Raw genomic sequence first — 57671 nt, 5'->3', positions numbered from 1 at the left:
ATCCTCAATTCCTTCATGCTATTCTTCGCAAGGTAACAAATGCTCTTAAATTATATCTAGCTGAGCAGATAAAATCTGGAGTAAATGCTGTTCAGATTTTTGATAGTTGGGCTGGAGCATTAGAAAAAAGTGCTTATATGGAATTTGGATTTAGCTATATTAATGAGATTGTTGATTATCTAAAAGCAAACTTCCCAGATACTCCTATAATAGTATTTCCTAAAGGAATTAGCGGATTTTTAGATGATATTAGTGGTAATTTTGATGTATTTGGTGTGGATTGGAGTACCCCGCTTGCTAATGCTAAAAAATCTTTAGGTGCTAAATATATTTTACAAGGCAATATGGAGCCTACAAGATTGTATAACAAAGATGCGATTGATGAAGGTGTGGATGAAATTCTATCTATAATGGGCGGCAAAAGACATATATTTAATCTTGGTCATGGTATTTTACCAGATATTCCAGTTGAACACGCTAAATATTTTATCGAATCTGTCCAAGAAAAATCTGCAAAATATGCAAAATAATGGATATAAATTTATATTTGGTCCAGTGAGTAGCCGCCGCTTTGGCAGCTCTCTTGGAATAGATTTAAGCCCAGATCAAAAAAGCTGTAATTTTGATTGCTTATATTGTGAGTTAAAAAAAGCCAAAACCATCAGAGTTATAAAAAATGAACCAAATTCCAAAGTTATAATAAATGAGCTTAAAAATGCTCTTAATGAGTTTAAAGATATCGATGTTATCACGCTTACGGCTAATGGCGAGCCAAGTCTATATAGTGATTTATTAAATTTAATCACTCAGATAAATACTCTTAAAACCACGCAAAAATCACTAATTCTTAGCAATGGTAGTGCTGTTTTAAATCCTAATGCTATTGAGGCTCTTTTAAACCTTGATATTGTTAAGTTTAGTCTTGATAGTGCAAATCAAAAGACATTTCGTAAAATTGATAGAAGTATTGATAATATAGATATAAATAAGTTAGTAGAGCTTATGTCACAATTTAGATCTAAATTTAAAGGCGAGCTTATTATGGAGGTTTTGGTTGTAGCTGGATATAATGATAGCGATGATGAGTTTATGGCTTTAAATAGAGCTTTTAAAAAGATTTTACCTAATAGAATAGATATCAGTACTATAGATCGCCCACCAGCTCATAATGTTAGAGGCGTTAGTAGTGAAACATTACACTATTTAGCAACTTTTATAGATGCTGCACCAGTTAGTATAGCCTCTAGAACCCCTTTAAAATCTAAATTTGATTATAGTAAAGATGAACTTGAAAAGCTTTTAAAACTTCGCCCTCAAAGTTTATATGATATAGAAAACAACTTTACTACAAATGCAAAGATAAATTTAGAAACGCTAATAAATGAAGACAAGGTTATAGAATGCGACTTAGCTGGGATGAAATTTTATAGAATTTGAAAAAAATTTCTAATTTAAGCTAAATTTAATTGACAAATAGCTAATTATTAGCTATAATTCCAACTCATTTATACGATATTCCGGATTAGCTCAGCGGTAGAGTAGTCGGCTGTTAACCGATTGGTCGCTGGTTCGAATCCAGCATCCGGAGCCACTTATCTCTTGAATATCCATATATTAATCAATTATCAGTTTTAATAAATATCAATTAACTAATATATAGCTTTAATTAATTCTATACAATGACTAAACAAGATACACTTTGCTATTTGATAATATTAATTTTTTAGAGTTTATAAATTTTATATAGATAGGATTTATAAACTCCTTTTAGCAATAAGCTATGCTTCATTTGACTAAAGTATTTAATTTAGATTTTGTATGCAATATTTTCTTTAGCTTTTCGTTCAATACAAAACACTATTCTTCTGTTGTACTCATATTCTTGGAATTTATCATATCTATAGTTTTAATATTTTATGCTCTTTAATTATTAATTGGCTCACTATTTTAATTAAGCTAATATACTAATGATTCATAAATCTAAAAATCAAAGTATATATCAATAACAAAAATTCTCACCAGATGAATAGCATTCATAGCTATCTATTGCCTCTTGAATCTTATTACGAGATTCACTTACTACACACTTTGTATATCTCTCTAAATCTTTAATATAATCTTCTACATCATCTCTACAGGAATTTTTAAATGTTTTAAAAGATGTCGATGAACCAATACATATAGGTTTCATTGGCTCTCTACAATAACTATATAAAGTAGATACTAAAACTAAAGAAACAAAAATATATCTAAACATATTACGCTCCAAAATAAACATATAATAAAATAAAAAATAGATTCTACAATAAAAGAACTTATATAGAAATTACCTCTTAGGCTAAATCAAAAGTTAAAGGATAAGCTAAACATAAGAGTTCTTATTATTTTACATAGTTATAAACTATGTAATAATCCTTTGCATTGCTTTAATTAGCACAGTTTACTTTATTAATATTATTTTTTAACTAATCTAATCGTTTTATTGCTTATATTTACTTAATTTTTATCTATTTTATATCCTTAGCAAATGTGATAATAAACTCACTTCCTATATCTTTTTGGCTTTTTAGCTTTACTTTGGCGTGGTGTATATTTAAAACTGATTTAACTATTGATAGTCCTAATCCTGTGCCACCTACTTTTTTGCTATAACTTTTATCCACGCAATAAAATCTCTCAAATATCCGCTCTTGTGAGCTTGGCTCAATTCCTATGCCACTATCTTTTATGCTAAGCTCTACACAATCTTTTAAATTTTTTATCTTGATTTTGACATATCCGCCTGGGTGATTGTATTTAATAGCGTTATCGCATAGATTGAAAATAGCGTGTTCTAATAGCTCTTTTGAGCCGTGTATATAGGCCTCTTCAAGCTCAAATTTAAACTCAATATCATATTTTTTAGCTACGCTTTTTAAGTTAGAATAGACTTTTAAGAGTAGATTTTTAAGCTCTACTTTGCCAAATGGGATATTCTTAGTGCTAGATTCATCTAAAAATGATAATTTCAAAATATCTTCTATTAGGTGTAATAATCTTTTAGATTCATTATAAATTGTATCTATAAAATGCGGGATATCATCACTTTTTACAAGATTATTTCTAATCATCTCGGCATTTCCCATTATAGAAGTTAGCGGAGTTTTAAGCTCGTGAGTTACATTAGCGCTAAATTCTTTGCTTAAATTTTGGTTTCGCTTAAACTCTGTAATATCGCAAATAACGATAATTAGCCCTTTAAATTTGCCTTTTTGCGAAAAAATCGGCGAAAAGACAATTTCGCACTCCACTAAAGTCTCTTGCATAAACACTATCTGCTCCCTTATCTCGCAAGATATCTTGCCATCTTTGAAATCTCTTAAATTTTGTAATAAAAGCTTTAAAAATAGATCATTTTGAATTTGAGATATATTAGTATGTTTGGCTAAATTAGCAAAGTATTTTTGAGCGCTTGGGTTTATGCTTAGTATCTCGCCGGAGCGATTGATGATGATAAGGCCATCTTTCATACCTTTGGTTAGGGATTGTAGCTCTTGTCTTTTTTGTTTTAGATGCTTAAATTGGCTTTTGATAATTTTGTTTTGTTTTTTGAGAGTTTCAATTAAAATTTTAAGCTCTGGATATGGTAAATTCTCATCTAAATTCTTTAAATCTATATTGTAAATTGGGCGTAAAATTATATGCGTAAGGTATTTAGCTAGTAAAAATGAAAATATCAGCACCGCTATAATCTCAGCAACGATATAAGGGATAAAGCTCATAAATATCGCATATAGATAATCTTGTTCTTTTGAAATTCTTAAAACAAATTCCCCTTTTTCATTGGAGATTTTAAGCCCATAATATAAATTTCGCTTTAAAAGTGTATTAGAATAGCGTATATTTGTGGATTCTCCATCCTTTATCGCCTCTTTAAACTCGGCTCTATTGCTGTGATTATCCAAATTTAGATTATTTACTAAATTATCATATATCACAACTCCATTTTGGTCAATTATACTAATTCTATAAATCTCATCTAGGTCTTTTAAGCTTTGTATAGAGCCATTTTGGATAGATGATAAAACCTCGCTTTTAATGCTATAAGCATAATTTTTCAATCTATCAAAAAGCTCATTTTTAAGCACAGATTCTATAGAGAATATCAAAAATATATTGATAAATAAAGCTAGTGCTAATGTAGAAAAAATAATGAAATAAAATACCCTTTTTTGCATTCTACTCTCTTACTAACTTATAGCCAACTCCGTGAATTGTCCTAATCATATCAGACATATTACCAAGCTTTTTTCTTAGAGTTTTGATATGCATATCTATCGTTCTACTCTCTTTATCATAGCTATAGCCCCATATCATCTCCAAAAGCATATCACGGCTAAAAACCTGATTTGGATTTTGTAATAAAAACCCAAGTAATTCAAATTCTTTTAAGGTTAATTCCAAAGGCCTGCCATCAACCTTAACAATATGATTTTTATATGAAAACTCCAACCCATTAAAGCTTATATCGCTATTTGGCTCTTCTTTGGCTTTGCGTCTAGAGATCACCCTAATACGAGCCAAAAGCTCCATCACTCCAAAAGGTTTTGCGATATAGTCATCAGCACCTAGATCAAGGCCTTTGACCTTATTTATCTCACTATCAAGAGCTGTAAGCATCAAAACACAAATATCTTTATATTTAGCACTATTTTTAAGATCTTTTAAAATCTCAAATCCATCGCCATCTGGAAGCATAACATCAAGCACTAGAATTTGAGGGATTTCATCTTTTAAGGCTTTATAAAAGTCCTTAGCTAGGCTAAAGCCTTTTACTGGGATATTTTGGGATTTTAAAGCATAGCAAATAAGATCTAAAATCGCCCCTTCATCTTCTAAGACATATATCACTTAATTCCTTTACATTTGCCAAATTATAGCAAACTTACCCAAATTTCCCCATAACATAATCTTGAGTTTTTTTGTTTTTTGGTTTGTTAAATATCTTTTTTGTATCATCATATTCGATCACTTCGCCCATCAAGAAAAACGCCGTTTTATCCGAAATTCTGTGAGCTTGTTGCATATTATGAGTTACTATTATGATTGTATAATCTTTTTTGAGCTTTAAGACTAACTCCTCTATTTTGGCCGTGGATATAGGATCAAGTGCGCTAGTTGGCTCATCCATCAAGATAACTTCTGGATCTACAGCTAAGGTTCTAGCGATACATAATCTTTGTTGCTGGCCGCCACTAAGCCCTAAAGCCGAGCTATATAATCTATCTTTTAAATCATCCCACAAAGCAGCGTCTTTTAAGCTCTTTTCTACTATGCTATCTAGGGTATCTTTATCTTTTATGCCATGAGTCTTAGGGCCAAAAGTGATATTATCATATATACTCATAGCAAATGGATTTGGCTTTTGAAATACCATTCCTACACGCTTTCTAAGCAAATTTATATCATAATCTTTGCTATAAATATCCCTATCATGAAACAATATCCCCCCTTCAATCTTACAACCTTCTACTAGATCATTCATACGATTAAGGGTTTTGATAAATGTAGATTTACCACACCCACTAGGGCCTATAAAGGCTGTAACTTCACCTTTAGCAATCTCCATATTGATATTTTTTAATGCGTGAAATGTCCCATAATGTAAATTTAGTTTATTAATATCAAAGCACTTTTTCATCAACTATCCTTTAAAATCTTTTTAGCTACAAAATTTGAGATAAAATTCATAAAAAATACAATAACAATAAGCACCATCGCCGTGCTATAAGCTTCATTTATGTGAAGGCCTTCGCTAGATATAGCATACATATGAACGCTTAAAGTCCGCCCAGAATCCAATGCCCCAGCGATTTGTGCTACACTTCCAGAGGTATAAAGTAGCGCCGCACTCTCACCAACTATCCTGCCAATACTTAGGATAACACCGGCCAATATTCCAGCTGTAGCACTAGGCAAGATGATAGCAAATATAGTGCGAAGTTTGCTAGCCCCAAGAGCCAAAGATGCCTCTTTATAACCTATTGGGACAGATTTTAGAGCCTCTTCGCTACTTCTTAAAATAAGCGGTAAAATCATAATACTAAGAGTTAAAACCCCCGCTATAAAGCTAGTTTTAAATCCAAAATATATAACAAAAGCAAGATAACCAAACAACCCATACACAATACTTGGAATTCCCACCAAAGTATCAGAAGTAACCCTAATGAGATTTAAAATTTTGCTATCTTTTTTGCTATATTCATTTAGATAAATCGCCCCAAAAATCCCAAGTGGCATAGCAATAGCCAAAGAGCAAATAACCATATTTATAGTATTTATAAGTGCTGGCATTAAAGAGACATTTGTGCTATTATACTCCCACTCAAAGAGGCTTGGCGAGATATAGATAATACCTTTAATAAAGATAAAAAGCGTAATCCCCAAAAATACAAACAACACGCTAAAAATAGAAAATTTAAGTAAAAATGATAAAAATATAGATAGATAATCCCTACTCACTTTTTACCCCTTTTTAAAGCGCTAAAACTAATATTTATAATCAAAATAAAGACAAAAAGCACAACCGCATTAGCTATCAATACATCTTTATGTAAATCTGCTGCATAACCCATCTCAAGCACGATATTTGTAGTTAGAGTTCTTACTCCATCACTTAGTGAGTGTGGGATTTGAACCTGGTTTCCTGCTACCATGATAACAGCCATCGCCTCGCCAATAGCCCTGCCAACGCCTAAAATCACAGAGGCTAAAATACCGCTTTTGGCTGCTGGGACTATAGCGAAAAAGACAGCTCTCTCAGGCGATGCCCCAAGAGCCAAAGCACCTTCATAATAGCTCTTTGGCAAAGCCTCAATCGCTGCTTTTGATACTAAGATAATTGTAGGTAAAACCATAATTGCCAAGATCAAAGAAGCTGCCAAAATACTCTTACCTGAAACACCATCAAAGATATTAGATACCAAAGGCACCACTATCACAAGCCCGAAAAATCCATAAACAACAGATGGAATCGCACCTAATAGCTCAACGGCTGGCATGATAATCTTTTTTAACCCTTTTGGGCAAAAATAGGCCAAATACACAGCACTCAAAACCCCAATAGGCACGCCCAAAACTATAGCCAAAGCCGTTACATATATACTTCCTACAATCATAGGAAATATACCAAATATCTCCTCATCTGGATACCAATCCATACCAAAAATAAACTCCAAAAAGCCTATTTGTGATATAGTTGTAAAAGCGTTAAAAAACAAAAATAGAGCTATAGCGCCAACAGCAAAGATAGAAAAGCCGGCGCTAAGGGCAAAAAGCCCTTGAAAAAATCTCTCTTTAAGCATTATTTTACTTTTTCCCAAGTGGTAATATCGCCTGTAAAGATCTTTTTAACACTATCTTTGCTTAGCGAGTCAATTGGATTTGCTTTATTTACTATTACAGCTAGTCCATCTAGGGCTAAAACTTGAGTTTTTAAGCCGTTTTTTAACTCACTAGCTTTAAATTCTCTTGATACCATTGCGATATCGGCTATTTTTTCTATAGCTGAGTTAATCCCTGTTGTAGAGTCGCTTTGTTGGATCTCTATAGTTGCGTTTGGATTTAGTGATTTATAGCTCTCTTTTAATTTTTCCATTAATGGAGTAATTGAGCTAGACCCAGCAACTACGATCTTGCCGCTAGGTTTTTTTGAGCTAAATTCATTATTATATAGTGCGATATAGCCAGCTTTTTGGATTATGCTTTTAGCTTGATTTGAGCTAGTGTAACCTAAAAAGTCATTTACTAACTCATTATCACTACTTATAGCTAGATTAAATGGGCGAAAAACTGTGTAAGTTTTGTTATTGATATTTTCTACACTTGGTGCTACGCCATCTATTTTAACAGCTTTTACTGAATCATTTAAAGAGCCAAGTGATATGTAGCCAATAGCGTTTTTTGAGTTTGCAACTGTGGTTATCATAACGCCTGTTGAGTTTGTAACTTCAGCTTTTTTAGAAGTTGCGTCGATTTTTTTCTTACCAACTTGCTCTTTAACATCAAATATATCCACAAATGCGCCCCTTGTACCAGACCCCATCTCACGAGATATAGGATAGATATTTTCAGCTAATAAATAGCTATTAAGACCAAATAGCACAAATAGTGCAATGAGATATTTTTTAAACATTTTAACTCCTTGAATTTTAAGTTGCAAAATTATAAATAATAGTTGTAAAGTCAAAATGTAAAAAATGTAAATTTATCGTAAAGTTTTTTACAAAATAAATTTAAAAGAGTTTAATATTAATTATGATAAAATTACTCTTTTTTAAATTTAAGGATTTTTTGTATGATAAGATCAGTTTTGCCGCTTGGATTTATCGCAGCTTCTAGGTTTTTTGGGCTTTTTATTATTTTACCTGTTCTTAGTCTTTATGCGCTTGAGCTTGATGGGGCTAATGAGTTTTTAGCTGGACTTACTATCGGTGCTTATGCCATTACTCAGATGATTTTTCAGCTCCCTTTTGGTAGCTTAAGTGATAGATTTGGGCGTAAATTTATGATATTTGTGGGGCTAATTATATTTATAATCGGCTCATTTATTTGTGCTATTTCAACTGATATTTATACAATGTTATTTGGTAGATTACTCCAAGGTTGCGGCGCTGTGGGTGCTGTAGCAACTGCTATGATAAGCGATCTAGTTAGCGAAGACAAACGCTCCAAAGCTATGGCTATGATGGGTGGGATGATTGGGATCGCTTTTGCTATTTCTATGATTCTTAGTCCGCTTTTAAGCCGTGAATTTGGACTTTCTAGCCTATTTTATCTATCTATTATAGTAACTATTTTTTGTATATTTTTACTCTTTAGCGCTGTGCCAAAAGAGCCAAAAATTCATCATCACGACCCTAAAATTCCACTTACTAAACTACTTAAGCAAAAAGATCTAGCCATAATGAATTTAACAAATCTAATGCAAAAAATGCTTATAAGCTCTGCCTTTGTAGCTATCCCAATAGTTTTAGTAAAATCCTTAGAATATAGCGGAGATAACTTATGGATTGTCTATTTGATCTCTATGATTTTTGGATTTTTGGCTATGGGAATGGCTGGATTTTTAGGTGATGGCAAAGGACATAGCAAAAAGCTTTTATTGATCGGTGTGGTGCTATTTATCATCTCATTTATAGGCTTTGGCGTGGCAAATTCAGCTGTGAGCTTCATCATATTTGTAGTTATATTTTTCATAGGATTTAATATCCATGAGCCAATCATGCAAAGCTGTGCTAGTAAATTCGCCAAATCAAACCAAAGAGGCTCGGCACTTGGTATATTCAACTCATTTGGCTATTTAGGTAGCTTTCTTGGTGGGGCAGTGGGCGGATATCTATTACATAGCTATAATATCATGGCTTTAGCTGTGATATTAGCTGTGGCCTCAGCTATTTGGCTTTTAATCTTATTTCAATTAAGTGACCCAAGAATATTTCAAATCATACGCCTTAAAAACGCCGATATATCAATATTAGATAGTGTTAATGGCATAGTAGATCGCTACAAACAAAATGGATATAGTATAGTGAAATTCAACTCTAATATAATAAGCCGTGATGAGATTATCTCTATTTTAGGAGTGAGCAATGAAGAGCTATAATGAAAATCTACAAAATTTACTAAATCTCGCCCCAAAATGGGACTTTATAGAGAGAGTTTCGCTTGATAGAGCACTTGGGAGAATTTTAGCAGATGATATAATAGCCAAAAGTCCATATCCAGCCTATCCAACTTCAAGTATGGATGGCTATGCCATTAAATTTACAAATCAAAATAACAAAATTAAAATAATAAACATAGCCCCCGCCGGAAATAGCGATGATATTACCATATCTGAAAATGAGTGTGTCAAGACTCTTACAGGCGCCTTAGTATGCGATGGAGCCGATACTATTGTGCCTATAGAAAATGTCAAATTAAGTGGTGAGTATATAGAGATTACTAGGCCTGTATCGCAAGGATTTGCTATTAGAGAAGTTGGAGAGAGCTATAAAGAATCAGAGCTACTACTAAACTCTCGCACCAAACTTGGATATTGTGAGCTAGCTCTTTTGGCTGAATTAGGATATAGCTATATCAATGTCTTAGCCCGTCCTAGAGTTGCTATATTAAGCACGGGTAGTGAAGTTTTGGATATAGGCCAAACAAAAGAGCATAAAGCTCAAATTTATAGCTCAAATAGCATATCTATCTCATCTTTGCTTAAATATATGGGATGCGAGCCAATCATCATGCCAATCATCAAAGATGATAAACAAGCGATCCAAACCGCACTCCAAAACGCCCTAATCTCAGCTGATTTCATCATCACCACAGGTGGCGTTAGCGTGGGGGATTTTGACTTTATGCGTGATATCACAAGAGAGTCTAAAATCATCATAGATGGTGCTAACATCAAGCCTGGTAGGCATATCAAAGTAGCTAAAATCAATGATAAATTTATATTTGCTTTGCCTGGATTTGCCTATTCGGCGATGGTGACTTGTGTGCTGTTTTTTAGAGAATTTATAGAGCATATCTTTGGGTTAAATAAAAAAAATAGATTTAAAGCGATTTTAAAAGATGACTATACCAAAAAATCACCATTTGAAGAGTTTAGTGCCGCTAGTATAACCAACGAAAACGGCACTATCAAAATCTCCACCGCAACCAAAAAATCCGGTAGCTCAGCCATAGTAGGAAATCTCATAAATGGCGGTGTATTGTTAATTTGCCCAAGCGATAAAGATGGCTTAAAAGCTGGTGAAATAGTAGAATATATAGAAATTTAGCCAACCAAAGGGTTAAATTTCAAAACTTCAAAACCATATTTCGCCCCTTCAAAGCCTAAAAATCCTATGGTTCCTTTGATAGATTTATCTATTGAAAGTTTAGCTTTTATATCTTTTTGTCTTAAATGTATATTGATCTCATCGCCATCTTTTAACTTAGCAGCGATACCAAAGTAATTTCCCGCCCTAAACTCATCGCAATGCGGATGAGTAAATACCACAGCACTATCATAGCTTGGTATCGCTTCAAGCTCTACTAGCTCGCCATTTAATTCTACCTCATCGCCATTTAAATTTACTATTTTAAAGCCAAATTTGCCTTTAAACAGCGACAAAATCGCCTTTACACTACTCTCATTACTCTCAAAAATCTCATCACTAATAACGCAAATATCACAATTTTTGATAAATTCGCAAATAGACGGCAACTCCTCTTCGCCTATATTTGACTCACCGCTTAACTCACCACAATCAAGCTCATCCCAAAACTCCCCACCAAAGCCAAACTCCAAGCCTATAAGAGCCAAAGCGTAGCTTATAGCACCGATTTCACACTTGATAAAATTCGCTTTTATACTATCATCAAGCGGACTAATCACCATAATTTCATCATTTTTAAACTTATCAACAAGCTTAGGAGATTGTAAAGATAGCTTACTAGCAAGGCTTAAAATTTTCATCTATGATCCTTTAAAATTTGATTAATTATATCAAATTTGGATTAAGTAGGGCTTTAATTTTCTCACTTAAAAAAGCCTTGATTTTAGCTCTTAAAGGCAATTATTATTCTAAATTCTTATAAATTTCAATCTTATTTTAATCGCAGCTGATTTTATAATAATAAAATCTAAATTTAATCTTAATAAATTATAATATTTGGGTATTATCAAAATATATATGATAATGATTTTACAAATATGGTTAAGAAAATTGCGAATTTATCAAATTTTCTTATTAAAATATACTAAATTTATTGATTTAATGATATGAAAATCAATATCAATATATGAAAATTTAAGTTAAGATTTATAATCATTTATATATAATTTTGTCAAATTTAATATCAAAATTGAGTAATTTTATGGATATAAATAGCCAAATTTCACTAAATAATTTAGAGATAAAACCAAGCGATTTAGAGCTTTTGGGTGATTATTTTAGCATTATTCATCACACACCTGGTAGAATTAGACTACGAGCTAGTCTAAAGCTTAAAAATCTAGCCCAACAAAGCAAAATAGAAGCTAAAGAATTAATAGATAAACTAAATCAAATTCCACTAATCAAAGAGATTAAATTTAATAAATTAATCGGCTCTTTAACCTTGCATTATGATAAAGATATGCTTGAGCCAAGTCTATGGGAGGATGCTATAAATGGGCGCAATCTAGATAAAATTGCTATGATAATAAATAAAAATCTAAAGGATATAAAATGAGCATAGATAATCTTTTAAAAGCGTTAGATGATGAGTATAAAGCTTATAGCTTCTACTTTAGCGCTAGTGAATTTGGAGCACCATTTACTAATCTTTTAGAGGCTGAGGCAAATCATATAAATGCTATTATTTTCCATCTAAATGAGCTTGGTGCGCAAATACCGGCAAATCCTTATAGTTTTGCAACCCCTAAAAGCTTTGAAGAAGCAGCTGTTATAGCACTACAAAACGAACAAGCAAATGTAGAACTCTACAATACTCTAGTAACAAACGAGAACGATGCACAAATAATAGATACATTTTACAGGCTTCAAGCAGCTAGCTATAATAATCACATTCCATCCTTGCAAAATGCTCTAAATTTAAATCAAAATAACAATCTTTTAGAACAATTAAATCAAGGTAAAACCTTAATAAATGAGACTGCTATAATGGTGAATAAATTAAAAGATGGCTCACTAGGCCAGGATGAATTAGAGGGATTTTTAGGTAAATTAAATTACAGCTTAGTTGGAGGTGCGATTATTGGCGCTTTTAGCGTGATTATCGTAAATGAATTACTAAATAAAAATAAGGAGTAAAATATGGCATTACCATTTATCGCAGGTATCGCACTAGGTGCTGGAATCGCATTTGCATTTACTAAAAGAGATCAGATAGCAAAATCGCTTAGAAACTTAAATTTAGACAAAAAATTCCAGGATGGCATAACTGCTAGCAAAGCTACTATAACAAACATTAAAGAAAAAGTTCAAGACAAACCAGCAAGAAAAAAACCAGGCCGCAAACCAAAAGCAAAAATAGAAACTCAAGAGACTCCAAACTCTCAAGATGAGTCAAACCTAAAATCAGCTACCAATCTAAATTTAGAAAATAGCAATCCAAGGATTAATCAATGATAAACACAGGTGCGCCTCGTTCAGTGAGCGGACACGCAGTTAGTGGAGCAATTTTGGCACTTATGGCAAGCGGTGCATACCAATATGCTAAGTTAAAAGATGGTCAAATCACTCAAGATGAAGCTATTAAAACTACAATAAAATCAACACTTGAAGGTGCTGCAATTGGAGCATGTGCTATTGCCGCATCAAACACCATTGGCAATCCAAATAAAAGCACCTCAACTAAAATAGTAGAAGCTGCTACATATATTGCAATTGGCGGAGCCTTTGTCTATGGCGTCCAAAATGCATTTAAACCAAAAGAGTGTAAAATATTAAAAAATCAACAAAAAAGGTTAAATAATGATAAATAATAATCCTTATATTAAAAATGTAAATTCAAGCTCAAATCAGTCAAATTTAAATTTTCAAAATACACAAAATAATCAAAATACTCAAAATGGATTTTTAGATGGTATTTTTGGCGCTGGAAATAGTGGCGATTTCTTAAAAGGAGCATTAATTGGCGCAGCTGCTACATATATTTTAACAAATGAAAATGCTCAAAGAGCAATTTTTAAGGGATTTGCTAAAATTTCAACACTATTTGAATGCGGCTTAGAAGAGCTAAAAGAGCGTTATGAAGATGCAAAAGCTGAAGCTAGCGAGTAAGATATGCCTATAAAACTTCTGCACAAAACCAAATCTAGAGCTAGATTTGGCTATGAAGGTAGTGTAGATCCGCTCTTGCTTAGAGTTGCTATAGACTCTTTGCCAAATGTGATAGATGTACGCATAAATGGGATAATCAAAAGTATAATTATAAGCTATGAAGGCTCATTAGATCAAATTCAAAATCAAATTTCAGATATTTTAAAATCTAATGAAATCAAAAGCCAAAGCAAGAGCAAAAAAGATAGCTACATCGCACTAAGAAGCGAAATCCCAAGCTCATCTGAGGTGGTACGTGCTGCTAGTGCTTTAGCTATAGCTCCATTTCTTAGAAGTCCAGGGCTTAGTCTTAGTTTTAGCCTTTTAGCCTCCTTTCCATTGCTAAAAAGTGGATTAAAAGAGACATTTAGCGAAGGCATCACATCTCGTAGCCTTGAAGCTGCAGCCGTAGCAATTTCACTATATTTAAAAGACTATAAGGCAGCAAATTCAACCAATTTTATGCTGACTTTGGGTGAATATATAGAAGAGCTTACAATGTATAAAAGCGATGATCTTATCAAAGAACTAGCTAAACAAAAAGGCGGTATGGCGTGGGTTGAGAGTATAACTGATAGCAAAGTAACACTGCGTCAAATTCCAAGTGATGATATACAAATTGGCGATATTGTAGTAGTAGGTGCTGGCGATACTATATATATAGATGGTCACATCATCGATGGAGAAGCTTTAATAAATCAAATTTCAATGACAGGAGAAGCTACTCCAGCTAGTAAAAGTAGAGGCGATAGAGTGCTAAGTGGTACAATAGTTCAAGAAGGTAAGATTAAAATATGGGCTGAAGCTGTAGGCGATCACACTGCTACTAATCGCATAAAATCATATATCCAGTCCACACTAGATGAACGCTCAAACCAAGAATTAACTGCTTCAAAAATGGCTGACTCTTTAGTGCCAATTACTCTTAGTCTTGCTGGATTGAGCTATGCTATGACTGGCGAACTAGTGCGTGCTGCTAGCGTGCTTCAAGCTGATTATTCTTGTGCTTTAAAACTCACTACTCCAGTAGCATTTAAATCAGCTATATCAAGTGCTGCTAAAGAGGGAATTATCGTAAAGGGTGCTAAAAGTTTAGAGAGTCTTCAGCTAAGTGAAATATTTGTCTTTGATAAAACTGGAACGCTAACAAATGGCGATCTAGAAGTATTAAAAGTGCACTCATTTCATCAAGAATGGGATGCTAATCAAGTATTAAATTTAGCAGCAAGCATTGAAGAACACTACTTTCATCCAGTAGCACAAGCCGTAGTAAGAGCAGCTAAAGAGAATAATTTTGACCATTTTCATCATGATGAGGTAACATTTATAGTAGCTCATGGTGTAAAAAGTGAAGTAGGTAAAAAAAGTGTAGTAATTGGCTCAAGACATTTCTTAGAAGATGATGAGTGTATAAGCTTTCAAGAGCACTCTAAAGAGATAGATGAAATATTAAAAAATGGAGATACGCCTTTATTTATCGGATTTGATGGTAAACTATTAGGAGTTATACTGCTTAAAGATACTATTAGACCAAATTCCAAAGAGGCTCTAAAAAGACTTAAAAAAAGCGGTGTAAAAGAATTTATAATGCTTACTGGAGATAGTAAAAGTAAGGCAAAAGCCATTGCTAAAGAGCTTGGTATAACAAATTATTATGCAGAGCTGCTACCGACTGACAAAGCTAAAATTCTAGATGAGATTATGCTAAAAGCAGCCAAACATGGTCAAAAAGTTGCTTTTGTAGGTGATGGAATAAATGATGCTCCAGCACTAGTGCGAGCCGATATAGGTATTGGAATGCACAAAGGTGCTGACATAGCCAAAGCTAGCGCAGATGTAGTATTACTGCGTGATGATATAGAAGCTGTAGCAGATGCTAGAGAGCTAGCTATATCTTGTCTATCAAAGGTTAATAATAGCTTTAAGGTCACAGTGGGGGTAAATTCACTCATATTGATACTAGCAAGTTTAGGCAAACTCTCACCTATACAAACTGCCATAGCGCATAACGGTACAACAATAGCTTTATTGCTTAACGCACTTAGGCGAATTCGTATCAAGAGGGATGGATAATGCCAATTTTAATTACTATAGGAGTGATTGGTAGCCTAGTATTGAGCGTGCAAACTAATCTAAGAGCATATAAAAAAATCAAAAATAGGAAAAAAAATGAACGCAGTAAAAGAGCTTAAAAAACCAAAAATTAGCCTAGAGACTAAAAGAGAAATAGCAAAGATTGGTATGAGTAGTAGCCTGCTTTTAACCGCTAGTACGGCACTATTTATGAAAAATAAAACCGCCAAAGCTGTACATATTGTAAGCGGTGTAGCGCTAGTAGGATTTTGCCTATATCACGCATCGCTTTATCCTAAAGGGAAGTAAAAATTATCACTAAATATGAAAGTGTAGTAATATAAAAATTATAACTATGCTTTCATAGTACATATAAAAATAGTATTATCTTATATTGCCGCTTTGCTTAAACTCAAAAATTAATCTGGCGGTCTATAACCCCTATCTTTATCACGCTTTTTCATTAAATCCTTTTTACGATTTTCTAAATTTATAGCATCATTTAATGCATCTTCACTATCAAATTTAGTACCATCTAAAAATTTTGAATAATCATCAAATTGTCTAGTTTTTACTCCCCACAAAAGTCCAAAAAGCGCAGCAGCACCAAGCAAAGTAGAGATCCCTAGCATTATAGCTATTACACCACTCATTTTTATCCTTTTAATTTGATTTTTGTAGAGTTTAATACCACTATAATGGAGCTAAGCGACATCGATATTGCCGCAAATAGCGGGATAATAAACCCAGCCATAGCTAGTGGAATAGTAAGGGCATTGTATATTAAAGTAAAACCTAAATTTTGCTTAATAGTTTTAAATGTCAATCTTGAAAGATTAAGCGCTTTTACAAGTGAGTTTAAATTATCATCTAGCAGTACTACATCGCTTCTTTCAACGCTAATTTGCGCTCCACTACCCATACAAATACCCACACTAGCCATACTTAGTGCAACCACATCATTAACCCCATCTCCTACCATAACTACTGGAGTTTTTGCGTTTAATTCCTTAATTATTTGCGATTTTTGCAATGGATCTTTACTAGCATAAAACTCGCTAATTCCTAATCTTTTAGCTATCTTACTAGCAGTAATTTCATTATCTCCGGTTAGCATCACAACTTTATATCCACTATTTTGTAAAGACTTAATCACATCTGCAGATTCATCCCTTAATTCATCTTCAAGTTCAAATTTAGCCACAACCTCGCCATCTATAGCAAAATAATAATTAAGTCCATTATCCTCAAACTCCCCAAATCCTAACTTGCTCATAAATCGCGAACTACCACCATAAATAGTTAAATCGCCATATTTTGCACTCATTCCTAGACCGCTATAGCTTGTTATATCGCTCAAATTTAGCTGTTGATTAATACTAAAATCCCTAATAGCCACACTTACTGGATGAGTAGAAGCAAGAGTTAAAGAGTATAATAAAGATGAATTATACTCTTTTAGTTTTATTGCTTTAATTACACTTAGTTTTGATTTTGATAAAGTACCAGTCTTATCAAAAACTACACAATCACACTTTGCTAAACTCTCAATTACCTTAGCCTCTTTAAAGATTATTCCACCACGCATTGCGCTACCTAAAGCTATTAAAGTAGCTACTGGAGTAGCAAGACTTAAAGCACACGGACAAGCGATGATAATCACACTAATAGCTACTATAATTGCTGTGCTAATCTGTTCAGAATTAAATAGCCATACCCCAAATGTCCCAAGTCCTAAAAGCAAAATCACTAAAGAGAATTTGGCCGAAATTTGATTAGCTAAAAGCTCTATTTTTGGTTTTTTAAAGCTTGCTTTATTTAAAAGATCTATAATCTTACTAAGAACTGAACTTTTAAAAAGCTCAGTTGCTTCATACTCTATACTTCCATCTATGCACATAGCCCCGCTTATAATCTTCTTACCAGGACCAATCAACACTGGCAAGCTCTCTCCAGTAATGCTACTTAAATCAAAGCTACCAGCCCCACTAACTACACTACCATCAATCATTACACGCTCACCGCTACGCACTTTGATGATATCTCCTAATTTTACATCATTGACATCTTTTAACTCAAATTTATCATTAGATTTTACATAAATTTGATTTACCAAAAGAGAGCCAAGCAGATCAAGAGTATCTATTGATTTTTTCTTGCTAATAACCTCAAGAAATTTACCAACAAATACAAAAGTAATAATCATCGCTACAGAGTCAAAATATACCTCGCCATTTCTACTAAGCATCGCATAAACTGAGTAAAAATAGGCTATACTTGCTCCAGCAGCAATACTTAAATCCATATTGGCTTGGCGATTTTTAATAGCATAATATGCCCCTTTAAAAAACTCACTACCAGTATAAAAAAGTACCGGCGAGGCCAAAATAAACTCTGCAAAATGTAAGATATCTTTTATATCCTTACTCATTCCACTAAAGTATCCGCCATATAAGGCTACAGCCACCCACATAATATTCATCGTACAAAATATCCCTACAAGCATCTTAGCATAAAACTCTCTACGCTTTTGACTTGCTCTTGCATCGGCTTTTTGTGGATCATATGGGATTGGAGTATAGCCAATAGAGCTGATTTTATGCAAAATTTGATCTAATGTGATAATGCTATCATCCCATTTTATATGCGCTTTTTGACTGGCTGAATTTAGCGATACTTCTATAATTCCATCGCTTGAGATTAATACTTTTTCATTTAACCATACACAAGCCGAGCAATGAATTCCTTCTATAATTATATAAATTTCACAAAATCCATCGCTATTTTTGACATAATTTTTATAAAATGTCTCAGTATCAATTTTAGTTAAATTTGGTGCTTTGAAATGTTTTTGATTGCCTAATTTATCGTAGAATTCAGATAGATTATGAGAATTTAAAAACCCATATACATTCATACATCCATTACAGCAAAACTCATGTCCGCTATCATCTTTTATAGCAACACTTTGATCAAACTCACCCTTACAATGTAAACAGATAAAATTTCCCATACTAGCCCTAAATTTTTATAAGATTTTATAATAAATTTACTTACATATCGCTCATAAACTCAAATTTAGCCTACAAAATCCATCTAATTTTTAAGCAAATTTAGGCTAAAATTAACCCTATACTTCCAAAAAGGGCAAAAATGCGTGGATATAAGATTTTTTCTGGGACAGCAAATGTAGAGTTTTCAAAAATGGTGGCTAAATATCTTGGAATTCCACTTAGCGAAGCTAGTATAAAGAGATTTAGCGATGGAGAGATTAGCGTACAAATAGGCGAAAGTGTGCGGGGTAAAGATGTTTTTATCATTCAGCCAACCTGTGCTCCAGCCAATATAAACCTAATGGAGCTACTAATCCTAACTGATGCTCTAAAACGCTCAAGTGCAAGCTCTATAACAGCAGTGGTGCCATACTTTGGCTATGCTAGACAAGATAGAAAAGCTGCTCCAAGAGTACCAATTACAGCAAAATTAGTAGCAAATATGATGCAAACCGCCGGCATAGATAGAGTAGTTACTATGGATCTTCACGCTGGGCAAATTCAAGGATTTTTTGATATTCCAGTAGATAATCTTTATGGAACTATTGTATTTTTAGACTATGTAAAGAGTAAAAATCTTAAAAATCCTATTGTGGCAAGCCCTGATGTAGGTGGCGTAGCTCGTGCTAGAAGTCTTGCTAAAAGCTTAAATCTAGATATGGTAATAGTAGATAAACGCCGTGAAAAGGCCAATGAAAGCGAAGTTATGAATATCATAGGCGATGTAAATGGCAAGGATGTAATCTTAATCGATGATATGATCGATACAGCAGGCACAATAGTCAAAGCCGCTGAAGTATTTAAGAAAAATGGCGCCACAAGCGTAATGGCCTTTTGTACTCATCCGGTTTTAAGCGGGCCTGCGTATGATAGGATAAATAGCGGAGCCTTAGATGAGCTAGTCACGACTGATACCATCCCACTCAAAGAGCAAAGCCCATATATTAAGGTTTTAAGTACTGCCCCATTATTTGGCGAGGTAATCCGCAGAGTATATCATGATGAAAGCGTAAATAGCCTATTTTCGTAAAAGATTATGGATTTTAATGCAAAAGTCTATCTTTTATCATTTAATTAAATAAAATAGTTTTACTCATTATGATTTAAAATGTATTAGCCTTAAATAAAATATTCAAGGCTAATACATAAAGTATAAGTTAAATAAATCAATACAACCCAGAACCACTAGAGAGTTCCCAAAGTGGCATAAAAATTCCAAGCCCCAAAAGTAGTACTGCCCCAGCTATTGCTATTAGTAAAACTGGCTCTAAACTCCCATTTAACCCATCGATAAGCGTGTCATATTTTTGCTTATAAAACTTTGATACATGAGCAAACATCTCATCAATTACTCCGCTTGTTTGTCCAGCCTTTATAATCTGGATAGCTATTTTCTCATATACATGAGCACCTTCAAAAGCCTTGCTAAGCGTCTGCCCGCTATGGATATCCATTGCTACAAAAGCGATTTTACTGCTTATATAACTATTTTCTACAACACCATTTGCGATATTTATAGCCTTATCAATTGACATTCCAGCACTTATCAATCGTGATAAAATCAGACTAAATTTAGTCAATGAACCATATAAAATCAACCCCTTAAGCAATGGAATTTTAAGCAAAAAATTATCAAATTTTATCCTAAATTTAGAGTTAAATCTATAAAAATACCAAATCAAAAATCCAATAAAAATTATCCCAAATAATGCCAAAAATCCATAACTAGCAATAAAACTCTCAAGCCCTAAAAGTATTCTAGTAGCCAGCGGAAGCTCTCCGCCTATAGCTGCAAATACTCCAGCAAATGATGGTACTACCATCACAATTAATAGATTAAACGCTATTATCAAAGAGAGTAAAACTATCATAGGATAACGAAGCGCTCTTTTAAATTTTGCCTTATTTTTTGCCATCTCATTGAGCATATCACTAAGCATAAAAAGCGCCTCAGGCAACCGTCCGCTATTTTGTCCCAGAGCAAACATCGCTACGCTAACTGCTCCTAGTTCACTTTTAAACCCGCTAAGAGCTTGCTCAAGACTCAGACCAGAGTGTAAATCTGAGCTAATATCATCTAAAATTTTCCTAAGTATAGGGTTATGGCACCCTTGCGCCACGCTAGAAAAAGCCTCAAGAACACTTACTCCAGCCTCCATTAAGGTTCCAATCTGCCTAATATAAATAGCTAAAACTCCGCTATCAATCCGCCTAAATTTTGCTCCAAGCCCAACTTTACTCTCCTCGCTAATAGCAATAATCTCGCCGCTTGAAGATAAAATCTCTTTAGCATTTTCTAAATTTGATGCAGTAATAGTACGAGTTATTGTAGCATTATTGGTAATAATTTTAGCATTATATCGTCTCATTGTCTTAACTAATTAAATCAGGCTTAATATCTCTTCAAGACTAGTAACTCCACTATCTACTAGCTCCATAGCGCTTACTTCCATAGGGATAAAACCTTCACGCTTAGCCTCTGCTAGAATAATCCCACTAGACTCGCCACGAGCCATAAGCGAAGCTAAATTCGCACTAATTTCTAAAACCTCACTAATGACAACTCTACCACTATATCCAGTTCCTACACAGTTAGGGCAACCATGAGCCTTATATCGTCCATTCTCAACCATCTCTTTGCAATACAAGCAAAGCTTTCTAGCCAAACGCTGTGCCATAATCGCTATAATAGCACCACTAATAAGATAACGCTCCAACCCCATATCCATCATTCTATCTATAGCACTAATAGCATTATTAGTATGTAATGTACTAAGTACCAAATGGCCAGTAAGAGCTGCACCTACAGCTGTACGCAAACTTTGATAATCCCTAATCTCACCTATCATTATAATATCTGGATCTTGTCGAAGCGCTGAACGCAACGCCTCTTCAAAACTAATTGCGCTTCTATGCCCAACAGCAACTTGCTGAAGATAGCTCATTTGATACTCTACTGGCTCTTCTATGGTAATAATCTTTTTAGTTGGCCCTTTTAGCTCATTAAGTGCTGAGTAAATAGTAGTAGTTTTACCGCTTCCTGTTGGGCCAGTAACTAAAATCATTCCATAGTTTTTATAAATCACACGCTTTAAAGTGCTAAAATTCAACTCATTTAATCCTAAATTTTGCAAATTTACAATCATCTTATGACTATCAAGAATCCTAAGCACTACACTTTGCCCATCAATAATAGGCAAAACTGAAATTCTAAAATCAATACTTCTGCCATTTATATCATATGAAAATCTACCATCTTGTGCTTTTTTATGTTCAGCAATATCTAAATTTGCAAGCAGCTTTAACCTACCAATTAACCCAGCATATATATCACTATCAAATTCAAATAACTCACATAAAACCCCATCAATACGCACTCTAATCACACAACCAAAACTAGTTGGCTCAATGTGAATATCGCTAGAGTTTAGATCTATAGCACTATTTAACACCCTATCAATAAGCCGTAAAACTGCGCTATCATCATTAGATCCTTTGGAATTGATTTGCACTTTTACCTGTGAAATTATGGCATTTAAACCATAATGAAGCGGAAGTTTAGCAAGTATTCTATCTAGCTTAGTTGGTTGGATGATTAGAGGTTTTATGATTTTATCTTTATAGATATTGCGAAGCCTTAAAAGTGCACTTGTATTAAATGGATTTTTCATAGCAACACTAATGATATTAGTCTCAAATTTAATAGGTAAAATCTCAAATTTAACCATTATATCTAATGGCAAACTATCAGCCAAAGTGTAATCTACCACACTTATATCAGCTATCTCATAGCCAAATTGAACACTTATAAGCTCACAAATCTCATCTTCGCTTATAGCTAGTTCTTTAGCTGCAGCAGATAGAGTTATGCTAGAGTTTTGCAGCTTTTTTAACATCTCGTTCATAGCGCTCTCTTTAGTTTGAGCTTATTTAGTGTTATTGGCTCATTAGTTAAAAATAAAATTATAAATTTAAGGTTTGATTATATCGATATATACTTTAAACAAATTTAAATTTAGACAACTTTTATTAGGATATCTGCTATTATATAACGCTATGTCTAAGCCCAGTTGAATTTATCATTTGTTTCAAGCCTTATAGTAACCTCGCAAAAAATGCAAAAACAATTGTAACATAATCTAAAATCTCTATAAGCTCAATCGTCTCTTTTAAAATTTCCATCAATATTCCTTAAATCTAATATATTTAAATATGGAAATTTTTTGATTACTCCATCTTAAATTAACCCTTTAGAGCCTTTATCCTAAACAAACAGCATAAGATGTTATCAAATATTGTGTTAAAAAGAATTTAAAATAAAATTATATGGGTAATGTTATTTTTATTAAAAACTATTCATTATAACGATAAATTATTCCATAAATTAGATCAAATAATTTGTAATTTTACATATTCTAGATATCGTTTTAAATTTGACTTTTGACTACGACTCAATGCAATGAAGCTATCATTTAATGTAATTTTTTTAGCATAATTTAACGGTTTAAGCGTACTAAGTGAGAGCATAATCCCGCCACTTTGATGCAATAAAAAATCACCCGCAGCCGTATCCCAAATATGCGAACCATAAAATCTTATAAAAACTCCAACTTCTTGGCTTGCTAGTTGGCTAAATTTAATCGCTGAACCAAGCGTAGCTAAATTTAAATTAAACTCTTTAGCAAAATTTTCAATCTGCGTCATATCAGCTGAACGACCGCTAATTAAAATATTTGAACCATCTAAATTTAAAGTATTATTTACTAGATTTAGACTTTGTAAATTTTCCTTATATTCCCCTATTTTCTCAAAATTTCTAAATACTGGCGCACCTGCAAAGCTACTATAAATCTCTTTGCTAAGTGGAATATATATAACTCCTAAAATAGGCCTAGAATGCCAAATTAAAGCTATACAAACGCAGAACTCTCCATTTCTAGCAATAAATTCCTTTGTTCCATCAAGCGGATCAACAAGCCAAAAAAGCGCATCTTCATTTCGCATATGAAAAGGCAAAATACTCTCTTCAGAACATATAGGAATTTGTGTCGATTGCAAGTGGGTAAATATCGCTTGATTTGCTACTAAATCAGCAGTAGTTAAGGGTGAGCTATCACTTTTTAAAGATAGCTCAAATTTATCATAAACAGCTAAAATAGCCTCTCCTGCAGCCAAAGCTGCAGAGATGGCAATGTCGTGAAGCTTACTCAGGTTGAGATGCTGGTCCAACATATAGCTGTCTTGGGCGAACAATTTTGATATTGTCTTGAGATTTTAGCTCCATCCATTGGCTTAGCCATCCTGGAACTCTACCCATTACAAATATAGCCGCAAACATCTCATTTGGAATTCCCAAAGCTTTTAAGATTACGCCACTATGGAAATCCACATTTGGATATAGATTTCTAGATACGAAATACTCATCATTTAGAGCTATCTCTTCGATTCTAGTAGCGACTTTAATTAGATTGCTATCTATACCGATTTCATCGATTAGTTTATCTCTTAATCCTTTTAAGACTTTGGCTCTTGGGTCAAAGTTTTTATAAACTCTATGTCCAAAGCCCATTAGGCGGAATGGATCGTTTTTGTCTTTTGCTTTTTTGATAAACTCATCAACTCTATCTGGAGTACCGATCATCTCAAGCTGTCTTATAACGCCCTCATTAGCACCGCCATGAGCGTGTCCCCATAAAGCACCAATACCAGCACTTATGCATGAGTATGGATGAGCGTGAGTAGAGCCAACTGTCCTAACAGTTGTAGTAGAGGCATTTTGCTCGTGGTCAGCGTGAAGCATTAAGATCGTATCAAAGGCTTTAACTTCGATTGGTTTTAGATCTACTCTATTGTGTGGGAATGCTCTTAACATATATAAGAAATTCTCTGTAAATCCACGATCAAGATCTGGATATACAGTTGGGAAGCCACGAACATGACGATAATAAAATGCTATCATTGTTGGAATTTTTGCTACCATTCTTTTAGCTAATTCCATATAATCTTTCATATCATCAAAGTTCATATCTCTTTTATAGTAAGCACTCATAGTAGCTACACTTGCTTGTAAAACCGCCATCGGATGAGCCTTATCAGGGAAACAATCAAATAGTTTTATCATCTTTTCATTTAGATAGCTTCTCTCTTTTAGCTCTTGGCGAAATGCGTCTAGCTCCTCTTGGCTTGGGAGTTTGCTATTAAATAATAGATATACCAAATCTAAATATCTTTTATTTTCAGCAAGCCACGCTATATCATAGCCTCTATGCATCAAAGTCCCAGCCTCACCATCAATATATGTGATAGCTGAACGACACATTGCGGTGCTAGTATAGCCCCTATCAAATGTAAACATACCAGTATCTTTGTATAGATTAGATATATCTATAACGCTAGGCCCTAAAGTACCATCAAGAATAGGAAATTCATAGCTTTTTCCATTTCTATTGTCAGTTAATGTTACTGTGTTACTCATTTTTATCCTTTTATTAAAATTTTTTATATCTTATCTAAATTTTATTTAAATTAAATTGCCCTTAAATATCTAACTTAATTATTTAAGGCGAAATTTAAGATAATTTGTAAATTTTATTAATATCATAGACAAAATCACCTCAAAAATACTAGCGATAATAAAAGCAAAATATAGCTCTTTTGCTATATTTCCAGCATTATAAGCTACCGTAGCCACCGCTACTAAAAGCGTAAGTGGCATTGAGAGTGATAAGCCAAAAAGAATACTATCATATAATCCAAAACGCTTTACAAATATCATTGAAGATATCACTCGCACAATAATCATAAATATCATCAATTTCACAGCATTATCAAGCACCCCAGGAACCAAAAGATATTCAAGCTCCACGGTTGTACCAATATAGACAAAAAATATCGGTACCAAAAATCCAAACCCAAAGCTACCAAGCTTATGTGGAAGATCTTTTTTGTGATTAAAAAATGTAGCGATAAAGCTCCCAGCGATAAAAGCCCCAAGGACAATCTCTAAATTCAGATATATCATCACCGCTACAGTGCTAAAAAATAGCGCCATAGATAGGCGGATATCCTTTTCGCTCTTATCATCGTGAGGCATTAGTAGAATTTTGAGATTTGGATACCACCAAAATAGCACTTCAAGCCCCTTAAATCCAAGCACACAAAGCACAATAAATAGTATAAGATAGTATATACTACTAAACAACTCAATAGAGCTACCAAATTCAATATACGCTGACATAAGGGTTAAAAGAGCGATACTAAGCACCTCACCTATACCACCAGCGATCATAGCGGTATTTAGCCAAGGCTCGTTTTTGCCATACTCTTTAAATAGGGTAGATAAAATTCCAACCGACATAAGTGGCACCACCACAATGACCAAAAACGCCGGCGATATAAACGCACTAAAAACCCCAGCCACAATATATAAAATAGTTAGATAAGCAAGAGCTAGCTTTATAATGCTTTTTTCTATTTTAAAAAAAGATTTCAGATCTATCTCAGTCCCAGCCAAAAACATTAGATAAAAAAACCCAACTTCAGCTACTATCTTAAATGCCTCACTATGTGGTATAAACCCAAAAAACCCAAAGATTATCCCCATCATAATCTCTATAGGGGCGATTGGGATTTTAGAAATTTTAGAAAAATATGGCGATATAAAGATTATAAACGCCAAAACAAGTAAAATAGAAAGTTCATTAATGGCACTGTGTTGCAAACTCAAAGCCTCGTTTTTTAAGCTCTTCTATATCCTTACTAGCAGCCTCGCCACTAGTAGTGAGATAATCTCCCACGACAATAGCACTAGCTCCATTTTCTAATATCTCATATTGTCTATCGCCAAGGATTACCTCTCTACCGCCAGCTACCATTATTCTAGTATTAGGCAGAGCTTTAGTGCTATCTCTTAATATCTCTAAGGCTTCATCGGCACTAAGCTTTGGCTCTTTGATTTTTAAAGCGGGATTTGGGATAAAGAAATTTATTGGACTAGTAAATGGATTTAGCTCTTTTAGTGAGTTTCTAAAGCTTATTCTATCTTCATTACTCTCTCCCAGACCATAAATCCCGCCACAGCAAAGCTCAAGCCCAGCTCTTTTGGCGTTTAAATTCGTCTGAAATCTCTCATCCCAGCTATGAGTAGAACAAATTTTAGGAAAGTATTCACGGCTTGTTTCAAGATTGTGATTATAGCTGAAAATTCCAGCATTTTTAAGCTCTTTTAAGCTCTCATAACTCGCACTTCCATTACACGCTATCAGTAGCAGTTCGGGCACCTCTTTTTGTAAAGTTTTGGCAGTTTGGCAGATAAACTCAAGCTTTTTGTCATCAAGTCCCCTACCACTAGTAACTAAGCAAAAACCAAGAGCTTTATTTGCCTTAGCCATTTTAGCCTCTTTTAAAATTTGTTCTATGCTTTTTTGTTTATATCTATTTATATCAGCTTTTACATGAGCACTTTGAGTACAATACGCACAATCTTCAGGGCAGTTGCCACTACTAACATTACATATCGCACATAGCATTACTACTTTATTCATTATTGCTTACCTCTTCTTTAAATTTACATTGTGGGCACTCTTTGAAATTCCCTTTTTTAAGCTCTTTTAAGACCATTTGTGTATTACATTTTGGGCATTTGTCTATAATTGGTTTATATTTGCTTAGAAAATTACATTTTGGATAGTTGGCGCAGCCATAGAATTTGCCTTTTTTACCAACTCTCTCGACCAATTCTCCATCGCAATCAGGGCATTGAATGCCGATTTTAGATGGCTCTTTCTTCTCAAATTTATTAGAGTTAGCTAGGTTTTTGGTATATTTACATTTTGGGAAATTTAAACAGGCTATAAACTCGCCAAATCTACCCTTTCTCTTAACTAACTCCCCACCGCAATCAGGGCATTTCTCACCTATTGGCTCGGCTACTTTTTGGCTTTTTATATTTGTTTTTCCTTCATCAATCTGTTTGATAAAAGGGTGGTAAAAATTAGATAAAACCTCTTGCCAATCGGCTTTATTTTCGGCTATATCATCAAGCTTTTCTTCCATTTTAGAAGTAAATTCGCTATCTACAATATCTTTAAAATTATCTTCTAATACTGAAGTTATAGTAAATGCTATATCATTTGGGATTAATTGCTTTTTTTCTACTTTGACATAATCACGGCTAGTTAAAAGCGAAATAGTAGGCGCATAAGTGCTAGGTCTGCCAATACCTAGACTCTCTAGCTTTTTGACAAGGCCGGCCTCAGAGTAGCGACTAGGTGGCTCGGTTTCGTGTTTGGTGCTTTCAATACTTTGGATACTCATATTATCATCGATTTTTAAAGGTGGGAGAATTTTATCTTTATCCATATCGCCATAAACTCTATAAAATCCATCGAAAGTAACTTTCTTGCCTAAGAGTTTAAACTCGCAATTTTCGCCCTTTATAATGATATTTTGAATTTCACACACGCTAGGGCTCATTTGCGAAGCCAAAAATCTATTATAAATCAATGTGTATAGCTTTAGCATATCTTTATCTAAATATTGCGAGGCAATTTGTGGTGTAAAGCTCAAATTTGTAGGTCTGATCGCCTCGTGAGCCTCTTGGGCGCCTTTGGATTTTGTGGTGTAGATATTGGCAGTTTTTGGTAGATATTTTGATCCAAATTCACTCTTTATAAGCTCCCTAGCAGCGTTTAAAGCTTCTTTGGCTATATTTAGGCTATCTGTTCTCATATAGGTTATAGCACCCATAAAACCGCTATTTGTCTGGACGCCTTCATATAAACTTTGGGCTAACATCATGGTTTTTTTAGGGCTAAAGCCAAGTCTATTTGATGCACTTTGTTGTAGAGTTGAGGTCATAAAAGGTGGTTGGGGATTAGTTTTACGCTCTTTGGATTCTATGCTTTTGACTTTAAATTTATCATCTTTTATATTATCTAAGATATATTTGGCTCTTTGGGCGTTTGTGATGGTGAGCTTTTCTATCTTTGAGCCTTGAAATTCGATTAACTCAACTTCTAAATCATCTTTAAATTTAGCATCAATGCTAAAATACTCAATAGGCTTAAATTCTCTAATCTCACGCTCTCGATCGACTAGAATTTTAAGAGCTGAGCTTTGGACTCGCCCAGCACTTAAACCTCTTTGAATTTTGATATTTAAAAGCGGACTAAGCTTATAACCAACAATCCTATCTAATAGCCTTCTTGCTTGTTGAGCATTTACGCTATTCATATCTAATTTTCTAGGATTTGCCAAAGCCGCCTCGATAGCGCCCTTTGTGATTTCGTGAAATACTATTCTAGGTAGGGTTTCGGGCTTTTTGCCAATTGCTGTGGCGATATGATAAGCTATAGCCTCGCCCTCTCTATCCTCATCGGTTGCTAGATAGATGGTATCGGCACTCTTAGCAAGCTCTTTAATCTCTTTTACGATAGCAGAGTGATCGCTGCTAATCCTATACTCAGGAGTAAAGTTATCCCCATCTATCTTAATCCCAAAGCTAGATTTAGGCAGATCTCTAATATGTCCCTTACTAGCTATAACCTTATACTCAGAACCTAAGAAATTTTTTATAGTTTTAGCTTTAGCTGGAGATTCAACTATTATTAATTTACTCATATTTCGCCCCAAATTCAGTTAGGCGTAATTTTACCAAAAAACTATAAAATTGATATAAAACAACTTCAAATTTACCCCATTATAAGATTAAAATATCCTAAAATTGACCCAGCTCCAACTCCTTCAAGAACGATAAATAAAGTGGCTAAAATGCTTAAAATTCCTATCCAGACAGCTCTACATTTTGGGATTATGATAGCTTGATTTGGTGATTTAAAATATATACTAATAATAATTCTTAGATAATAATATACCGATATAATAGTATTTATAATACCAAAAATCGCCAAATACGCATTACCGCTTTCAAAGGCACTTGAGAATACATAAACCTTACCCAAAAATCCCACCGTATATGGAAATCCGATAAATGAAAGGCAGATAAGAGTAAATGCCAACGCCCCAAGCGGTGAGCTCTTATAAATTCCAGCAAGAGAGTCGATCTCTACTCTTTGATCTTTAAAAAACGCATTTAAGAGCAAAAAGGCAAATCCCGTTGTAATAGCATAAATAGCGATATAATACACCCCAGCAAATAAAGAGCTATCACCATTGAAACTAGCTAAATTTATAAAGATATATCCAGCATGAACTATCCCAGCAGCTATCAAAATCTTTTTAACATCTATCTCTTTAAGGCTTAAAAAGTTACCGATAAACATACTAAAGACCGCAACCACGCTAAATATAATCGCTAAAATTTCATCCCAGCCGCCGCTATAAAGCAGGGCAAATTTGATTAGCAACCCAAAACTAGCTAGTTTAAACGCCCCAGCCAAATATCCAGTTATACTAGTGCTAGCTCCATAATACACATCAATACTCCAGCGATAAAAACCAAAAATCGCAATCTTAAAAAATATCATCGCAATCACCATTAACACACCAATTGTGGTAATCAAAGATGGCGATGAGAGTTTGCTAAGAATCTCATATTTTGTACTTTGAGTAGTCCCAAATATCAAGGCCGCCCCAAGCAAGTAAAACGCACTCATAAATGATGAGAGCAAGAAGTATTTAAAGGCTGCTTCAATGCTTTTTGAGTTTGAATTTAATGCTATCATCGCATATATGGATATGGAGGCAATCTCGATGAAAATCAAAGTAGTTATAATTTCGCTTGAGATTATCATCCCCATCATACCAAAGGCGGCTAAATTTGCTAATGCTATTAGCTCAGATTTAAAATAGCTCTCATCATCGCTAAAATATATCGTAGCTAAAAATATCATCGTAAGAAAGGCTATAATCACACAAAATATAAACTCAAATTGCCCAAGAGATATAAATTCAGCACAAAAAAACGGCAAATCCCCACCAAGAAGCTCAACCCTAAAAACAAAAAACGAGATTAAAATAACAGCCCAAAAGGCTAAATTTATACCTAAAAGCGATATTTTATTGATTTTTGTAACGCTTAAAAATATATTAGCTACGATAGCGGCGATTGATAGTAAAAAAGGTGTTAAAGCTATCATTATTGCCCCTTTAAATTTGATTTTATGTATTTTTCATAATGGCTTTGGATCGTGCTTTGCGATAGATCCAATATCGGTTTAGGATATAGACCCATTACAAATATCACAATCGCCACCAAACCAAAGGCTATAACTTGAGATTTACTAAGCTCTTTGAATTTATCTGTAACTTCATTTACACTTTGTAAAATCGCCTTGCGATAAACCACAAACATATAAACCGCACCGATGATAATAGAAGTTGTAGCGATAATTCCATAGATTAAATTTGATTTAAATAATCCCACTAAGATCAAAAGCTCAGCCACAAAGCCGATAGTAGTAGGAAGTCCCACGCTTGATAACATCATAATGCCAAATAGCGTAGCAAAAATCGGAGCCTTAGTAGCTATGCCGCCAAGCTGACTAACCTTACGAGTGCCTAGTTGATTAGAGATGATACCCACCATCAAAAACATCGCTCCGCTAGTTAATGCGTGAGCTATAATCTGATATAACGCCCCGCTCATTGCCACACTATCAAGGCTGAAAACCCCAGCTAAGATTAAGCCCAAATGCGACGCCGAAGCAAAGGCCAAAAGAGTCTTAAAGTCATCGCACCTAAGGGCAATTATCCCAAAATATATCATAGAAAATATCCCAAGTGCCACAAAATAGCTAGAAAACTCAACAAAGCTAAGCGAAAATATCGGCAACACAAACCTCAAAATCGCAAACACCGCCACCTTAGACGCAATGGCTGAAAGCATAAAGGTAGCCACGCTAGGAGAGTGTGTGTATGCCCCGCTAAGCCACATATGAAATGGAAACAAAGGAAGCTTAATCACAAAAGCTATCATAAAGCTAAAAAATAGTATTCGCTCTACGCTTAGGCTTAAATTTAAATTCACCAAATCAGCCAAAGCAAAGCTATAAAATCCAAATTCCAAATAGTGTGCCACGCCAAGATAGATAATCGCCCCAAGCATAATCATCGACCCAAATATCGCATAATACATCATATCTAGCATAGCTTTAGCTCTTTTAACGCTCTTACCATACAAGCCAGTCATTATAAATATCGGCAAGAGCATCATCTCCCACCCAGCATAGAAAAATATCAAATCAAGTGAGCTACAAACAGCCAAAAACCCACTCTCGATAAAGAGTAAATTCGCCCAAAAGCCCTTCTCTTGATATCTAAGCACAAAAAACAAAAAAGGCAAAAATATCGTAATAATCAAAATAAGATAGATATTAATCCCATCTACACCAACCATATATGTAATGCCATAGTTTTTAACTAATGGGACGATATCTACAAACTGCATTCCACCAGTCCCATCAAAGCCAAGAGCCATAATAATAGCCAAAATAGCGACCAAAACAGATCCGCCAAAGGCTATAATCTTGCCCCAAAAATTATTACAAAATAGAGCTATAAAAAGCCCCAATAAAAATGGTATAAATATAATTAAACTCAAGATACTACTCATAAAATAGCCTTTGAAAATATGATAATAACACAGATGAAAAATAGCATATAAAATGCATATGAACTAGCTAGACCACTTTGAGTATATCTAGCATAAATTTGGCTAAATGCCTTAAATATCAAGGCGCTAAACTCAACAAGCGGATATAAAATTTTATCATCTATAATCTCACGCAAAAAGTGGCTAATCCGTTTTAAATTCGCCACAAAAACAAGATCATATATCTCATCTATATAGAATTTATTTGCTACAATGCTCTCAAATTTACCCATATTTTCTTCGCAGTTTTTGTAGTTGTAAAATTTCTTATAAGCGATGAAAATCCCAATAATAGATACCGCCATACTCACGACTCCAGCGATTATCTCCACCATTAAAGTTGGATGATCGATATCTAAAAATATCGCCATAAATCCACCACCTAAGGCAAATAGACAAAGGATATAATTCACTCCAAGCATGCTAAATGGCACCTTATGTTGCTTTGGTGCGGGATTTTGTGAGTAAAATACCAAGAAAAATAGCCTAAAACAATAATACGCAGTAAGCCCAGCAGTAAATAACAAAATAGCAAATATAGTATAATGCCCAGAAAGAAGCGCCCCAAGTATAATGGCATCTTTGGAGAAAAATCCAGCAAAAGGGAATATCCCACTAATTGCAAGCATTCCAAAAAGCATTGGATAATATAGCGATTTATTATCTTTTAAATTCCCCATTTTAAAGATATTTTGCTCATGATGAAGCGCTATAATGATGGCCCCAGCACTCAAAAACAGAAGCGCTTTAAAAAATCCATGAGTAAATAGATGATACATAGCAGCCCCAGAGCTGTAGCTAAGCGCAGCGAACATATATCCTAATTGACTCATAGTGGAGTAGGCTAAAATCTTTTTGATATCAGTAGCCTTTGTAGCGATAATCCCAGCAAAGAGCGCACCAGCCGCACCAATACCGGCTAAAACTTCTATTGGCAAGCTAAGCCCAGCAAACAAAAACTCAAATCTAACAACCATATAAACCCCAGCTGTAACCATCGTAGCAGCGTGGATCAAGGCTGAAATCGGAGTTGGCCCAGCCATCGCATCAGGCAGCCAAGTGTATAGTGGAATTTGAGCTGATTTAGCTAGCGCTCCAGCAATGAAACAAAATGCTATAAATATCGCTACACCAGGGCTAAAGCTCACTTCATTTAAGCCAATATAATCAAATTTAACCCCGCTACTAGCAAGATACAACGCAATAAGCCCAATCAAAAAGCCAAAATCGCCAATTCTATTTAATATAAAGGCTTTATTGCCGGCTTTGACATTATCTTTATCGCCAAAATAAAAGGCGATTAATAGATATGAGCATACGCCCACGCCCTCCCAGCCGACAAACATCAAAATCGGATTATTTGCTAAAACTAAAATCAGCATAGAGGCTAAGAATAAATTCATATAACAAAAAAACTTACCAAAGCCCTCATCACCATCCATATAGCCTATAGAATACAGATGTATAAGCATACCCAAAAACGCCACAAATATCGCCATCACCAGACTAAGATCATCAAGATAAAATCCCACATTTATGCTAAATCCAGCGATATCAAGCCAGCTAAATATATCCAAATTCAAGCTACTACCATAGCTATTAATAAACAGCACAGCCATAGCTACAAAGCTAACTACAGGCCCAACCATCCCTAAAAATGCGAAAAATCCTTGAGATAATCCAAGACTCTTTCTAGCAAGATACAAAACCCCAAGCAACAAACTACCAATAATTGGTGCTAAAATTACGATATTAACTAGCATCGCTATCCTTTAACTCTCTAAAGCTATCTATATTTAGGCTCTGTTTTGATTTGTGAAGCAAGGTGATGAGCGCAAGACCAAAGCTCGCCTCAGCAGCAGCTATAGCGATAACTAGCATTACGATCACTTGACCATCTAAATTTAAATTAACCCTAGCAAATATCGCAAAAAGCAAAGCAACCGCATTTAACATAAGTTCAACAGACATAAAAATAGTAAAGATATTTTTACGCAAAATAACACCAAAAATTCCAATCACAAAGAGCAAAATCGCTACAAATATATAATTTTCAACCATTATTTTTGCCTTTTAAAATCGCCACAACCCCTATCAAAGCAGCGGTTAAAAGTAGAGAAATCATCTCAAAGCTAAATCCCCAGTTAAAAAAGAGATACTTTCCAAGTGGTGCGATCTCTCCAAATCCCTCAGGTGCTACCTCGAAGTTACCAGGCATCAAGGCAAGCCAGTAAGCCAAAAAGCCAAAAACGACTAAAGGCAAAGCGGCTTGAATCATCTGTATAAAGCTAAATTTAGCCCATAAGCTATCTGATTTGATATTAAAAAACATCATCACAAAAACCGATAAAACCATAATCGCCCCAGCATATACTACTATTTGGATTAAAAATAGAGTCTTAGCGTATAATAAAAGATACAACCCAGCTATAGCCACCAAAGAGACAATCATAGATAAAGCCCCATGGATAGGCGCTTTAAAGCTAATCAAACCCAAAGCTCCCAAAATAGCTAAAAATGAGAAGTTAATAAACAAAAAATTCTCCATCAAAACTCTCCCCTTTTTCTACTACTAAGCTCATTTATATCGCTAATAAAGCTATCTCTACTACCTTCAACCTTTGTAAATATCCCGCTATCCATTCTTATAGCATCCTTAGGACACGCCTCCACGCAAAGCCCGCAAAATACACACTCCAAAAGATCTATATTAAAGACTTTTGGGGCTTTTTCTTTGCTACTAGGGACTTCATAGGCTTCTATAAATATACATTTAGCCGGACAAGCTGTAGCGCACATATCGCACGCAACGCACTTTAATTCGCCATTATCATATTTGGTTAATCTATGAAGACCACGATATCTAGGGCTGATATCATCGGGTTTTTGCTCGGGATATTCTAGGAATTCAATATTTTTGGTATTGAGTAAATTTCTGATAAAATGCTTAAAAGTTCTAGCCATTCCAGCGATGATATAAAATATATAAATTCGCTCTAAAAGTGGCATTTTTTTTCGTTCGATTTTTTTGACTTTAACTGACATAAACCACCACCAATGCTGTAATAATAATATTTAAAATTGCTAAGGGCATGAGCTTTTCCCAGCCTAAGCGTTGAATTTGGTCATATCTAAATCTAGGTAGAGTCCATCTAACCCAGATAAATACAAGTAGCACTATAAAGGTTTTAAGTGCAAATACCACTAAATTCACCGCAGTAGCTACAATCTCAGCACCAAATTCACCTAAATTTCCATAAAAATATAAGCATATAATATCGATTATAGCCACTATCAGAGCTGTTAAGGCGTAATATATGATATTCTCTTTTTTTCTATGATCTTTACTTATTTTATATCTAGTAACATTATTTTTGCTAACCCACCAGATAAATAATAAACCAAAGATAGTAGCCACGCCAGCTATGCTAAGTAGCACAATCTCATAATTAGCAGCCAAATCAGCCTGTGAGAGATAAGGCAATGAGTATCCGCCAAAAAATATCGTAACTATAAGCGCACTCATAGCAGTCATTGCGATATATTCAGCCATAAAAAACATAGCAAAGCTCATCGCACTATACTCAAGGTGATATCCAGCTACTATCTCGCTCTCACCTTCAGCTAGGTCAAATGGTGCTCTATTTGTCTCAGCAAAAGCACAGATGATAAAGATAATCGCCGCTAATGGTTGAATAAATATCCCCCACGCAGGAAGGCCTAAAAATGAGCCTTGTTGAGCTATCACAAAGTCATTTAAACTAATAGAGTTATATGTAATAATCATACTCACAACAGCTAGACCTAGTGGAATTTCATAACTTATAGCCCCACTAGCTGCACGCAAAGAGCCTAAAAGGGAGTATTTATTGTTTGAGCTCCAACCAGCTAGCATAATACCATAGATACTAAGACTAGCAAATCCCAAATACCATAGCATACCGCCATCAAATGGGATTGCTTGCATAAGGTATTTTACCCCGTCAATGCTAAAATATTCACTAAATGGAATCACAGCTATAGTAAGCGTACTCATCAAAAATAGCACCATCGGAGCGATAGTAAATAACGCTTTGGATCTAATAGCTGCTGGAGTAAAATCCTCTTTTATAGCTAGTTTTAAAGCATCAGCCATCGCTTGGATCAATCCGCCGAGCCTTATACCGGCGATATTAGCTCTATTTGGGCCTGGGCGATCTTGGATAAAAGCTGAAATTTTACGCTCTAATAGCACCAAAACAGGTATCAAAACCAAAATAAAGATCAAAATAAACGCAATCCTAAATATAATTAGCCAAATTTCACTCATGCAAACGCCTTTAATATACTCATATCAAATTCCACCCTGCGACCTATAAATTCAGCGATAATATCGCAAATTTTAGGGCTAAGTGGCTCAAAAGCCCCCTTGCTAAATCGCAATTTTTCATCTATATTTAAGGTATGGCCATCTCTATGATAGCTACTAGCGCAAACTATATCAGCATCGCTATTTGAGCCGATTTTGATGAGGTTATCAAATTCAAATTTATTGATAAATTCAAAATCCCTACCAAGATGAAAAACTATTAAATTTTTAGATTTTTTATCTAAATTTTTATCTATGCCAAGCTTATTTAATCCCACACGATTAGCAGTTTTATTCGGTACTCTAAGCTTTAATCCAATCTCATCTTTAAAGCTCTCATCTCTAAAATCGCTAAATCCATATAAGCCCATATTAAACTCATTAGCCAAAATCTTTAAAGCACTCATCTCTTCAATGCTTAATGAGCTTGAAGCTAAGATATCATATTGATCGCCATTTGTCCTAAGATCTAGAGCCAAAGCGGAGATTTTCGCACTATCATCACGCTTAATTACTTGCTCATCTTTGTAGCTATAACGACCATAATCACAGATGAAATAGCCATTTACGCTACTCTCTCTAGGCCTAAATCTATAAATTTTGCTATCTTGATATTTTGCTTTATTGCTATCGATCCATATAGCGCACCCCCTTTCACAGCCTTGGCAGATTGCGGGGGTCTTTTGTAGGTGCCAAACTCGCTTTTTAAATCTAAAATCAGCCGAAGTCATAGCTCCTACTGGACAGATATCTACTATATTTCCTGCGTATGGATTGTCTATTTTCTTGCCATTCATTAGCATTATGTAGCTATGCTCACCACGACCACCCACGGCTAATTCATTAGTTTGAGTACATATTTGAGTAAATCTCACACACCTTCTACAAAGCACGCACCGCTCTTCATCATGGATTACCAAAGAGCCAAGATCCTCTCTTTTGCCTTTTTTTACCTTCTCGGCTAGACTTACTTTGGACTCTTGTAGATCAAATTTCATATAATAATCTTGTAAATCACACTCACCGGCTTGATCGCATACAGGACAATCAAGCGGATGATTGATAAACTCAAGCTCTAAAATTCCACGCTGGACAGCCCTTGTAAGCTCGCTATTTATCTTGATCTCCATACCCTCTTTTATAGGCGTATCGCATGCGATTTGGGGGCGTTTTTGGCCTACTACTTCTATTAGGCACATTCTACAATTACCACTTACGCCAAGCGCTTCATGATAGCAAAAGTGTGGAATTTCAATATTATGCTTTTTTAGCTCAGTGATTAGATTGCCCTTTTCATTTACGCTAAATTTCTCGCCATCAACTATAATCTCTACCATATTTTAATCCTTACAAAGCGCTAAAAACTCATCTTCAAATTTGGTTATAAAGCCTATGATTACATCTTTTACCGCTGGAGCAAATACACAAATTGTCTTTCCATCAAGCATAAAGCAGATATCTTTTAATATTTGTAGATCTTTTTTGCTTCCTTCGCCTTTACAAATTCGCTCCACAACTCGCATTCCCCAGCCACATCCCTCACGACATGGGGTACATTGCCCGCAGCTCTCTTCTGTGTAAAACTCAAGTAAATTCAAAAGCACCTTAGGCATACTGATCGTATCATCAAAAACCATCATACCGCCAGTACCAAGCGCACTCTTATACTCCCATAAATTCTCATAATCCAAAGTAGCCTTCATAACTTCATCTTTGGTTAATACCGCAGCAGATGATCCGCCAGGGATAACGGCTTTTAGCTCTCTATTTTTCCATACGCCACCGCCAAATTCATTGATAAAATCAATCATTTTAGTCCCAAATGGCATCTCTTTAACGCATGGAGTATTTACACATCCTGTTACGGCAAATAGCAGAGTACCAGGGGATTTTGGGGTTCCTACGCTTCTATATTTTTCCCAGCCATTTTTAACTATGAATGGTACGCTAGCGATGGTTTCGACATTATTTACCACACACGCACTACCAAACAAAAAATCCGGCTCAGCTCTATTATGTGGCTTTAATCTCGGATGCCCCCTTTTGCCTTCAATACTCTCTAAAAGTGCGCTCTTCTCACCGCAAATATAGGCCCCAGCACCTTTACAAACTATAATTTCTAGGCCACGCCTCTCATCTTTGGATTCATTAATGGCTCTTTGGATACTTTGATACTCTCTCTCATATTCGCCCCTAATGTAGATATAGGCTCTACACGCACCAAGAGCGTAAGCTGAGATTATGATACCTTCTATTAATAGATGGGGATCAAGATTGAAAATATACTTATCTTTACAAGTCCCAGGCTCGCTCTCATCGCCATTTACCACCAAATATCGTTTTTGGCTAGGCCAAGCTATCATATTTTTCCATTTAGTTCCACAATGGCCACCGCCACCGCCTTTGCCCCTTAATCCACTTTTGTCAATCGCATCTACTATATCCATTCTTGGCATTTTTAGAATTTCATCTAAATTCGCATATGCCCCATGAGCCTTAGCGACTTCTATTTTATTGGCATTAGGTATATCAAATCTAGCACTAACGACCTTCATTTTCTCTCCTTAGCCTTTCTATTAACTCTGTTATACTCTCTTTAGTCAAATCACCGATTTGCTCTAAATTTGATAACATACATGGCGCCTTCTCACAATATCCTAAGCACTCGCTCTCCCCAAGGCTAAAAAGCCCATCGCTAGTAGTTTCACCCATCTTGATCCCAAGAAGATCGCTAGCGGCTTTTATCACTTCATCGCCGCCTCTTAATTTACAAGTTATGGTTTTACAAAATTTAAGCTCATATTTGCCTTTTTTGCTCTCATTAAACATAGAGTAAAAGCCCATAACTTCAGCAAAGAATATAGCCTTAATTCCAAGAGTTTTTTCTAAATACAATATATCTTCAGAGCTGATAAATCCTTGTCTTCTTTGTAAAATCCAAAGAGCGGGTAATACTAGCGCTCTATCATCATCTACTTTTGTGCGTAGGTTATTTAAGCCTTCTAGCTCATCTTTTGTAAATTCAAAACTCATCTATCTAGCTCCCCAGCAATTATGTTTATACTACCTAAATTCAAGATACTATCAGCGATCAAGCCACCTCTAACCATATCGCTAAATGCGTTTAAAGCATAGAAACAAGGCGGTCTAAGCTTTAAGCGATATGGCATATTACCACCATCACTAACAATGAAAAATCCTAGCTCACCATTGCCACCCTCACTAGCACCATAGAAATGCCCCACAGGGAGCTTAATCCCATCAAAAATGATTTTAAAATGATTTATCAAAGCCTCAATATTGCCATATACTTCGCTTTTTGGTGGGAGAATTATATCTTTGTCTTTGATACAGATATCGCCATTTGGAATTCTCTTAATCGCTTGGCGGATGATAGAGACACTCTCTTTCATCTCATAAAATCTCACAAACATCCTATCATATATATCGCCACAGCTACCAACAGGGATATTAAAATCAAAGCTATCATAATAGTAATATGGCTTATCTTTTCTTAAATCATAATCCACGCCACTAGCTCTTAAATTTGGCCCTGTAAATCCATAGCTTAAAGCGTCTTGAGCGCTTATTTTACAGATATTTTGAACTCTATCTAAGAAAATTCTATTTTTTTCTATGAGAGTTAGAGTATCATCAAGGCCCTTTTCAACCTCTTTTAAATAGCCTAAAAGCTCATCTTCCCAACCATCATAAAAGTCATGCGCCATACCGCCGATTCTAGCAAATGAATTTGTAAATCTAGCACCAGTTAATCTAGATAAGAAGTTATAAATTTTCTCTCTAGGATTATATAAATACCAGTAATTTGTAAGCGCTCCCATATCCACAAACATCGCCCCAAGGCAAACCTCATGATCTATAATGCGAGCCAACTCACCCAAAATCACACGCATAAAAATCGCTCTATCAGGCAAGGTAACACCCAAGATATCCTCTACCGCCTTAGCATATCCGACATTATTTAGCATAGCAGAGCAGTAATTTAGCCTATCTGTATATGGTATGATCTGGGCATAGGTATGAGTCTCACAAGACTTCTCAAATCCCCTATGTAAATAGCCAATTTCAGTTACACAAGCAGCTATTTTCTCACCATCTAAAGCCATAAAATTGCGTATCGTCCCGTGCGTAGCAGGATGTGATGGGCCGATATTTAAAAATGTATATTTGATTTTAAATTCATCATTTTCTTCACTAGCAAGACCAAGATTTAAGAGCTGATCTCTCATCTCATCAACCAAGCTATCACTTTGAGTTAGAATTTGATATTTATCAATAGGATAATCCTTTCTTAATGGATGTCCGATAAATTCTTTATGATTTAATATGCGTCTAAGGTTTGGATGATTGTCAAATTTAACACCATATTGATCATAGCACTCTCTTTCAGCCCAATTAGCGCTTTTGTAAATTTCAGATACGCTTTTTAAGCTTTGATTCTCATCAATATCAGTTTGGATAATAAAATTTGAGCCTTTTAAAGAGCTAAATATATAATACAAACTAAATCTTTTTGGATTGTTTAAATTCAAATTATCCACACAGGCGATATCAGCCAAAATCTCATATTTCATCTCATCACGAGCGAATTTAACCGCTTCAAAAATACGCTCACTAGGGATTATAGCCGTGATAATGCCATTATATTCAGAGATTTTAGAATTAAATTTAGATATAAACGAATTAACCATCTAAAAGCCCCTTAAAATCTCTATGGCGATCTTTGATACTACCGGCTTTTATCTTTTGTTGGATAGCTAAAATCGCATCGATTATCGCTTCAGGCCTTGGCGGACAGCCGCTGATATAGGCATCAACTGGTATTATCTGATCTATCCCTTGAAGTGTGGTATAATTATCATAAAATCCCCCGCTACTAGCACAAGCCCCCATACTTACAACCCATTTTGGCTCACACATTTGATCATATATCTCTTTTAAAATCGGAGCTTGTTTAAATGATATTGTCCCAGCTACTATCATCAAATCCGCTTGCCGAGGCGAAAATCGCATAACTTCAGCGCCAAAACGGCTTAAATCATGCTTTGATGATACAGCACTCATAAACTCAATCGCACAACAGGCCGTCCCAAATATCATCGGCCAAAGCGAGTTGGATCTACCCCAGTTAAAAAGCGCATCTAATCTAGTTAAGATCAGATCATTTTTGACTAAATTTTCTATTCCCATCTTAAAATCTTCTTCTTATAAATATAGTATAATCCCACAAGCAAAATAGCCATAAAGACAAACATCTCAACCAAAGCATAAAGGCCAAGCTCCCTAAGGCTCACCGCCCACGGATACATAAACACAGCTTCAATATCAAATATCACAAAGACAATCGCCACAAGATAGTATTTGACATTTATACTAGAATTTATACCGCCATAGAAATTTACAATTCCGCTCTCATAAATTCGATTTTTTGAGCTATTGCTTTTGCCAGTTGGGCCAATCTTTTTGGTGAAATAAAAAGCCACACAAAGCGCTAAAACGATGAAAACATAGAGATAAAAACTCCATACAAGATTACTCTCCAAAGCCTTTTCCTTGAAATTTACTTTATTGATTTGGATGCAATTGTATCAAAAAGATTACCATTAATTCAATATCATAAAGAAATTAATTTTTTGTTTAAGAATATTATTAATAAATTTTATTATCTATCTAAATTCAGCTATAATTACTAATATTATAAATTCAAATTTAAGATTATAAAGCCTATAAAATCACACTTTAAAAGCTATCTTATTTAAAACTTAAATAAATTTATTAAATTAATTAAATTTGCTTTTATAGCTTTGTATTTAAAATAAATTTACATTATCACTTAAAAAAAGTAAAAATATAAGCCAAAATATTAAATTCCAAATTCAAATTCTAACAAATAGCCCAAATTCACCTATAATTTCTCCTTAATGTGTAAAATCGTAACATAATATAAATTTATATTTCTATTTTATACACTTTAAGGCTAGATTTGATTACAAATATGCTACAATCGCAAAATCAAAATAATTTTAATCCGGAGGTAGCATGAATAAAAAGGTGTTAAGCATAGTTATCTGGGCGGCAGTTGTATTTTTGGCTGTGCTTGGATTTGCTAAACTGACTATAGATAGAGGTGAGACAGTAAATGCTCTATGGTTTGTAGTTGCAGCTGTGTGTATCTACTCAATTGCCTATAGATTTTACGCTAAATACATAGCTCAAAAGGTCTTAGGCCTAGATGACAATAGAGCCACTCCCGCAGTGGTAAAAAACGATGGTCGTGACTTTGTCCCAACTAACAAAATTGTCCTATTTGGCCACCATTTTGCCGCTATTGCTGGTGCTGGGCCATTAGTAGGGCCGATTTTGGCAGCTCAAATGGGTTATTTGCCAGGTATGATTTGGCTTGTTGTGGGCGTTGTGATTGCCGGTGCCGTGCACGACTTTGTAGTTTTATGGTTATCAACTAGAAGGGATGGTAAAAGCCTTGGCGAGATGATAAAAATGGAGCTTGGCAAGGGTGTCGGAACTATAGCAATGATTGGAATTTTAGGTATTATGATGCTTATTGTGGCTATTTTGGCTTTGGTTGTTGTAAATGCCTTGGCTGAATCTCCATGGGGATTATTTACCATTGCGATGACACTTCCTATTGCTATTTTAATGGGAATTTGGATGAGATTTATCCGCCCAGGTAGAATAGGCGAGGCCTCTATATTTGGTTTTGTTATGCTTATGTTATCACTTTGGGGTGGGCATTATGTAGCTGCTGATCCATACTGGGCAGATGTATTTACTATCACTCCAGTAAATTTAGCATTTATTACAATTGGTTATGGTTTTGTAGCAGCAATCTTACCAGTATGGCTACTTTTAGCACCTAGGGATTATCTATCTACCTTCCTTAAAATCGGCGTTATATTTGCTATGGCGGTGATTATAATCTATTTAGGTTTAGGCGATTTTGCAGGTAATCAAAATATCCAAGTAGCAATGCCTATGGTTACTAAATTCACAGATGGTACAGGGCCAGTATTTGCTGGTAAATTATTTCCATTTTTATTCATTACCATTGCTTGTGGTGCTATTAGTGGTTTCCACGCTCTAATCTCTAGTGGAACATCGCCAAAAATGCTAGAAAAAGAGACTCACGCTAAAATGGTAGGTTATGGCTCAATGCTTATGGAGTCAGCTGTTGGTGTGATGGCGCTAATCGCAGCTATAATTATAACGCCAGATCTATACTTCGCTATCAATGTCGCTCCTGCTGGTTTGGGTACAGCTGAAGCTATATCAGCAGCTAGAAGTGCTGGCGAGGTATTTGGGGTATTCCAAGGCGAAGCAAGTCAAAGCTACTTAGCAGGTATTAAAGCTGCTGCTGCTAGTATCAACGCATTTGCTGGAGATATTATCAAAATCACCCCAGAAATGATAGAACAAAATATTCTAGCATTTACTAAAGAGGTTGGCGAGCCAAGCATTCTAAGTAGAACCGGTGGTGCACCTACATTCGCTCTTGGTTTTGCTGTCTTAATCTCTAAAATGCCAAGCTTTGAAGGCACAATGGCGTTTTGGTATCACTTTGCTATCTTATTTGAGGCATTATTTATCCTTACAGCAGTTGATGCTGGTACTAGAGCAGGGAGATTTATGGTACAAGATGTTTTAGGTAACTTCTATAAACCAATGGCAAATATCAGCTCAGTTCCAATGGGTCTAATAGCAACTCTTTTATGTGTAGCTGGTTGGGGATCTATATTATATATGGGTATCACCGATCCAACAGGCGGGGTTAAAGCATTATGGACGCTATTTGGTGTAAGTAATCAACTTCTTGCTGGTATTGCTCTACTTTTAGCAGTAAGTGTTTTATTTAAAATGAAACGTGGAAAACTAGCTTGGGTAGTAGTTGTACCTGTAATTTGGGTTTTAATCTCAACTATGAGTGCAGGCGTGCAAAAGCTACTTCCAGCAAACGGCGAGAGAGTTCATGACTCAGTAAGCCATGTAGCTGCATATCAAAATAATAGCAAAAAAGCAGCTGATCTAATGGCAAAAATAGAGTCTGGAACTCTTGATGATGCACAGCTTGTAGCAGCTGAAAAAGCATATAAAGCAGCTAATCAAGTAGCTAGAAACAACCTAATTAACGCTATTTTATGTGCAGTATTTATGGGTATTACTATAATTGTTCTAATTGCTACTTTAAGAGTCGTCGCTAGGGCAATAAGCGGCAAAGACCCTATAATCCCACTAGCAGAATCACCATATCTCAATGCCAAAGATTATGAGGGCAAAGCTGGATGTGGTAATCACCACTGCGGATGTGCTCACTAGGGGTTAGTATGCGAATTTGGAGCAAAATATCAGCATTTTATAAGAAAATTGATAGGTTTTCCCACTTACTAGTGGGAATGCCTAGCTATGATAAATATGTAGAATATATGGAGAAATTCCATCCAAATCAAACCCCAAAAAGCCAAAGAGAGTTTTTCAAAGAGGCTTTAGAGAAAAAATATGGAGCCGGCAGCTCTAGATGCTGCTAAGCTATGGATGAGAAGTAGACTATCTACTTCTCATCCATTAATGCATTTAATCAACTCACTTAAATTCACAAGCCACACCACGCAAATTCAGACAAATTTAATCAATTTACACCCCCAATCAAATATAAAATTTCAATAAAATATAACAAAATTATCGCAAAATTCAAGACAATTAAATTATAAATAAAAATATAATTAAATCCAAATTTGTGATAATTAACCTTGAAAGGCTTTTACAGGGGGTTAGGGGTTGTTAAGGGGGAAGCCAAGGCGTTGCTATCTTTCGTAGCGTCGCAAACGATGATTTGCATCGTTTTGCTCTCACGCTACTCAGCTGCCAAAAAAGCGCTTCCCCTTACCCCTTAAAAGAAATAAGCGAATTCAAGAATTTAATATTTCTCTAAGATTTCAAATTCGCTAATAAATTTGATTTATCTCACTCTAAAGATCCACCTGATAAAAAGAATAACCAATATCCCAATCAATATATATGGTAAATATTCGCCAAATATCATACTTAGCATCATGCCTAGCAAACCAATAAGCGAAACAATAACCAATATCGCCAATATCGCAATTACTATAAAACCCAAAATAAAAAACACTGATCGCTCCTGAATTTGTAAATAACATTATAACAATTTATGGTATCTAGCTTATAAAAATATCAATATAAATTTAAAATCTAAAATGAAATTTAAATTCCAAAACAGGGTAGCTCATTTTGACTTTGCACGGCAACAAGTCGCCGTTTGCGACAGGGAGTTACACTCCCTTGATCCATCTAAAGCCCCACTTCGTGGGGTATCCCATTTTTAACATTCCAAATTTTCGCCACAAAACAACCATTTAAGGTTATTTTGTTATTGCGAAAATTTTGTAAAAGCCTTCCAAAGTTACTGCGCTGGGCGCAGATTTTAATCTTTCTTAAAACTCTTTGAGTTTTAAGAAAAAGTGGCGCTTTTGGAATTTTAAAATTCCAAAAGTCTTGCTCTATTTTAAAGCAAGTGGCTAAGTGATTTATGATGAAATTTTAGCTTGAGTATATTTTTACAAAATCAAAAGCCAAACCAACCAGCTATACCGCTGCACATACTTTTTACGCCTCCCCATGCTGCGCTAGCTACCCTTCCTATACCTCTGCCTACGGCCTTTACACCTTCTACTGCTGCGCTAGCTACTTTTTTGGCTACTTTTGCGGCGCCTTGGACTACTTTTGAGCCTATGGCTTTTCCAACAAATGTTCCGATAGTAGCACCGATAGCTGCACCAGCAGCCGTACCAGCAGGGCCAAATATAGTCCCTAATGTTCCACCGATTGTAGATCCTACGGCCATACCTACTTTGCCAGTTGCTTCGCCTACTATTGTTCCGGCTGCGGTGGAAGCTGTATTTATGGCCATATTACTGATCGCTTCTGTGGTGCTGATTTTCCCATCGGCTAATTCACTTAGGGTCTTGATATTTTCTATGCTACTAGATGCTATGCTACCCATTACGCCACCTGTTTTTATAGGCATACGGTCTGTAGGTATCGATTTTGCAAAAACGCTAAGGGCGCCACCGGTAATGATTTTAAGCTTATCGCTATTATCTGTGCCCTTTATAGTCTCATCTATGATAGCTTTTGCTTCATCTTTGACACCACCAGCTGCGACTTTTAAGATATTAGAAAATTTAAAATCTGGATTTTCTAATATATATTTACTAGCGCTTTGGGCGCCCCCTAGGGCTGTTCGTTTCAGGCTCTCCTCTGCAAACTCTTGGATTTTATCCATTATAGGAGAGCTGTTTTCTATCTCTTTTTCTATGATTTCTGGCTCTATGGCCTCTATATCTTCGCCTGAGCGCCTAGCTAACTCTAATGTATCATAGAGATTTGCTTTTTTAAGATCTTTTGTCACAGCACTTAAATCATTAGGATTTATAAATTTCTTAATTCTCTCCATAAGCCAGCTTTTTATGCTTACGCCTTTACTCTTGGCTTTTAAAAGATCTGCTTTTTCCTCATTTATACATTTGATAATCTCTATTATATCATGCGTTGTGGCCTTGATCTCGTTTATATCTACATTTGGAAGCTCTTTTTGAATTTGGTTTTCTAGCCACTGATCTAGGCTAAATTTCTCTTTGTTTTCAACATAGCTATTTAAAAATCTAGCCAAAGTAGTAGATAGTATCTCTACTTCTTTTTCGTTTAACTGCGTAGAATAAAATTTATCTAAGCTTTGATTTATTTTTGGCATTTTAAATCCTTATTATTAATCTTGCTTATCATCAATACTTGCTTTTTTGATATCCATTTTTGAGATTCTCTCTTTTAGGCTATCGATTTTATCTTTTAGGGTTACAGATATGCTTTTGGTTTCTTTTATTTTTTTAGTGATATTTTCTGTGCTTATATATTCTCTGTCTTGGATAAAACTTTCTTCAAAGCTCTCTTTTATCACTGATTCTAAGTCCGCACCACTAAAGCCATCAGTAAGCTTAGCTAATTCAAAAACATCAATATCAGCTGTTTTTGTCTTGCTTCTGCGCTCTAAATGTAGCTTTAAAATCTCTTTTCGCTCTGTGAAATTTGGCAAATCGACAAAAAATATCTCATCAAACCTACCCTTACGCAAAAACTCAGGCGGCATACCGCTTAAATCATTTGCCGTCGCTACTACAAATACGGAATTTGACTTCTCTTGTAGCCAGGTCAAAAACTGCCCAAATAGCCTGACTGTCACCTCATGCCCATTGCCATTAGACATACCGGCAAAGGCTTTTTCTATCTCATCTATCCACAAAACACAAGGATTTATCTCTTCACTTAGCCTCAAAGCTCTTTGCATATTTGCTTCTGATTCGCCTATATATTTACCAAGTAGCCTACCCACATCAAGACGAACAAGCGGAATCCCAAAAAGATCAGCCGTGATCTTAGCGCTTAGGCTTTTGCCACAGCCTGGCATACCGACTATCATCACTCCTTTTGGTATATCTACGCCGTATTTGCGTGCTTTGTCTAGGTTTCTTATGATATGAGCTTTATCTTTTAGCCATTTTTTTAGCACGCTAAGTCCGCCTAGATTTGCCATAGTTTCTTTGACTTCTATGATTTCTAGCATTCCTGATTTTTTGACAAATTGACTTTTTTGTGAGATGATAAATTCATTATCATCCCCATTTATCTCGCCATTTTGCTGATAAGCTAAGGTTAGAATTCTATCTATTTCAAATTTTGTCAAACCTTTTAAATTTAAAGTAAGCTTATCAAAAAACTCATCTTTGATAGTGATACCATAATCATCTGCGAATTTTTGGATTATATCTTTTATCTCTTTCTCTTTTGGCACTGGAGTTTCAAATATGGTTATGTGATGTTCTAGTTTGGCTGGGATTGTCCTTTTTGTACTTAGCAAAAACACTGTTATATAGTAGTCATCATCATAGATATTTGCACTTGCTATCCTATCTAGCATAGCTATGATTTTTGGATTTTCTAGCTCGTGATCGATGTTTTTTAGTACCAAAAACATAGGCTTTGGATTGTCATTTTGGCTAGCTAGTCTTGCTTGGTCATCCTTTTGTATTAAAAACTCCAAAAGAGCATTTTCTACTGGCAAACCACCACCATTTGGAGATTTGTTATCAAAGTCTATTTGCCCCAACGCTTCATTATATTCAAAGACCTCTCTACCATCATTTTTGGCTATCTTTCTTATCAAATTTTCATTTTGTCTAAAATCTATGCTAGGCATAAGTATAATGCTACAAAGCGACTGTATATATGAGTTTAGCTTTTGTATTACCATTTTATAGCTCCACATATGCTATATAGGCGTTATTATTTGAACTTTGAAAATTTAGCCCATTTAAAATAATAAATTTACCATTTATCTCATCTATACCAATTGGTTTATTTGTCTCTCCAACTTTTGGGATTTGACTAGCTTTGGTTGAGCTAGATATCCCTAGCACCAAGACCCTTTTATTGCTAGCTACTAAATCTCTCCAAAGCCCATCAGTAGAGCCATTAAATATCTTTATCACATCGCCTAATTTACTATAATCAAATTTTAGACTCTCATAAACAACTTTGCTAATAGCTTCAAAATACCCATAACGAAGGTAATCAATAGGCTTTAAGTTGATACTATTTAAATACTCTTTTGTTTTATCATCTATCTCTTCATCGCCAATATAGCAGTATTTATTATGATCTTTAGTTGCTTCTATTTTTATATACGCCAAAATCATCTTGCGGATTTTCTCTGTTCCTAGCCCAAAGATAAGCGCAAGTGGAGCATCAGTTTTAAACACATTAACAAGCGTTTGAAACTGCAATAAAAATAGATCAAAATAGTCGTTTTCTATGATTTTTAGGTTGCTTTTGATTTTTTCTACATTTTCACTATTTTTTATAATATCCCAAATTATATCGCGGAATTTATCGTGATACTCTCGTAAAAAAGATTTAGCGTTTTTCTCTAGATTTTCGTTGGTTTTTAGCAAATTTTCTTTGTATTCTTTGTAGTTGATATCAGCTAGAGTTATTTTAAGATCGTTTTTATCAAGATGATCCATATCAAAGATTTTTAGAATACTCTGCGCTAAGTTATCGCTATTTTGGTCTAGCTTTTTTAGCTCTTTTAGCTCGGTTTCTAGCCCTTGGACTTCTAGCCACCGCATTAGCAAGCCACTTTTGAAATGCTCCATTATATGTTCTATGTTGAAGTTATTTTGTAGAGATTCTAGGCTAGATACACTAGCACCATTTACTTGGAGATTAAATTTAATTTTTTTTGCCATTTTTATCCTTTTTATAAAGTTATATATTCATCATCATTGCTGTTTTGCTTTTTGGATAGTTCTATCTTTCTATCTGCTAGGGATTGAGGCGTTTTTGCCATCATCTCTCTGTATCCTATCATTGCATTTAGCAACTCCTGTCGTTTAGCTTTTATTTCATTTTCTTCTGACGCTACTTGTGCTGTCGTAGTAGATTGCGTAGATTCTTGTCCAACTTGCTCCATAACGGCGGCAATAGCCGAAAAAACACTACTTTGCGTGGATTGTTGCCTAGTTTGTTCAGCTTGACCAACTTGTTGCAAAAATTTTCCTATAGCCGAATACAATGGCATTTTTACTCCTTTTATATAATTAAAGTATTAGAATTTAGCTTATAATAAGCCAAATTCAACGAATCAAACATCAGCGAGCAATGCTCTTATACCAATTTATAAAGTCAGGGCCAATCATTTTTTCAAATAACCCTAATTTGCGTTTTCCAATCAGCTCACCATCATAACTATAAACATAAAAATAATCAGCCTTTATGAGAAAAATAGCGCCATCATAGCCCTCTATATCTTCTGGCGAGGTTATAGCTACTATCTTATCAGCTGGTAGACTTAGTATCTCTTGGTCTCTATCATCGTAAAATACAACTTTGCTGCCTTTTTTCTTATATGAACTTGGTTCTGGGTTCATTGCTATCCTTTATTGTCTAAATTTGATTAGCCAAACGCACATAAATAGAGCCTTTAATAGTGATACCGCTACTTTAAATTTCACTGATATTTTGACCTATTTGCTATGAAAATTTATTGCTAATCTTTTGATAAAAAATATTGTAATTATATCCCCCCCTATAAAGCTAAGCTTAATTTGCTAGATTACGGGGCAAATTAAGCTATTTTATTTCCTAAATTTTTAGTAAATTTTAAAATTTATTAAAGACTCAAAAGAGGTTTTTATAAAATGAGTAAATAGATGATACATAGCAGCCCCAGAGCTGCAGCTAAGCGCAGTGCAAATCACTATAACAAAAACTCAATCTTATTAAATTTAGTTTAATATGCAAACCTTAACTTGCATTTATATATTATTTGATTTTTACTTGCGATTTATTACCACAAAGATACAATGACTCCATAATACAAACGCTATTAGCGGCAATGTATTTGCAAAATTATATTAGTATTTTCATCATTTATTTTAGTATTTTTATGCTAAAAAATCTAAATTTATCTAAATATTAAGCCAAAATTTCACAAAAACTAAGTATCATAAGCGCCAAATTAATTAGGTGAATTGTGGAATTTGTAAATTATTTAGGGCAGGAAAATGTCGTAACATTCTTTTTGCTTCTTGTGCGGACTGGTGCTTTGATGGTGTTTTTTCCATTTTTTAACCATATGCAAATTCCTATGACAATCAAAGCCACACTCTCATTTATGCTTACATTATATCTATTCCCGCTCGCTACTCCGCCAGCAAATTTAGATGGTATAAATGTTCAGTATCTTATACTTGAAGCGCTCTCTGAACTTATGCTTGGATTATGTGTTGGGGTACTTTTGATGCTTGTTTTTGGCGCAGTGCAACTAGCAGGTGAGCAGATATCGATGATTATGGGATTTTCAATGGCAACAGTTATTGACCCACAAAGCGGAATAAATGCCCCACTAATCTCAAATATCTTAAATTTAATAGTTTTACTGGCATTTTTGTTATTTGATGGGCATCATTTAGTGTTATATTTTTTGGCTTATGGACTTGAATATATCCCACTTGGTGGCTTCTATCCTGAGCAAAATATCTTAAAATACGCTTCCCAAGGTATGGTAAATCTCTTTTTATATGGCTTTATAATCTCATTTCCGATTTTAGCACTTACTCTAATGTCGGATTTGATTTTTGGAATGCTTATGAAGACCATGCCGCAATTTAACCTACTAGTTGTAGGATTTCCAATTAAAATTACTATCGCTTTTGTTGTACTAATGGCGATTTTGGCTGTTATTGTTAAGGTATTTACAACGCTAATGATGAGAGTTTTAAACGATTTACCAAGTTTATTTTTCTAAATAAAGCAATACATAATGAAAATTTGCGTAAAATAGTGTAAATTTTTTAAGGGGTAGTCTATGAAGGTGATTTTGCTAAATAATAATCCAGCAGTTTCAAAACTTGTGAGTGTGAGTTTAAATAAACTTGGATATACTTTTGCTGAGATTGATAATTTAGAGTATTTAACTAGCAATGATGCTGATTTAATTATATGTGATAGCGGGCTTTATGATAGTAAAATTAATTACTTAGAATATGCAAAAAATCAGCTATTTTTAATCCCTAGAAATCGAGCTGATGAGTATAATCTAGCTAAAAGCCAAACTCTACAAAAGCCATTTTTGCCAACTGATTTTATTGATGTAGTAAAAAGAATCTTAGTTGAGATTCCAAAATCAACTAAAATAGTAGAACCTAAACCTAGCGATATCAAAGTAGGGGATGAATTTGGTCAGATTCATACTAATGATAAGATAGATGTATTTAGTGATTTAAATAGCGATGAATTGCCTGATGATATCAATAAACTCCAAGATGATTTTGAAAATAGCTCATTCGATGATGAAAATCATGAAGAACAAGAGCTTGAGCAATTTGAGAATTTAATCGAAGTAGCTGAACCTGAGCTAGCTAAGGATGAATTTGATGATGATTTAGGACTTGATGATGAGTCTGGCAAGATTGAGAGCCTAATGGATAAATCAAAAGATGTTAATAATCTTACTGATGATTTAATGAGCGACAATAAAGAGTTAAATATTGCAACAGATGAGTTTAATCTAGATAACATAGATGATGAACTAGCTAAACTTGATAGTTTAGAATATGAGACAGATAATTTAACAGATAAAAACCTCAATAAATCAGTAGATGAATCACAAGCTAAAAGCATAGATAATCAGATCAACGCAAATAACCAAATTCAAGAATTAGATGATGCTGATTTAGATCTAGATAATCCAGGTATCAAACTTAATGAGATAGATAGTTTAGATGATAAAAAAGAACTTGATACTTTAGATAATACAGATAATTTAGCAGATAAAAACCTCAATAAATCAGTAGATGAATCACAAGCTAAAAGCATAGATAATCAGATCAACGCAAATAACCAAATTCAAGAATTAGATGATGCTGATTTAAATCTAGATAATCCAGGTATCAAGCTTAATGAGATAGATAGTTTAGATGATAAAAAAGAACTTGATACTTTAGATAATAAAGCCAGTGAGATTAAGGCATTAGATGATTTAAGCAACGATGAACAAATAATAGATAATTTAGATAATCAAGCGCAAGAATCAAGTCCAAGCAATAAACTTAACGATGAACAAAAGCAGCAAAATATTAAAGATATAACCAGTGAATATGAGAATATCAAGCTTGATATCTCAGCATTGGATGCGCTTCCTGATGGCGATGGTGAGGTTGATAATGCCGAATTTGACACTACATTTAAAGATGAAATAAAAGATGAATCAGCTATAAAACCAGTTGGCAAACCAGAACTTGAATCTAAATTTCAAGATGACTCTGTGGCAGATTTGGCTGCTACACCACAAGAGATTACAGAATGTGATGAGATAGATAAAGAGTCAGTTATCCAGCCTGAAACGGTTGCTAAGTTTGCGACTGATGAATTTGAACAAACTCAACCAGTACAAGAATCAAAGAGCGAATTTGAATTTAAAGATAAATCAATGGATGAATCAACTCAAAAAACTAAGCCAGCATTCTTGGTCGAAGAGATTGGCCTAGATAAATCTGATAATGAGCTAGATGATCTTGAGAGTGAACTAGCAGGTTTTGAGAGCGATCTAGCAAATATTAAAAGTAGCCAAGATGATGAGCCTTTAGATTTTGATGAAAGTCAAGATTTTAATGAGCTAGCCAACGAGAATGACCAAGTTAAAGATGTTGAATACACTGAGAATTTAAACAAATTAAGCAGTATGCTTGATGAGATTGATAATATGGATTGTGAGAATAATATGAAAAACCAAGATTTAAGCAATAGTTATGAAGCTAGCACAATTGATGAGATAGAAGAAGCTGCTATAAAAGAAGCCCTTCATGAAGAAAATAACAAAGAAGATAGCCAAACCCAAAACGAACCAAAAGTTAATCAATCAGATAAGAACGCTGTAGAAAACAAAACAGAACCAAGCCAAAATGAACAAAAAGAGATAGCCCAGGTTCTAGCCTCACAAATTGGCGAGGGATTAGGAAGAGCATTTAGCACTAGCGCCTTAAAAGATGTATTAAAAGATATTAATATTAATATTAATATTAGTTTTGAAGGCAGATAATGAGCGGTCAAATTCTAATAATAAGCGGCCCAAGCGGAAGTGGAAAAAGTACGCTATTATCACGCTTAATGGCCGAATTTGACAATCTTTATTTTTCTATTTCTAGTACAACTAGAGAACCACGAGCTGGAGAGAAAAATGGGGTTGATTATAACTTTATTAGTACTGATGAATTTAAACAAGGAATTGAGCAAGGTAAATTTTTAGAGTGGGCAAATGTGCATAAAAATTATTATGGCACTAGCCTAGAACCAGTAGAAAAAGCTCTAAAAGATGATAAAATTGTGATTTTTGATATCGATGTTCAAGGCTTTCATCTAGCAATGAAGCAATATAAGGAGTTAATTACCTCAGTTTTTATAACTACAAAAGATAGACTCGAACTAAAAAAACGACTAATAAAGCGTGGCAGCGATGATGAGCAAACCATTGAAAATAGGTTATTTAACGCAGCTACCGAAATCGCTCACATTGGCGAATATGACTATCTTATCATCAATGATGATTTAGATAGTTCATATGAAAAACTTAAGGCAATTTTTATCTCTATGAGATCAAAAACACAAAGCTTTATCATAAATGATGTGATAGAGAGCTGGAGCGAATGCTAAATTTAACAAATTTAAATTTTAATTAAGGAGAAAATTATGGGTAGTATGAGTATAAGTCACTGGTTGATAGTTTTAGCAATTATTGTTTTGCTTTTTGGTGCTAAAAAAATCCCTGAATTAGCAAAAGGTATGGGTAAAGGAATTAAAAGCTTTAAAAAAGAGATGGAAGATGATACATCATTAGAAAAAATTGAAAAAACTGAGGATACAACTCAAATAAAAAAAGATGAAACTCAAAAGAGTGCCTAATGAGTGCTAAAGATACTCTAAAAAATGAGATAAGCGCTATTTTAGGGCGTGAAGTTGTAATAGAAAAACCAAAGGATAAAACCCTAGCTCACTATGCTACACCACTTGCTTTTGGATTAGCTAAAGAGTTAAAAAAATCCCCAGTAGCTATCGCTGCTCAGATGGCACAGCAATTTAGTTCGCCAAACTACGAAGTAACTGCCGTAAATGGATATATAAATTTCAAACTCAGTGGCGATTTTTTAGATTCTTTGGCTAATGATGCACTTAAAAGTGGAGATAAATTTGGCTCAAAAGAGATTACAAATCCTAAAAATATATTTTTAGAATATATAAGTGCCAACCCAACAGGTCCATTACACATTGGCCATGTAAGAGGCGCAGTCTATGGCGATACATTAGCTAGAGTAGCTAGACATATTGGCGTAGGAGTTCATACTGAGTATTATATCAATGATGCTGGCAATCAAATCGATCTACTAGGCATATCTATTACGCTTAGAGCAAAAGAGATTTTATTTAATGAGACAGTTGAGTATCCTGAGAAATATTACAGGGGTGATTATATTGATGAGCTAGCGCATAAAGCTTACGATAAATTTGGCAAAGAAATTTTTGAGTCAAGTCGTAACTCTGAACTAGCCGAATTTGCCAAAGATGAAGTTTTAAAAATTATCAAAAAAGACCTAGCTGATGCTGGAATATTCATAGATAATTGGGCTAGTGAAAAATCATATTATGATCAATTAGAACAAACTTTAGAGCAATTAGAAAAAAGCGGTCAAGTGTATAAAAAAGATAGCACTACCTATATCGCTTCAAGCAAACTTGGCGATGATAGTGACAGGGTAGTAGTACGAAGCGACGGCCGTCCAACATATTTAGCTGGTGATATTATCTATCATAATGTCAAATTTGCTAATGATTTTGATACATATATCAACATTTGGGGTGCAGACCACCATGGATATATCGCTAGATTAAAGGCTGCGATTAATTTTCTAGGTTATGATGAGAACAAACTAGAGGTAATTTTAATGCAGATGGTAAGCTTATTAAAAGATGGTAAGCCATTTAAAATGAGCAAAAGAGCTGGTACATCAGTGTTAATGAGCGATATTTTAGCCGAGATTGGAAGTGATGCGCTTAGATTTATTTTCATATCTAAGGCTGGCAATTCAAGCTTAGAATTTGATATTGATGAGCTTAAAAAACAAGATAGCTCAAATCCAATATTTTACATTAACTACGCTCACGCTAGAGTAAATCAAATCTTTGCCAAAGCTGGTAAATCGCCTGAAGATGTAGCAAATGTATCACTAGCAAATTTAAGCGATGATGGTAAGAATTTATTATTTGAAGCGCTTACCATGCCTGAAGTCTTAGAAGATGCTCTAAACCAAAGAAGTTTACACAAAATTCCTGATTACCTCAAATCGCTTAGCGCAAGTTTTCATAAATTCTATAACGAAAATAGAGTTGTAGGAAGTCAAAATGAAGATGAATTGCTAAAGCTTTTTAGCGTTGTAGCACTTAGTATAAAAGTAGCATTAAATTTAATGGGAATAAAAGCTAAGGATATAATGGAAAATTAATCCCAAAGACTTATACACCCTTGGGGTTTTTAGTTTTAATTTATTATGTTCAAAAATAATGCCATCTAAGATTATTGCGCTCTTTTTTAGAAATTAAATATCTTAGTATGGCTTTATCTCTTAATTTTTTAGCCGCAAACCGATTTACTAGTATAAATTTCTAATAATTCATTTAAATTCGCAATGACAAACTTAGCATCATCATCACTCATCATCTGATGGCACGGCAGACTAAGCTCAGCTCTATAAAAATCCTCAGCACCATCTAATCTCATCTCACCATATAAATTTTTATAAAAGCTAAATTGATAAGTTGGCTTATAATGTACTTGTACCCCAATGCCCATAGCGTGAAGTTCGTTATAGATATCCTCTTTTACGCACCATAAATTCGAGTTTAAAAGCACCGGATATAGATGCCTGGCACTTCTTATATTATCTGGGATATCTATCGTTTTTAGATATTTTGAGTTTTTAAAGGCATTATCATATATCTTAGCAATCTCATAACGCCTAGAGATAAACTTATCAAGCTTTTTGATTTGGCTTAGCCCCAAAGCACACGCCACATCGCTT

General features: G+C 34.7%; 56 protein-coding genes and 1 tRNA gene (1 of these 57 running past the window's edge). 21 read left to right on the top strand and 36 right to left on the bottom strand.

The window, feature by feature from the left end; translation table 11 throughout:
* From hemE to CIGNP85_RS07560, 3 genes are all read left to right on the top strand, one after another.
* Positions 1–530 carry the 3' portion of a uroporphyrinogen decarboxylase gene (gene hemE, locus CIGNP85_RS07570; protein WP_086287727.1) on the top strand. It extends 502 nt beyond the left edge of the window, so 530 of the gene's 1032 nt are visible here — the last part of the coding sequence; its start codon lies beyond the left edge, outside the window; it ends in the stop codon at positions 528–530.
* The gene (locus CIGNP85_RS07565; protein WP_086287725.1) at positions 520–1437 is read left to right on the top strand and encodes a radical SAM protein; all 918 of its coding nucleotides are present in this window, start codon (positions 520–522) and stop codon (positions 1435–1437) included. The genes hemE and CIGNP85_RS07565 overlap by 11 nt, the downstream gene beginning before the upstream one ends.
* Before the next feature lie 79 nt (positions 1438–1516).
* Positions 1517–1591, top strand: a tRNA-Asn gene (locus CIGNP85_RS07560).
* A gap of 408 nt (positions 1592–1999) precedes the next feature.
* On the opposite strand, the gene CIGNP85_RS07555 is transcribed toward CIGNP85_RS07560, so the two are convergent.
* The 7 genes from CIGNP85_RS07555 to CIGNP85_RS07525 all read right to left on the bottom strand — a co-directional run bounded on the left by CIGNP85_RS07555 (position 2000) and on the right by CIGNP85_RS07525 (position 8173).
* The gene (locus CIGNP85_RS07555) at positions 2000–2191 is read right to left on the bottom strand and encodes a hypothetical protein (RefSeq protein ID WP_141031563.1); all 192 of its coding nucleotides are present in this window, start codon (positions 2189–2191) and stop codon (positions 2000–2002) included.
* 316 nt (positions 2192–2507) lie between these two features.
* The gene (locus CIGNP85_RS07550; RefSeq protein WP_086287723.1) at positions 2508–4217 is read right to left on the bottom strand and encodes a sensor histidine kinase; all 1710 of its coding nucleotides are present in this window, start codon (positions 4215–4217) and stop codon (positions 2508–2510) included.
* A 1-nt stretch (position 4218) separates the two neighbouring features.
* Positions 4219–4890, bottom strand: a complete 672-nt coding sequence (locus CIGNP85_RS07545; RefSeq protein WP_086243484.1) for a response regulator transcription factor — start codon at positions 4888–4890, stop codon at positions 4219–4221.
* A 34-nt stretch (positions 4891–4924) separates the two neighbouring features.
* Complete coding sequence (gene pstB / locus CIGNP85_RS07540) at positions 4925–5680, bottom strand: phosphate ABC transporter ATP-binding protein PstB (protein WP_086236091.1); 756 nt, start codon at positions 5678–5680, stop codon at positions 4925–4927.
* Positions 5680–6501, bottom strand: a complete 822-nt coding sequence (pstA, locus tag CIGNP85_RS07535) for a phosphate ABC transporter permease PstA (protein ID WP_086226861.1) — start codon at positions 6499–6501, stop codon at positions 5680–5682. Before pstA ends, pstB begins: the two co-directional genes overlap by 1 nt.
* Complete coding sequence (gene pstC, locus CIGNP85_RS07530; protein ID WP_086229816.1) at positions 6498–7343, bottom strand: phosphate ABC transporter permease subunit PstC; 846 nt, start codon at positions 7341–7343, stop codon at positions 6498–6500. Before pstC ends, pstA begins: the two co-directional genes overlap by 4 nt.
* A complete protein-coding gene (locus CIGNP85_RS07525) occupies positions 7343–8173 on the bottom strand; it encodes a substrate-binding domain-containing protein (protein WP_086241779.1) in 831 nt (276 codons plus the stop codon). The genes pstC and CIGNP85_RS07525 overlap by 1 nt, the downstream gene beginning before the upstream one ends.
* Before the next feature lie 162 nt (positions 8174–8335).
* On the opposite strand from CIGNP85_RS07525, the gene CIGNP85_RS07520 reads away from it, so the two are divergent.
* Positions 8336–9643, top strand: a complete 1308-nt coding sequence (locus CIGNP85_RS07520) for an MFS transporter (protein WP_086241780.1) — start codon at positions 8336–8338, stop codon at positions 9641–9643.
* Positions 9630–10814, top strand: a complete 1185-nt coding sequence (locus CIGNP85_RS07515; RefSeq protein ID WP_086241781.1) for a molybdopterin molybdotransferase MoeA — start codon at positions 9630–9632, stop codon at positions 10812–10814. The genes CIGNP85_RS07520 and CIGNP85_RS07515 overlap by 14 nt, the downstream gene beginning before the upstream one ends.
* Here the strand turns inward: CIGNP85_RS07515 and CIGNP85_RS07510 are convergent.
* Positions 10811–11494 carry a hypothetical protein gene (locus CIGNP85_RS07510; RefSeq protein ID WP_086239198.1) on the bottom strand — a complete coding sequence of 228 codons (684 nt, stop codon included), beginning with the start codon at positions 11492–11494 and terminating at the stop codon, positions 10811–10813. The genes CIGNP85_RS07515 and CIGNP85_RS07510 overlap by 4 nt on opposite strands.
* A gap of 401 nt (positions 11495–11895) precedes the next feature.
* On the opposite strand from CIGNP85_RS07510, the gene CIGNP85_RS07505 reads away from it, so the two are divergent.
* The 7 genes from CIGNP85_RS07505 to CIGNP85_RS07475 all read left to right on the top strand — a co-directional run bounded on the left by CIGNP85_RS07505 (position 11896) and on the right by CIGNP85_RS07475 (position 16226).
* Complete coding sequence (locus CIGNP85_RS07505; protein ID WP_086225585.1) at positions 11896–12252, top strand: HMA2 domain-containing protein; 357 nt, start codon at positions 11896–11898, stop codon at positions 12250–12252.
* Positions 12249–12833 (top strand): hypothetical protein, encoded by a 585-nt coding sequence (locus CIGNP85_RS07500; RefSeq protein ID WP_086225586.1) that lies wholly within the window; start codon positions 12249–12251, stop codon positions 12831–12833. Before CIGNP85_RS07505 ends, CIGNP85_RS07500 begins: the two co-directional genes overlap by 4 nt.
* Positions 12834–12836: 3 nt before the next feature.
* Positions 12837–13151, top strand: a complete 315-nt coding sequence (locus CIGNP85_RS07495; RefSeq protein ID WP_086287722.1) for a hypothetical protein — start codon at positions 12837–12839, stop codon at positions 13149–13151.
* A complete protein-coding gene (locus tag CIGNP85_RS07490; protein WP_086225588.1) occupies positions 13148–13507 on the top strand; it encodes a hypothetical protein in 360 nt (119 codons plus the stop codon). Before CIGNP85_RS07495 ends, CIGNP85_RS07490 begins: the two co-directional genes overlap by 4 nt.
* The gene (locus CIGNP85_RS07485; protein WP_236845147.1) at positions 13497–13805 is read left to right on the top strand and encodes a YtxH domain-containing protein; all 309 of its coding nucleotides are present in this window, start codon (positions 13497–13499) and stop codon (positions 13803–13805) included. Before CIGNP85_RS07490 ends, CIGNP85_RS07485 begins: the two co-directional genes overlap by 11 nt.
* 3 nt (positions 13806–13808) lie before the next feature.
* Positions 13809–15917 carry a heavy metal translocating P-type ATPase gene (locus CIGNP85_RS07480; RefSeq protein ID WP_086229808.1) on the top strand — a complete coding sequence of 703 codons (2109 nt, stop codon included), beginning with the start codon at positions 13809–13811 and terminating at the stop codon, positions 15915–15917.
* Positions 15918–16013: 96 nt separating this feature from the next.
* Positions 16014–16226: a hypothetical protein gene (locus CIGNP85_RS07475; protein ID WP_086225590.1), complete on the top strand. Its 213-nt coding sequence runs from the start codon at positions 16014–16016 to the stop codon at positions 16224–16226.
* A 110-nt stretch (positions 16227–16336) separates the two neighbouring features.
* Here CIGNP85_RS07475 and ccoS read toward each other — a convergent pair whose 3' ends face one another.
* Both ccoS and CIGNP85_RS07465 read right to left on the bottom strand, forming a co-directional pair.
* Positions 16337–16570: a cbb3-type cytochrome oxidase assembly protein CcoS gene (ccoS, locus tag CIGNP85_RS07470; RefSeq protein WP_086225591.1), complete on the bottom strand. Its 234-nt coding sequence runs from the start codon at positions 16568–16570 to the stop codon at positions 16337–16339.
* A gap of 2 nt (positions 16571–16572) precedes the next feature.
* Positions 16573–18930 (bottom strand): heavy metal translocating P-type ATPase, encoded by a 2358-nt coding sequence (locus CIGNP85_RS07465; protein ID WP_086225592.1) that lies wholly within the window; start codon positions 18928–18930, stop codon positions 16573–16575.
* 140 nt (positions 18931–19070) lie between these two features.
* Between CIGNP85_RS07465 and CIGNP85_RS07460 the strand changes: the two genes are divergently transcribed.
* A complete protein-coding gene (locus tag CIGNP85_RS07460) occupies positions 19071–20000 on the top strand; it encodes a ribose-phosphate pyrophosphokinase (RefSeq protein ID WP_086225593.1) in 930 nt (309 codons plus the stop codon).
* A gap of 136 nt (positions 20001–20136) precedes the next feature.
* Here CIGNP85_RS07460 and CIGNP85_RS07455 read toward each other — a convergent pair whose 3' ends face one another.
* The 20 genes from CIGNP85_RS07455 to CIGNP85_RS07360 form a co-directional block, all read right to left on the bottom strand.
* Positions 20137–21339, bottom strand: coding sequence for a type II secretion system F family protein (locus CIGNP85_RS07455; RefSeq protein ID WP_086287720.1), 1203 nt, complete (start codon positions 21337–21339; stop codon positions 20137–20139).
* 12 nt (positions 21340–21351) lie between these two features.
* Positions 21352–22875 carry a GspE/PulE family protein gene (locus tag CIGNP85_RS07450; RefSeq protein WP_086287718.1) on the bottom strand — a complete coding sequence of 508 codons (1524 nt, stop codon included), beginning with the start codon at positions 22873–22875 and terminating at the stop codon, positions 21352–21354.
* A gap of 484 nt (positions 22876–23359) precedes the next feature.
* Complete coding sequence (locus CIGNP85_RS07445; protein WP_179187403.1) at positions 23360–24199, bottom strand: 3'(2'),5'-bisphosphate nucleotidase CysQ family protein; 840 nt, start codon at positions 24197–24199, stop codon at positions 23360–23362.
* Complete coding sequence (locus CIGNP85_RS07440) at positions 24174–25445, bottom strand: citrate synthase (protein WP_086243497.1); 1272 nt, start codon at positions 25443–25445, stop codon at positions 24174–24176. Before CIGNP85_RS07440 ends, CIGNP85_RS07445 begins: the two co-directional genes overlap by 26 nt.
* A gap of 78 nt (positions 25446–25523) precedes the next feature.
* On the bottom strand, positions 25524–26690 hold the full coding sequence (locus CIGNP85_RS07435; protein ID WP_086287716.1) for a cation:proton antiporter: 1167 nt from the start codon (positions 26688–26690) through the stop codon (positions 25524–25526).
* The gene (locus CIGNP85_RS07430; protein ID WP_236845614.1) at positions 26671–27513 is read right to left on the bottom strand and encodes a biotin synthase; all 843 of its coding nucleotides are present in this window, start codon (positions 27511–27513) and stop codon (positions 26671–26673) included. The genes CIGNP85_RS07435 and CIGNP85_RS07430 overlap by 20 nt, the downstream gene beginning before the upstream one ends.
* Entirely contained in the window at positions 27506–29590 is a 2085-nt protein-coding gene (topA, locus tag CIGNP85_RS07425; protein ID WP_086287714.1) for a type I DNA topoisomerase, read from the bottom strand. Before topA ends, CIGNP85_RS07430 begins: the two co-directional genes overlap by 8 nt.
* A gap of 71 nt (positions 29591–29661) precedes the next feature.
* Positions 29662–31068 carry an NADH-quinone oxidoreductase subunit N gene (locus CIGNP85_RS07420; RefSeq protein ID WP_086287712.1) on the bottom strand — a complete coding sequence of 469 codons (1407 nt, stop codon included), beginning with the start codon at positions 31066–31068 and terminating at the stop codon, positions 29662–29664.
* Positions 31068–32543 carry a complex I subunit 4 family protein gene (locus CIGNP85_RS07415; protein ID WP_086287710.1) on the bottom strand — a complete coding sequence of 492 codons (1476 nt, stop codon included), beginning with the start codon at positions 32541–32543 and terminating at the stop codon, positions 31068–31070. Before CIGNP85_RS07415 ends, CIGNP85_RS07420 begins: the two co-directional genes overlap by 1 nt.
* On the bottom strand, positions 32540–34345 hold the full coding sequence (nuoL, locus tag CIGNP85_RS07410) for an NADH-quinone oxidoreductase subunit L (protein ID WP_086287708.1): 1806 nt from the start codon (positions 34343–34345) through the stop codon (positions 32540–32542). The genes CIGNP85_RS07415 and nuoL overlap by 4 nt, the downstream gene beginning before the upstream one ends.
* Entirely contained in the window at positions 34335–34643 is a 309-nt protein-coding gene (nuoK, locus tag CIGNP85_RS07405; protein ID WP_086252676.1) for an NADH-quinone oxidoreductase subunit NuoK, read from the bottom strand. The genes nuoL and nuoK overlap by 11 nt, the downstream gene beginning before the upstream one ends.
* Positions 34636–35130 (bottom strand): NADH-quinone oxidoreductase subunit J family protein, encoded by a 495-nt coding sequence (locus tag CIGNP85_RS07400; RefSeq protein ID WP_086237595.1) that lies wholly within the window; start codon positions 35128–35130, stop codon positions 34636–34638. The genes nuoK and CIGNP85_RS07400 overlap by 8 nt, the downstream gene beginning before the upstream one ends.
* Complete coding sequence (locus tag CIGNP85_RS07395; RefSeq protein ID WP_086226884.1) at positions 35130–35627, bottom strand: NuoI/complex I 23 kDa subunit family protein; 498 nt, start codon at positions 35625–35627, stop codon at positions 35130–35132. The genes CIGNP85_RS07400 and CIGNP85_RS07395 overlap by 1 nt, the downstream gene beginning before the upstream one ends.
* On the bottom strand, positions 35617–36891 hold the full coding sequence (locus CIGNP85_RS07390) for a complex I subunit 1/NuoH family protein (protein ID WP_086287707.1): 1275 nt from the start codon (positions 36889–36891) through the stop codon (positions 35617–35619). The genes CIGNP85_RS07395 and CIGNP85_RS07390 overlap by 11 nt, the downstream gene beginning before the upstream one ends.
* Positions 36888–38267, bottom strand: a complete 1380-nt coding sequence (locus CIGNP85_RS07385) for a 2Fe-2S iron-sulfur cluster-binding protein (protein WP_086287705.1) — start codon at positions 38265–38267, stop codon at positions 36888–36890. Before CIGNP85_RS07385 ends, CIGNP85_RS07390 begins: the two co-directional genes overlap by 4 nt.
* Before the next feature lie 3 nt (positions 38268–38270).
* Positions 38271–39485 carry an NADH-quinone oxidoreductase subunit NuoF gene (gene nuoF, locus CIGNP85_RS07380; RefSeq protein WP_086229795.1) on the bottom strand — a complete coding sequence of 405 codons (1215 nt, stop codon included), beginning with the start codon at positions 39483–39485 and terminating at the stop codon, positions 38271–38273.
* Positions 39472–39963, bottom strand: a complete 492-nt coding sequence (locus CIGNP85_RS07375) for an NADH-quinone oxidoreductase subunit NuoE family protein (protein ID WP_086225608.1) — start codon at positions 39961–39963, stop codon at positions 39472–39474. Before CIGNP85_RS07375 ends, nuoF begins: the two co-directional genes overlap by 14 nt.
* Entirely contained in the window at positions 39960–41642 is a 1683-nt protein-coding gene (locus CIGNP85_RS07370; protein WP_086252672.1) for an NADH-quinone oxidoreductase subunit D, read from the bottom strand. The genes CIGNP85_RS07375 and CIGNP85_RS07370 overlap by 4 nt, the downstream gene beginning before the upstream one ends.
* Complete coding sequence (locus tag CIGNP85_RS07365) at positions 41635–42141, bottom strand: NADH-quinone oxidoreductase subunit B (RefSeq protein WP_086225610.1); 507 nt, start codon at positions 42139–42141, stop codon at positions 41635–41637. The genes CIGNP85_RS07370 and CIGNP85_RS07365 overlap by 8 nt, the downstream gene beginning before the upstream one ends.
* Entirely contained in the window at positions 42132–42494 is a 363-nt protein-coding gene (locus CIGNP85_RS07360; protein WP_086252671.1) for an NADH-quinone oxidoreductase subunit A, read from the bottom strand. Before CIGNP85_RS07360 ends, CIGNP85_RS07365 begins: the two co-directional genes overlap by 10 nt.
* A gap of 496 nt (positions 42495–42990) precedes the next feature.
* On the opposite strand from CIGNP85_RS07360, the gene CIGNP85_RS07355 reads away from it, so the two are divergent.
* The 3 genes from CIGNP85_RS07355 to CIGNP85_RS08400 are packed head-to-tail and all read left to right on the top strand — an operon-like array spanning position 42991 to position 45630.
* Positions 42991–45282, top strand: a complete 2292-nt coding sequence (locus CIGNP85_RS07355) for a carbon starvation CstA family protein (RefSeq protein ID WP_086287703.1) — start codon at positions 42991–42993, stop codon at positions 45280–45282.
* An 8-nt stretch (positions 45283–45290) separates the two neighbouring features.
* On the top strand, positions 45291–45491 hold the full coding sequence (gene kcuS, locus CIGNP85_RS07350) for a KCU-star family selenoprotein (protein ID WP_086268283.1): 201 nt from the start codon (positions 45291–45293) through the stop codon (positions 45489–45491).
* Positions 45463–45630, top strand: coding sequence for a hypothetical protein (locus tag CIGNP85_RS08400; protein ID WP_179187402.1), 168 nt, complete (start codon positions 45463–45465; stop codon positions 45628–45630). Before kcuS ends, CIGNP85_RS08400 begins: the two co-directional genes overlap by 29 nt.
* 919 nt (positions 45631–46549) lie before the next feature.
* Here the strand turns inward: CIGNP85_RS08400 and CIGNP85_RS07345 are convergent.
* From CIGNP85_RS07345 to CIGNP85_RS07325, 5 genes are all read right to left on the bottom strand, one after another.
* A complete protein-coding gene (locus CIGNP85_RS07345; protein WP_086287701.1) occupies positions 46550–47737 on the bottom strand; it encodes a hypothetical protein in 1188 nt (395 codons plus the stop codon).
* Positions 47738–47752: 15 nt separating this feature from the next.
* The gene (locus tag CIGNP85_RS07340; protein WP_179187401.1) at positions 47753–49291 is read right to left on the bottom strand and encodes an AAA family ATPase; all 1539 of its coding nucleotides are present in this window, start codon (positions 49289–49291) and stop codon (positions 47753–47755) included.
* Position 49292: 1 nt separating this feature from the next.
* The gene (locus CIGNP85_RS07335; protein WP_086287697.1) at positions 49293–50288 is read right to left on the bottom strand and encodes a hypothetical protein; all 996 of its coding nucleotides are present in this window, start codon (positions 50286–50288) and stop codon (positions 49293–49295) included.
* Between the two features lie 11 nt (positions 50289–50299).
* Positions 50300–50620, bottom strand: coding sequence for a hypothetical protein (locus CIGNP85_RS07330; RefSeq protein ID WP_086287695.1), 321 nt, complete (start codon positions 50618–50620; stop codon positions 50300–50302).
* Between the two features lie 70 nt (positions 50621–50690).
* Complete coding sequence (locus CIGNP85_RS07325; RefSeq protein WP_086226898.1) at positions 50691–50969, bottom strand: hypothetical protein; 279 nt, start codon at positions 50967–50969, stop codon at positions 50691–50693.
* A gap of 605 nt (positions 50970–51574) precedes the next feature.
* Here CIGNP85_RS07325 and fliR point away from each other — a divergent pair.
* From fliR to argS, 5 genes are read left to right on the top strand one after another with little or no spacing between them, the layout of a single operon-like run.
* The gene (fliR, locus tag CIGNP85_RS07320; protein WP_086225619.1) at positions 51575–52348 is read left to right on the top strand and encodes a flagellar biosynthetic protein FliR; all 774 of its coding nucleotides are present in this window, start codon (positions 51575–51577) and stop codon (positions 52346–52348) included.
* Positions 52349–52408: 60 nt separating this feature from the next.
* On the top strand, positions 52409–54640 hold the full coding sequence (locus CIGNP85_RS07315) for a hypothetical protein (RefSeq protein WP_086287692.1): 2232 nt from the start codon (positions 52409–52411) through the stop codon (positions 54638–54640).
* Entirely contained in the window at positions 54640–55251 is a 612-nt protein-coding gene (gene gmk / locus CIGNP85_RS07310) for a guanylate kinase (RefSeq protein WP_086225621.1), read from the top strand. Before CIGNP85_RS07315 ends, gmk begins: the two co-directional genes overlap by 1 nt.
* 36 nt (positions 55252–55287) lie before the next feature.
* Complete coding sequence (gene tatA / locus CIGNP85_RS07305; protein ID WP_086225622.1) at positions 55288–55500, top strand: twin-arginine translocase TatA/TatE family subunit; 213 nt, start codon at positions 55288–55290, stop codon at positions 55498–55500.
* Positions 55500–57095 carry an arginine--tRNA ligase gene (argS, locus tag CIGNP85_RS07300; RefSeq protein WP_086287690.1) on the top strand — a complete coding sequence of 532 codons (1596 nt, stop codon included), beginning with the start codon at positions 55500–55502 and terminating at the stop codon, positions 57093–57095. The genes tatA and argS overlap by 1 nt, the downstream gene beginning before the upstream one ends.
* Before the next feature lie 128 nt (positions 57096–57223).
* On the opposite strand, the gene CIGNP85_RS07295 is transcribed toward argS, so the two are convergent.
* Positions 57224–57671: DegT/DnrJ/EryC1/StrS family aminotransferase (locus CIGNP85_RS07295; protein WP_179187400.1), on the bottom strand; the 448-nt coding region annotated here is incomplete at its 5' end.

The sequence above is a fragment of the Campylobacter sp. P0085 genome (assembly GCF_002139495.1).
Taxonomy (GTDB): domain Bacteria; phylum Campylobacterota; class Campylobacteria; order Campylobacterales; family Campylobacteraceae; genus Campylobacter; species Campylobacter devanensis.
Note: the sequence above shows the minus strand (reverse complement) of the source record. Positions and strands in the feature narration are given on the sequence as shown.

Bases quoted from the DNA above. Each gene is read 5' to 3' on its own strand.
- CIGNP85_RS07370 (WP_086252672.1), bottom strand. From the start codon at position 41,642: ATGGTTAATTCGTTTATATCTAAATTTAATTCTAAAATCTCTGAATAT.
- CIGNP85_RS07415 (WP_086287710.1), bottom strand. From the start codon at position 32,543: ATGAGTAGTATCTTGAGTTTAATTATATTTATACCATTTTTATTGGGG.
- CIGNP85_RS07385 (WP_086287705.1), bottom strand. From the start codon at position 38,267: ATGGTAGAGATTATAGTTGATGGCGAGAAATTTAGCGTAAATGAAAAG.
- CIGNP85_RS07420 (WP_086287712.1), bottom strand. From the start codon at position 31,068: ATGATAGCTTTAACACCTTTTTTACTATCAATCGCCGCTATCGTAGCT.
- CIGNP85_RS07565 (WP_086287725.1), top strand. From the start codon at position 520: ATGCAAAATAATGGATATAAATTTATATTTGGTCCAGTGAGTAGCCGC.
- CIGNP85_RS07505 (WP_086225585.1), top strand. From the start codon at position 11,896: ATGGATATAAATAGCCAAATTTCACTAAATAATTTAGAGATAAAACCA.
- CIGNP85_RS07450 (WP_086287718.1), bottom strand. From the start codon at position 22,875: ATGAACGAGATGTTAAAAAAGCTGCAAAACTCTAGCATAACTCTATCT.
- CIGNP85_RS07510 (WP_086239198.1), bottom strand. From the start codon at position 11,494: ATGAAAATTTTAAGCCTTGCTAGTAAGCTATCTTTACAATCTCCTAAG.
- CIGNP85_RS07490 (WP_086225588.1), top strand. From the start codon at position 13,148: ATGATAAACACAGGTGCGCCTCGTTCAGTGAGCGGACACGCAGTTAGT.
- CIGNP85_RS07375 (WP_086225608.1), bottom strand. From the start codon at position 39,963: ATGAGTTTTGAATTTACAAAAGATGAGCTAGAAGGCTTAAATAACCTA.
- CIGNP85_RS07555 (WP_141031563.1), bottom strand. From the start codon at position 2,191: ATGAAACCTATATGTATTGGTTCATCGACATCTTTTAAAACATTTAAA.
- nuoK (WP_086252676.1), bottom strand. From the start codon at position 34,643: ATGGTTGAAAATTATATATTTGTAGCGATTTTGCTCTTTGTGATTGGA.
- ccoS (WP_086225591.1), bottom strand. From the start codon at position 16,570: ATGAGTGGTGTAATAGCTATAATGCTAGGGATCTCTACTTTGCTTGGT.
- pstC (WP_086229816.1), bottom strand. From the start codon at position 7,343: ATGCTTAAAGAGAGATTTTTTCAAGGGCTTTTTGCCCTTAGCGCCGGC.
- CIGNP85_RS07480 (WP_086229808.1), top strand. From the start codon at position 13,809: ATGCCTATAAAACTTCTGCACAAAACCAAATCTAGAGCTAGATTTGGC.
- CIGNP85_RS07495 (WP_086287722.1), top strand. From the start codon at position 12,837: ATGGCATTACCATTTATCGCAGGTATCGCACTAGGTGCTGGAATCGCA.
- CIGNP85_RS07485 (WP_236845147.1), top strand. From the start codon at position 13,497: ATGATAAATAATAATCCTTATATTAAAAATGTAAATTCAAGCTCAAAT.
- CIGNP85_RS07390 (WP_086287707.1), bottom strand. From the start codon at position 36,891: ATGAGTGAAATTTGGCTAATTATATTTAGGATTGCGTTTATTTTGATC.
- topA (WP_086287714.1), bottom strand. From the start codon at position 29,590: ATGAGTAAATTAATAATAGTTGAATCTCCAGCTAAAGCTAAAACTATA.
- kcuS (WP_086268283.1), top strand. From the start codon at position 45,291: ATGCGAATTTGGAGCAAAATATCAGCATTTTATAAGAAAATTGATAGG.
- CIGNP85_RS07525 (WP_086241779.1), bottom strand. From the start codon at position 8,173: ATGTTTAAAAAATATCTCATTGCACTATTTGTGCTATTTGGTCTTAAT.
- CIGNP85_RS07460 (WP_086225593.1), top strand. From the start codon at position 19,071: ATGCGTGGATATAAGATTTTTTCTGGGACAGCAAATGTAGAGTTTTCA.
- nuoF (WP_086229795.1), bottom strand. From the start codon at position 39,485: ATGAAGGTCGTTAGTGCTAGATTTGATATACCTAATGCCAATAAAATA.
- CIGNP85_RS07400 (WP_086237595.1), bottom strand. From the start codon at position 35,130: ATGGAGAATTTTTTGTTTATTAACTTCTCATTTTTAGCTATTTTGGGA.
- CIGNP85_RS07340 (WP_179187401.1), bottom strand. From the start codon at position 49,291: ATGGTAATACAAAAGCTAAACTCATATATACAGTCGCTTTGTAGCATT.
- gmk (WP_086225621.1), top strand. From the start codon at position 54,640: ATGAGCGGTCAAATTCTAATAATAAGCGGCCCAAGCGGAAGTGGAAAA.
- CIGNP85_RS07325 (WP_086226898.1), bottom strand. From the start codon at position 50,969: ATGAACCCAGAACCAAGTTCATATAAGAAAAAAGGCAGCAAAGTTGTA.
- CIGNP85_RS07475 (WP_086225590.1), top strand. From the start codon at position 16,014: ATGAACGCAGTAAAAGAGCTTAAAAAACCAAAAATTAGCCTAGAGACT.
- CIGNP85_RS07550 (WP_086287723.1), bottom strand. From the start codon at position 4,217: ATGCAAAAAAGGGTATTTTATTTCATTATTTTTTCTACATTAGCACTA.
- CIGNP85_RS07455 (WP_086287720.1), bottom strand. From the start codon at position 21,339: ATGAGACGATATAATGCTAAAATTATTACCAATAATGCTACAATAACT.
- CIGNP85_RS07515 (WP_086241781.1), top strand. From the start codon at position 9,630: ATGAAGAGCTATAATGAAAATCTACAAAATTTACTAAATCTCGCCCCA.
- CIGNP85_RS07520 (WP_086241780.1), top strand. From the start codon at position 8,336: ATGATAAGATCAGTTTTGCCGCTTGGATTTATCGCAGCTTCTAGGTTT.
- CIGNP85_RS07315 (WP_086287692.1), top strand. From the start codon at position 52,409: ATGAAGGTGATTTTGCTAAATAATAATCCAGCAGTTTCAAAACTTGTG.
- CIGNP85_RS07355 (WP_086287703.1), top strand. From the start codon at position 42,991: ATGAATAAAAAGGTGTTAAGCATAGTTATCTGGGCGGCAGTTGTATTT.
- CIGNP85_RS07430 (WP_236845614.1), bottom strand. From the start codon at position 27,513: ATGAATAAAGTAGTAATGCTATGTGCGATATGTAATGTTAGTAGTGGC.
- CIGNP85_RS07395 (WP_086226884.1), bottom strand. From the start codon at position 35,627: ATGTCAGTTAAAGTCAAAAAAATCGAACGAAAAAAAATGCCACTTTTA.
- CIGNP85_RS08400 (WP_179187402.1), top strand. From the start codon at position 45,463: ATGGAGCCGGCAGCTCTAGATGCTGCTAAGCTATGGATGAGAAGTAGA.
- nuoL (WP_086287708.1), bottom strand. From the start codon at position 34,345: ATGCTAGTTAATATCGTAATTTTAGCACCAATTATTGGTAGTTTGTTG.
- CIGNP85_RS07500 (WP_086225586.1), top strand. From the start codon at position 12,249: ATGAGCATAGATAATCTTTTAAAAGCGTTAGATGATGAGTATAAAGCT.
- CIGNP85_RS07335 (WP_086287697.1), bottom strand. From the start codon at position 50,288: ATGGCAAAAAAAATTAAATTTAATCTCCAAGTAAATGGTGCTAGTGTA.
- tatA (WP_086225622.1), top strand. From the start codon at position 55,288: ATGGGTAGTATGAGTATAAGTCACTGGTTGATAGTTTTAGCAATTATT.
- argS (WP_086287690.1), top strand. From the start codon at position 55,500: ATGAGTGCTAAAGATACTCTAAAAAATGAGATAAGCGCTATTTTAGGG.
- CIGNP85_RS07365 (WP_086225610.1), bottom strand. From the start codon at position 42,141: ATGGGAATAGAAAATTTAGTCAAAAATGATCTGATCTTAACTAGATTA.
- CIGNP85_RS07440 (WP_086243497.1), bottom strand. From the start codon at position 25,445: ATGAGTAACACAGTAACATTAACTGACAATAGAAATGGAAAAAGCTAT.
- pstB (WP_086236091.1), bottom strand. From the start codon at position 5,680: ATGAAAAAGTGCTTTGATATTAATAAACTAAATTTACATTATGGGACA.
- CIGNP85_RS07330 (WP_086287695.1), bottom strand. From the start codon at position 50,620: ATGCCATTGTATTCGGCTATAGGAAAATTTTTGCAACAAGTTGGTCAA.
- CIGNP85_RS07465 (WP_086225592.1), bottom strand. From the start codon at position 18,930: ATGGGAAATTTTATCTGTTTACATTGTAAGGGTGAGTTTGATCAAAGT.
- CIGNP85_RS07345 (WP_086287701.1), bottom strand. From the start codon at position 47,737: ATGCCAAAAATAAATCAAAGCTTAGATAAATTTTATTCTACGCAGTTA.